Genomic DNA, 54552 nt, shown 5'->3' with positions numbered 1-54552 from the left:
AAGAGGGGGGGGGGGGGGGGGTCTCTAAAGGGGGGGTTTTCCTTGTCGTGTTTGGGGGCCGGCCACCCCGGGCGCGCACAAATCCCCCCGGGTGTGAAAGGCCTCATGGCGCGACCGTTTGGCCGGGTGTTGGTCACCCCCGCCACACGCACGCCTGTTCCTACAGCCCTCCCCGCGACCCGATGCTCTCCACCCTGCCCCTGCTGCTGGCCCTGGCCAGCGCCCCGACCGCCGCCGCGCCCGTACAGGACCCGGCGCAGCAGGTCGCGCGCCGCGCCGTGCAGCAGGGCCGCTACGTGCCATTGGAAAGCGTGGTGCGCGATGCGCTCAAGCGCTTTCCGGGCCAGCTGCTGGAAGTGGAGCTGGACGACGGCGTCTACGAAGTGGAGATCCTGCGCGGCGACGGCGTGGTGGTGGAGCTGGACTATGATGCGCGCAGCGGAAAGCTGCTGAAGACGGAGCTCGACGACTGATGCGCATCCTGTTGGCCGAAGACGATGCCGCACTGGCACAGCGCCTGGTACCCCTGCTGGAACAAGCCGGCTACGTGGTGCAGGTGGTCGCCGACGGCCGCCAGGCCGAGGAGATCGGCCAGATCGAAGACCTGCAGGCGGCCATCGTCGACTTGGGCCTGCCCGGGCTGGACGGGCTGAGCGTGATCGAGCGCTGGCGCGGCAACGGCCGCAGCTTTCCGGTGCTGGTGCTGACCGCACGCGGGCGCTGGCACGACAAGCTGGCCGGCTTCGATGCCGGCGCCGACGACTACCTGACCAAACCGTTCCAGGCCGACGAACTGGTGCTGCGGCTGCGCGCCCTGATCCGCCGCAGCCACGGCCACGCCAGCCCGCGCCTGCACTGTGGCCCGCTGCAGCTGGACGTCAACGCCGGCCGCTTCGAACTGGACGGGCAGGCGCTGCCCCTCAGTCCGCAGGAGTTCCGCCTGCTCAGTTACTTCATCCACCACAGCGGGCAGGTGATCGGCCGCGACCGCCTGGGCGAACAGGTATTCGACGGCGGCCACGACCCGGACTCCAACGCGCTGGACGTGTTGCTCGGGCGGGTGCGCCGCAAGCTCGGCATCGATCTGATCCAGACCGTGCGCGGCCAGGGCTGGCGGCTGGCCGCGCCGTGAGCCGGCAACCGTCGCTGCGACGGCGCCTGCTGCTGGCTGGCGGCGCCGGCCTGCTGTTGGTTTCGCTGCTGGCCAGCGCGCTGCTGGGCGAACTGTTCAAGCGCAGCGCGCGTGACCGCCTCGACCACGAACTGCAGCAGGACATGCTGACCCTGCTGGCGCAGGCCGAAGTGGATGCGGACGGACAGCTGCGCCTGCGCCAGGAACCGAATGACGCGCGCTTCCAGCGCGTGTTCTCCGGTGCCTACTGGCAGATCGCCGGTGCCGATGGCCGCGTGCTGCTGCAGTCGCGCTCGCTGTGGGATGAAACCCTGCCGGCGCCGGCTACCGGGCCGGCCACGCGCAACCTGCCCGGACCGCTGCAGCAATCCCTGCGCGCACGCGTGCAGCAGGTGCGCCTGCCACGCGCCAGCGAACCGTTCGTGGCCGTGGTCGCCACCGACCGCAGCGCGCTGGATGCGGATGTGGCCGGGTTCCGCCAGCGCACTGCCATCGCGCTGGGCGTGCTGGTCGCGGCCTGGCTGGCGGTGCTGGCCAGCCAGGTGCACTTCGGATTGCGTCCGCTGCATCGCCTCGGTGCGCAGCTGGAACGGGTACGGCGCGGCGACGCGCAGCGCATCGATACGCAGGAACTGGGCGCGGAGGTCGCACCACTGGGTGAAGAACTCAACGCGCTGCTGGACCACCAGCAACGCATGGTCGCGCGTGCGCGCACCAGTGCACAGGATCTGGCGCATGCGCTGAAGACCCCACTGAGCGTATTGGCCACCGAAGCTGACGGCGACGGCACGCACTGGCGTGCCACCGTGCGCGAGCAGAGTGCGCGCATGCAGGCCAGTGTCGACCGTTACCTGGCCGCAGGACTGGCTGCCGACCATCGCCAGCGCACCGACGTGGCGGCCGTCGCACAGGCGATGTGCCGGCTGATGGCACGCGTGCATGGCGAACGTGGCATCACATTCACGGCGGCAGGCATCGATCCGGCGCTGCAGTTCGCCGGTGCCAGTGCGGATCTGGAAGAGATGCTGGGCAATCTGCTGGACAACGCCGGGCGGTGGGCGCAACAGCAGGTGACTGTCGGAGCGGAAGCCAGCGATGGGCAGTTACGCATCGAAGTGCGTGACGACGGCCCGGGCCTGGCCACGGACGCGCTGTCACAGGTCACACAACGTGGTGTACGCCTGGATGAGCGCGAAGGCAGCAGCGGTTTGGGCCTGGCGATCGTGGGCGATATCGCCGCCAGTTATGGCGGGCGCTTGGCGCTGGAAAATGCGCAGCCCGGCCTGCGTGCGACGTTGTGGTTGCCGGTGGGGTGAAGCACCGCTGCGCACGCCGGGCGCCGCCCGGCGCTACCGGTTCACCCGCCCTCGGTAGGTGTCGACCTTGGTCGACACGCATCAGAAGCGCCGACCAAGGTCGGCATCCACCAGAGCAGTCCGTCAGTTCCGTCCGCCATCGTGCCCCGGTAGGTGTCGACCTTGGTCGACACGCATCAGAAGCGCCGACCAAGGTCGGCATCCACCAAAGCAGTCCGTCAGTTCCGTCCGCCATCGTGCCCCGGTAGGTGTCGACCTTGGTCGACACGCATCAAAAGCGCCGACCAAGGTCGGCATCTACCAAAGCAGTCCGTCAATTCCGTCCGCCATCGTGCCCCGGTAGGTGTCGACCTTGGTCGACACGCATCAAAAGCGCCGACCAAGGTCGGCATCTACCAAAGCAGTCCGTCAGTTCCGTCCGCCATCGTGCACCCGGTAGGCGTCGACCTTGGTCGACACGCACCAAGCATCAACGGTGATGCATCCACCAGCAATCAATCGCGTCCAGCACGATGTGGATGATCAAACCGATACCGAACAACCGCGTTTTCTTCGGCACGCACAGCCCTGCATAGACCGCAATCGCCGGTGCAGTGTGCAGCGGGTGGAAACCGATGCTGCAGCGGTTCGGTGCGTAGATCGGGTCGGCCAGCAGATGGTCCAGGTCGATGATCCAGCCCAGCAGCATCAGCAGCCACGCCGAGGCGAAGCGCTTGCGCCAGAACAGCCATGCCAGCAACGCTGGCACGGCGGCATGCAGGAACAGGTGGAAGATCGCGCGTGCACTCATCGGCAACGGTAGCGCCGGGCAAACCCGGCGCCGTCCATCAGATCAGCGGTTCGTCGGACAGGTAGGTGTAACCGGTCAGGCCGGCTTCCAGCGCTTCCGACAATTCCTGCGCGCGTTCCGGCGACAGCTGCGCCTCGGCCACGCGCTGCGCATAGGTCGCACGCAGTTCGTCCAGGCGGTAACCCACGTAATCCAGCATCACGTCGGTGGTGTCACCACGGCGCTGCTGGGTGATGGCGTAGCCATCGGCATCAGCCAGCACTTCCACCGCGTCGGTATCGCCGAACAGGTTGTGGATGTCGCCCAGGATTTCCTGGTAGGCGCCGACCATGAAGAAGCCGATGCGGTAGCTCTCGCCCGGCTTCATCTTGTGCAGCGGCAGCGAGCTGTCCAGGCTCTCGTTCTCGACATAGGTTTCCACCATGCCGTCCGAGTCGCAGGTCATGTCGGCGATGATGCCGCGGCGGTCCGGGGTTTCGTCCAGGCGCTCGATCGGCACGATCGGGAACACCTGGTCGATCGCCCATACGTCCGGGATCGATTCGAACACGCTGAAGTTGACGAAGTACTTGTCGACCAGGCGCTCGTTCAGTTCGTCCAGCACCGGGCGGTGGCTCTTCTCGTCATAGCTCAGGCGCGCACGCACGCCGTGGGCGATGGCGTAGAACAGATCGTCGATGCGCGCACGCTGCGGCAGGTCGATCTGGCCCAGCGCGTAGCTGGCCAGGCCTTCGGCATGGAAATGCTGCGCTTCCTGGAACAGTTCCACCGCCGGGCGCACGTCCAGCTCGTCGTGGATCTCGCGCAGGTGGCGGATCGCCGCCGGTTCGTCGTCGTGCTGGTCCGGCACGCGGCCTTCCTGCGCCTCTTCCACTTCCGAGACGTTGGCGATCAGCACCGCGTGGTGCGCAGTCATCGCGCGGCCGCACTCGGTGACGATGCGCGGCGGGGTCAGGCCAAATTCTTCGCAGGCATTGGCCAGCGGCTGCACGATGTTGCTGGCATAGGAATGCAGGCCGTAGTTGATCGAGCAGAAGCTGCGCGAACGGGTGCCTTCATAGTCCACGCCCAGGCCACCGCCCACATCGACGTGGGTGATCTTCGCGCCCAGGCGCGACAGCTCCACGAAGTAGCGGGTGGCTTCGCGCATGCCGTTGGCGATGTCGCGTACGTTGGAGATCTGCGAGCCCATGTGGAAGTGCAGCAGGTTCAGGCAGTCGGCGTACTCGGTGTCACGCAGCGACTTCCACAGGTCCAGCAGCTGGCGCGGCGACAGGCCGAACTTGGCCTTGTCGCCACCGCTGTTCTGCCACTTGCCGGCGCCCAGCGAGGCCAGGCGCATGCGCACGCCCAGGCCCGGCTTCACGTCCAGCGCCTTGGACTCTTCCAGCACCAGCTTCAGCTCGGACGGCTTCTCGATGACGATGAAGGTCTGCAGACCCAGCTTGCGGCCGATCAGGGCCAGGCGGATGTACTCACGGTCCTTGTAGCCATTGCAGACGATCAGGCCACCCGGGCGCGACAGCGCCAGCACGGCCATCAGCTCGGGCTTGCTGCCTGCTTCCAGGCCGAAGCCCTCACCGTGGTGGCTGGCCAGGGTGCCGGCCACGCCGCGGGTCTGGTTGACCTTGATCGGGTACACGGCGGTGTAGCCGCCGCTGTACTCCCAGTCCTGCTGGGCCTGGCCGAAGGCCGCCTGCAGCTTGCCCAGGCGCTGGCCGAGGATGTCCGGGAAGCGCACCAGCAGCGGCAGCTTGGCACCGGCCGCGCGCGCCGCATCGACCACCTTGGGCAGCGACACCACCGGGCCGTCCGCCCCGGTCGGTCTCACCACCATGTGCCCGGCCTGATCCACGTCGAAGTAACCGTCCGCCCAATGCGGGATCGAGTAGGTCTTGCGGGCTTGGTCGAGGGACCAATCGGTCATTTCAGTCGGCCTTGTTGGCAATAAAAGGGGGGGCATGATAACGCCTATATGCCCACAGGTTCGTTATCATGCGCGCCCGCGCCCGTGACAGGTTCCAACCTGAACAGGCCGATCCGTCCGGATGTGGCATCTGTGCCACGCGGCCCCGCCCGCCAGCCCGGCTTCACCCCTCCGAACAGGACTGTTTTCAATGACTGACAGCAACAACTGGTACATCGAACACTTCGAGCGCACCGGCTCGGCCATCGGCTACCGCATCACCGGCAAGCTGGACGAGGTGCAGTCGCCGTTCCAGAAGATCGAGATCTTCCAGACCACCGACTGGGGCAACCTGATGACCATCGACGGGGCCATCATGCTGACCAGCAAGGACAACTTCTTCTACCACGAGATGATCAGCCACCCGGTGCTGTTCACCCACGCCGCGCCCAAGCGCGTGGTGATCATCGGTGGCGGCGACTGCGGCACCCTGCGCGAAGTGCTCAAGCACAAGGGCGTGGAGAGCGTGACCCAGTGCGATATCGACGAGCAGGTCACCGTGATGGCGCGCAAGCACTTCCCGGAACTGTGCGACTCCAACGACGACGCCCGCGCCGAGCTGCTGTTCGACGACGGCGTGGCCTACATGGCCAACTGCCCGGCCGGCAGCGTGGACGTGGTGATCGTCGACTCGACCGACCCGGTCGGCCCGGGCGAAGGCCTGTTCAACAAGGCCTTCTACGAGAGCTGCTTCAAAGCCCTGAAGGACGACGGCATCCTGGTGCAGCAGTCCGAGTCGCCGCTGATGCAGCTGGACCTGATCAACGAAATGCGCACCGAGATGGGCAAGGCCGGCTTCGGTTCGTTCAAGACCCTGCCGTTCCCGCAGCCGTGCTACCCCACCGGCTGGTGGAGCGTGACCATGGCGCGCAAGGGCGACAGCAGCTTCGACTTCCGCCAGGCCGACTCGGCCGCCAAGACCTTCAACACCCTGTACTACACCGCCGCGCTGCACACCGGCGTGCTGGTGACCCCGCCGTTCGTGCAGGCTGCACTGAAGTAAGGCGTGCCGACCAACGGTCGGCACCCACCCATGCAAAAGAAAAACCCGCGCTGGCGACAGCGCGGGTTTTTTCATGTTCCGGTAGTGCCGGCCGCTGGCCGGCAACCTCATGTAACGATCAAAGCGCCCAGATACCGGCAATCACCGCCACCACCAGGCCCCACTTGATGACCTGATACGCCACCACGCTGCGCTCGCGCAGCGCCTTGGCCTTCAGGCGCACCTTGTAGACGCTGCCGAACGCCTTGTTGACGCCACCGGTCGGGTCACCCGGCAGATTCGGAGAGGCACCACCGGCCAGCAGCGTAGCCGCCACCGCACGATTGAACAGGCTCGGCAGGCCAAAGCGCAGCGGGCGGGCGATGTCGCAGAACAGGATCACGCGGTCATCGGGCGTCTCGTTGTGCGCGTGGTGGATGTAGGTCTCATCGAACATCATCCACTCGCCATCGCGCCAGCTCTTCTTGATGCCGTCCACTTCGATGTAGCAGCCGTCGTTGTTCGGCGTGGCCAGGCCCAGGTGCAGGCGCAGCGAACCGGCGAACGGGTCGCGGTGCGGGCGCAGTTCGCTGCCCGACGGCAGCTGCGCGAACATCGCCGCACGCACGTCCGGCAGCGACTCCAGCAGCGCCGTGGTCTTCGGGCACATCGCCTTGGCCGACGGGTGCGAAGGGCCATACCACTTCAGGTAGAAGCGCTTCCAGCCACGGCGGAAGAACGAATTGAAGCCGGCGTCATTGAACGTGCTGGAGGCCGCGATCGCCTGTGCATCGCGCAGCGCCAGCGCCTCGTCGCGGATCATCTGCCAGTTCTGGCGCAGCGGCTCCAGCTGCGGGAACTCCTTGGCCGGGTCCAGGAACGGCGTGGTCGGCACCTTCGAGAACATGTACATGACCACGTTGATCGGGGCCATGAAACTGGAGTGGTCCAGCAGCTGGCGCGACCAGCGCGCGCGGACCTTGCCACGGAAGTGGATGTACAGCACGCAGGCGACGAACAGCGCTGCAATGACGATTTTGATGATCAAAACACTTTCCTCCAGCCGCAGCCGGAACGGGAATCAGGGCGATGCACGGCCGGACGGCCAGCACCGGTGGGGACCGCGGCAGGGGACGGGGACGTGCCAGGAAGGGGCGGCCGCCGATGTCGCGAATTAACAGCTTATGGTCGGCAGGCCGTGCGTCGGGGTCAAGCCGGACGTGCGTGGCGTTCAGCGGGCTGCGGATGAACGAAGCGGCGCGACACCCAACCTATTGATTCTGAAAGAACCGCCGACCAAGTGAGACATAATTGTCCGATTGAGCGCGACGAACTGTTCCAGCCACGACCCCGACATTTCTCCGACAAATCGTGGAATAGCGAACTGGCGAGTACTAAAATTAACGAAAACTTAGTAACTCCCTGTAACACCGGTTCGCTTGACGCTTTGCGCCACCCACCGGGTCGTCCGAGACCCCGACATGTATCTTCCTGCTCTGCCCCCCTCCTCCTGCGGCGATGACGCCGCCACCCCGCTGCTGCTCAAGCGCGGCGAACGCTTCCTGGCCCCCGACGTCTATCGCACCTGCCTGGACGGGCGCGAGGCGGTCATCAAGGACTATTCCCGCTACCGCGGCACTCCTGTTTCACTGATCGCCCGGCTGATGGTGCGCCGTGAAGCCCGCATGCTGCAGCGCCTGGGCGGCTGGAAGCATGCCCCCGCGCTGCTCGGCACGCTGGGTGGCCTGGCGCTGGGCATGGAATTCATCCCCGGCCAGACCCTGAGCACCGCGCAGGCCGTGGGCAATGACGTGTTCGAGCAGCTGCAGCACGCGCTCAGCCGTTTGCACGCCGCCGGCATCACCCACAACGACCTGCATGGCACCAACGTGGTGGTCAGTGGCGGCGTGCCGGTGCTGCTGGATTTCACCTCCGCCTGGCGCGTACCCCGCTGGCTGCGCCGCGGCCCACTGAGCCGGCAGATGCGACGCAGCGACATGAAGAACCTGCTGAAGATCCGCCAGCGCGTGACCGGCCAGGCGCCAAGTGCCGCGCAGGCCGCACTGGTGGCCGACCCCGGCTGGGTCGCTGCCGTGCGGCAGGGCTGGAAGCGGTTCTATAAGTGGGCGAAGCACCGGTAAATGCTTTGCTTTGGTAGGGGTCGAGCTTGCTCGACCGCTCTTTTGTAGAGCCGGCATCGGCTCGGCTCTACAACATCCCGCCGAACGGGTTACAACGCGTCCGCGTCCAGCTCACCGGTACGAATACGCACCACGCTACCCAGGTCGTACACGAACACCTTGCCGTCACCAATCTTGCCGGTGCCGGCGGCCTTCACGATGGCCTCAACCACCGCCTCCACCTGGTCATCGGTCACCGCCACTTCCAGCTTCACCTTCGGCAGGAAATCGACCACATACTCCGCACCGCGGTACAGCTCGGTGTGGCCCTTCTGGCGACCAAAGCCCTTCACTTCCGTCACCGTGATGCCGGTAACCCCACGCTCGGCCAGCGCTTCGCGCACGTCGTCGAGCTTGAACGGCTTGATCACCGCCATGACCATCTTCATCGTCTATCTCCTGTCTTCCGGCGTGGAGGATAGCGCCTGAACGCGCCCGGTGCGAAGCCGATGCGGCCTGTCCGGGCAGTGGGTGACGGCAGTATCCTTGTGCCCGAATGGCCTGCCCGCGCCGGATGCACGGGCCCTACCCCACGGAGCACCCCATGATCGACCTCAACCACATCGATGACCTCGCCCGCCGCCTCAGCGACCTGGTGCCGCCGGGCCTGCGCGAATCGCGCGAGGAACTGCAGGCCACCTTCAAAAGCGCGCTGCAGGCCGGCCTGGCCAAACTCGACCTGGTCACCCGCGAGGAGTTCGAAGTGCAGCGCGCCGTGCTGCTGAAGACCCGCGAGAAGCTGGATGCGCTGGAAACCGCCGTGCGCGAGCTGGAAGGGCGCGGCGCCGCAGAATGAAAAAAGGAGGCGCACTGCGCCTCCCACTACAGAGTATTTCCCGGATGGGGCCTTGCAGCAAGGCCCACCGGGCGCCCTAGACTCGCCGGCCTGTCGATCCGGCAGGACACGCAGGGGCAGTGCCGATGGCGCAGGACACCGAATGGACACCCGTTTCGCATGACACCTGCGACCAGGTCGGCGGGCCGTTCTATCACGGCACCCGCGCTGATCTGGCGGTGGGCGAGCTGCTGAGCGCGGGCTTCCGCTCCAACTATCGCGACAGTGTGGTGATGAACCACATCTACTTCACCACGATTGCCAAGGGCGCTGGGTTGGCTGCGGAGATGGCCAGGGGCGAAGGGCGGCCGCGCGTGTATGTGGTGGAGCCGACCGGGCCGTTTGAAGACGATCCGAATGTGACCAACAAGAAATTTCCCGGGAATCCGACGCGGTCGTATCGGAGTGCGGAGCCGTTGCGGGTGGTTGGGGAGATTGTGGAGTGGGAGCTGTACGACGCGGAGTTCGTTCGGCAGTTGAAGGCGTTTGTTGGTTCGGGGAGTGGGGAGATCATCAATTGACCGGGCGCAGAATCGCAGCTCCCTGCGACTGTCACCTCCATGCGGCGCCTTGGCAGGAAGATCCGTAGCGCTTGACCGCGATCCCAACATCCTGGTGGCAACCTCTGCTCGCCACCAGAGAAGGACATCTGCGGCGGGTTGCCCTGTACGCGCAATTGACATAACCTACCAAAAGTAACTTGCATTGGCGGCGGCTCTCGATCTGCCCTGCCAACACACCAGTACCGGCGAAAACTGAGATGACATGCACCGCGCCCATCATGAATGTACTCGCACCCAGCCAGAGCATTTCGCTCGGCATGGGAGCCTGCTCCTGCCTGCAGTGCGCCGAGTCCGTTTCGCCGGTTGTATGCCAGCCCTCCATTCAACGGCGGTTTGGCAAGTTGCCTGAAGCGACGCTGCGCCGCTGGCACGGTAGATGTACCCACTGTCCTCCCGTTGTGGGTGTGTGGACCTCACTCTCCCGCAACCATCAGGACAGCCAGCATGCAAGGCATCAAGCGACGCATTACGTACGTCTTTTTCTATGAACTGATCACGCTGACCATCATCAGCACAGCCTTCTTCTTCTTCTCGGACTCCGATGCGACCCACGCCGCGTCGCTAGGTGTCATCACCGTAGTCTTGGCGATCGTGTGGAACTTCATCTTCAACTGGATCTTCGAGCAGTGGGAGTCCACTCTCAAGACACGTGGACGGAACCTTGGCCGCCGAATTCTGCATGCGCTTGGCTTTGAGATCGGCTTCATTGCCATCACGCTGCCGCTGTTCGCCTGGTGGCTGGGCATCACCATGATCGAAGCATTCTGGCTGGACGTTGGCCTGACTCTGTTCTTCATGTTCTTCACCTTCGTCTATGCATGGGCATTTGACCGGATCTTCGGTCTCCCGCTGTCAGCACAGTAGTCAGTTCAAGCTGGGCAGCTGATCGGGGCTCTTTGGTCTCTTTACCGCCCAAAGGGCCCCTTCTTCGCCCACTGGAAGCGCAGCCCCGAATTTCTGAACAGGCTCATTGCTTGGGTAGGCACAGAGGCACCAACCTCCGCTTCGTGAATTCCTGATGTCCAGAATTCCCCAAGGCGCGGCGTGGTGGCCATGACTGCGGGTGTCATGCAACGACACAAGCCTAAGCAGTGAGTGGGACGCCTGGATCCTTGGTCTCCAAACATCCTCTCAGCCTTGAATTGTGGCTGACACGATCGACGGCCAGCGCAGCTTCGTCCTGCAAATCACCGCGACTCATGCCCAGGTGCACCTGAGCACATGCACTGGTCGGACCTCATCACATTGTCCTATCTATCCTCCGAGGCGACTTGACCAACAAAAATGCAACGCGGCACCCCTACTTGAACATTTCCAACAGATCCTTGTCTTCATGCTGCTGCTCCCACGTGGAGAGAAAACAGAAGCTCACACCACTTCGCATGGCAGCCTTCTGAAACCCAGCCAGTTCTTCCTTCGTGATCGGGTACTCAACCGGGGCAAAGTGCAGAATCCCCCACGGCCTGACGAGAGAGAGCCCAGGCAGGAGTTCCGAGAAGATCGCCTTGAGCTGGGGCTGGAGGGTAGAGAAGTCCTTGATCGGACCCGCGCGATTGCCAAGGGCATGACACTGGCGACGGATGGTCCTGTCTCCACCGACCACGCGGGCAATGAAGTGGTCCTGGTGCACTTGAACATAGATCAGCTGACGGCGAAAAATCTTCATCCCCTTCTCAACCCCACATGCTCAATGGTCGTCCATGTGCCTGCACGCCCGCCCATCAATACGTCGGCTGCGCCTTCAGCGCGCTTGAATCCCTGCGCAGCAGGTACAGCGCCACCAGGAATGGCCACAGCGAGTTGATCGACGAGAACAGGCGCTGTGTCAGCCCCCGGAAGCCCTCCGGATCCGCCCCCACCACGTTCAACCAGAGATAGACGATGCCCCCGATGCTCACCACAGCGGTCACGGCATACGCCCTTCGGTTGGCAGACCACGCGCTCAATTCGATGTGCGACATCGCCGGTGCAATGATGTTTGCGATACCGATGGTGTAGAAGCCGTGCATCGGATGGCCCATGGGCCAGAGCCCGTTGGTCAGCATGGAGATGCCAAAGATCATCCAGCAGATCGCGCCTAGGGCAATCCGGCGGCCGGACTCCCACCATGCCCCGATGGCAAACGCCACGAAGCCCACACCGGAGCCGATAGCCGCGATCCTGCCGCAGATGCTTGCAAGCGTTGGCGCCTGCAGCAGCTCGCTGGCGTGCTGTGCAAGCGGGTTGTAGCCCGGCGCAAAGACGGCGGCAACGCTGGTCCAGAACAGGAACCACGGAAGCGGGACCAGACCCGCGCAGAGAAGCAGTCGGCTGCGGCGTGACACGTACAGTGGTCCTTGTTTGGCCTGCGCCAGTGGGTGGAATCCAATCGAACGCTGCAGAACCTTCCTACTGCGGGCAGGACGATCCTGATTGACTACAGCAGTAGTCAGATTGCGCGCGGCACTCGGTAGGTTCAATAGGCAAGAAGTCATTTAAACCATCTAGCGGGTGTCGCAGCGGTTCGGTTGCATGAGCGATCACACATGCCCGATGGGCGAGGGCTGTCGCATTTGCCGCGCCTTGCATCTCCAACGGAAGGTTCTGACGACTCCGTTCCAGAAGCGACGTTCCGCCTAGCACGCCAAGGCTCTCGCCTCTTCCGGTGCTATGCGACAATGCCAAAAGCGTCTCGGGTTTTGGCGGCATTGACCCCTACCCGTTGGCATTCCGCACAACAGCAGGTAATCGTTACTGCGCCACCGTGCATCGGTGGTCGGGACTCGAAAACCCGGATTGCTAGACGTAAGTTTGCGCTTGCCAGCCGGCACCACCGCGCGTGGTGCCGGCTGGCAATCCGTCTGCCGGCTATGGCGGGCGGGGCGTGGGGGCCTCGTGCCCGCCGGCTTTGTCTAGCAACCGGTTTTCGAGCCACGCCCTGCCCGCCACCTTTATCGGTGGCGGCTTCTGCCTGCATGCACGGAGCCCGCCATGACCACGCCGCACTCCCCGCCCCCGCGCCCCATCCAGGAAGCACCCTCGGCCGCTCCGGCCCCGGACCCCAACAGCCTCATCGCCATCCTGCACGCCATCGGCGCGGGCGCTGCGGCCGACGGACAACCCTGGCCCGAGCGGCATCACCTGCGCAGCCGGCAGATGCAGTTGTCCGACGCCGACTGCGCACTCACAGGCCAGCGCATCGTGCAGGAGATCCTGCTGGCGGCCGAGCGCACGCGCCAGAACGGTGAGCCCGAACAGTACGTGGGCGACCGGGTGATGGAGGCGCTGGTGATGGCCGATCTGGCGCCGACCGCCTTCATCCACGAGCGGATGCGACCCAAGGACTGAGCGCGCCTATGGTGCGCAGTTTTCTGCCTGTGTGCGGGGGGAGGAATGAAGAAACACGGCCTTGCCGCTGCAACGGTGTGCATCGCAGTGATCGGCGCGATGTGGATGGAGTGGCCCGAGCCTGCGGGCGATCAGGTGTGGGCCTACAAGAAGCTGCAGCCAGCCGATTACCGCCTGCTGCACAGTGATGCTCTCGGCTTTGTGACCGCGAAGACACACGAGGGCTTTGAACTGCACACACGCCATGCCAGAGCAACGTCCTTCGAGATCCGATGCAAGGGCGTGCTGGTGATGGATGTGGAGAACGCGCCCTCGCGTGTACTGATACGGATGCCCGCCGATGCACGCTGGCGGGCGCCGGACATCGAGCGTCTGCGCACCAGCTTCGAGCGTTGGCTGGATCTGCACCAGAGCCAGGGGCGATTGCTGGTGGAAAGTGCGGGGCCTTCGTGGATTGAGACGCGGTTTGGGCGCTTCAATGGGTTGGTGCTGGATGAGCAGCGGTGCCTGCTTGGGGCACCGGCCCACCGCCAGGCTGGGCCGCGAACTGCAGCCAACGGGAGATAGCGGCCGCAGCACCCAGCGAAAGCCGGTTTTTCACTCCCGCTTCCACGCCAAGGCTGCGTCAGTGAACCTGCTCAGGCGCCGCCCGGCTACCTGACGTGCCCCGGAATCGCGCAGGTTGAATCACCTGCGATCGCTCGCTTAGGTCCACAACGATGTCGTCACCCGAGAACGTCAGCCGGAACCGGAACACGTTGATGTTTCCGATCTCGTTGTAGTCGAAGACAAAGGTGTTGCTGCTCTCCCACCTGCCACCTACCGCCACGGGCAAACCAGAATTGCCGTTGGCCGACACGCGCGGAGTGCCATCCAACCCAACCGGCCGGGATGGCTCGTGGCGGCTGTTCAATTCAAGCTGAAGCTGCGCCACTTCTGCACCCGAGAACGTGAGCATCAGCGACTTCGCGCCAAGCGGGTTCTCCGACAGTACGTACCGCTTGCCGGACACCGTGCGTGCCAGTGGCGGCATGAACGATACCGGCGGGGGCGGTTTTGCCGCGTCGTTCACCGCGGCCTCCAATCGCGCCACCGCCGCTGGATTCTCCGGCAAGGGTTGGTCAGACGTGAGCGACGTAAGAATGAAGGCGCCGATATCGCCGGGTTCGAACGTCCCGCCGGTGAACACGACGACGATATTCTTCTCTGGACTGACGCTGATACGTTGGCCACCGCGGCCATTGGCCTCGAACAGCGACGGCTTCCTGTTCGGCTGCAGCCAAAGACCGTACCCGTACTGCTCGTCGCTACCTTCCAGCTGCGCCTGCGGCCGGACCGCAGCACGCATCCATGCTGCCGGGACGAGTTGCCGGCCCTCCCAACGGCCATCGTTCAACCAGAGGTAGCCCAGCTTCGCCATGTCCAGGGGCTCAAGGTGAAGATCGCCCCATCCATACGAAACCCCGTGGCCATCGGCTGGCCAGGCCGCATGGTTGATGCCGAGTGGTCCAAACAACTCGCGACGGGCGAAGTCGAACGCACTCTGGCCCGTCGCCTTGGTGATCGCCGCAGAGAGCAGATGCATGCCGCCGGAGCAGTATTCGAAATGGCTCCCGGGCTCGTCGCGCATCGGCAGGTCCAGCATGAACCGCCTCCAATCGCTGCTCTGCCTCATCCGCGATAGCGTGATTTCTCCCTGGCTGGCATCGCAGTCCAACCCGGAGGACATCGTCATCAGGTGCTCGAGGGTCACGCGCTTCTTCCGCTCGTCCAGATTCGCGATGCCCTGAGCGCCGAAGACCGACGTCAGCGGCTGGTGCAGTTCCAGCGCGTGCTTGCCGATCGCGATGCCCGCCAGCGTGGTGGTGACACTCTTCGTCACCGACGCAACATCGTGGTACTGCCCTTTCTGGAACGGCCAGAAATAGGCATCCACCACCACATAGCCGTTGCGGATGATGGTCAGGCTGTGGATGGGCGTCTGGTGCTCGCGCACGTAGTCGAAGGCGTTGGCCAGCACTTCAGAATCCATCCCTTGGGCTTCCGGGGAGGAATGGCGCCATCCCTGCGTCGGCCAATAGGGTTCCTGTGCGGCTGCATCGGGAATGCCTGCGCAGCCGGATGCCGCCACGGAAATGACGCATGCAACAGCGAGTCGTATCGAATATCGCACGGGATCTCCTGGGCACTGACGGCGGAGGGCACTGCGTCGCGTTGTGGATCTGCCTGGCGCCGTAGAGGGGCACGGGGCCGGCCAGCGCCGATTCTGCCACGGTATTGGGGCGAGTCCATGGCGTTGACTGGGTGCCACTCGCCCCGCCTGCGAGCCCATCCGTACTTCTGTCTGTTCGCCCGATGCTCGATCATCAAGGGCGGCGCCAACGTCATGGGCGGTCTGTACTGACGGAAACCGAGCCGTCCTCCCACATGCGGACGTTTAAATATGCGTCTGGCGGAGGTATCCGATCGATCGACGCCCCTGCGGGGAGAATGTCCCTGCTGGTGATCGAGCCGCAGACTGTCCTATGCACCAATCGGCGACTATCCAACCCTCGCTTGGCAAGCTCGGCCACAACTACTTCAGGCGGCTGGCGGTCGAAGCCCTTGAAGGCGGTGCACGTCTCCCCCGTCTGGCCAATGGGATACGTTGAACTCTCCACCTCATCCCGGCACCCCGGCAGGCCCATGGCAAGCGAGAGGGCCATCAGTACACGCAAGCCGCGATGGACCTGCAGTGAACGCATTTTTTCCAGCAGCTGATGTAGAGATGGGCATGCTTTCACTTGCAGCCCGGTGCACCTCCCCGCAAAAAGCACAAGCCACCCATTGGGTGACTTGTTCTCTGGTGCAAACGAGATCACGGAAGGGGGCACGCCTATCGCCTTCGACGCGAATTTTCCCACCACTGCTTCAGCGCAAGAAACAGATGAAGGAATAGGAAGATCACCGCGAAGTAGCCCCAAATACGCAATCCCGTATGCATAGCGTCCGGGTAACTGCGGTACGTGAGAACTGCGAAGTAAGAAGCACCAAAGACCGCAGCGAGAAGCTGAGTGCCTATGAGGCCTTTCAACAAGGGACTCATTTTTTCTTCTCCAGGTCCTTCTGTACGACAGTCGCCCCTGCTCCCGCCAGGCCTTGGCCCGCTTGGGACGCCGCACCCTGGAGTGCCGATTGCCTGGGAATCGCAGTTCCAGTTGACGCAGTGGCGCTTGCCATGTTCGGCCCACCCGGGCCGCGGGATTGACTCAGCCGTTGGAGTGATCCCCGTGCGGCTGGACCTGCGAAATCACCCATGGCAACGCCAACCCCGGAGGCTGCCAATCCCCCCGCTGCACTGCCAATCGCATTTGAAGCGACGCCCTCCGCCGTGATGGGTTGCCCTTTGATTGCACTCTCTGCGGCGGAGCCAGCACCGCCCGCCACCGCATTGACCACGGTCTGTATGGCAACCGCACGCCCTACCGAAATCGTGCCGGAACCCACCGCCGCAACGGCTACTCCACCAGCGCCTCCGGAGACAGAGCCAACCGCAGCAGCAATGCCAACCTCCACTTTGTCGATAGGCTTATCCGGATTCATGGCTTTCTGGACCGCGATGTCTGCGAGGCCGCCCAGGACGGCACCGTAGATGAATGGCATTACCGGAACTCTTCCGTCCGGATCGGTGAAGGAGTACGGATTGCCATAAGCGTAGCTGTATCGATTGAAGTGTTTCGTGCTTGAATGCGTAGAGATCGGATCCACCGAGAGGAAGAGTCCCAACTGGGGATCATAGTAGCGCTGCTGCATGTAGCTCAGCCCAGTGGCAGCGTCGCTCACGTGTCCCGTATATCCAGGTCCATCTGCAGCCTGCCCGCCAACAACGGCCCCATAGGGTTCGTAGTCATAGCGCTTGACCACGTTGCCATTGGCGTCGGTCTCGGCAACCACCGAACCAAGCGCATCGGTATGAATGTAGGTGACCGTCTCGGCACTTGCCGATGGCGTCAGCGCCAGGCTCATCAGTAGTGTGCAACAGAGCCAGGCCCCCACCGGGCCTCGTTCGGGAATGCGCTTCGCCAACCCCAAAAGGACGAGGGAAACACGACGATCAGCCTCCTCAAACGTTTCCATCCTCCCCATCCCCTTGAAAGAGCCTTCCAGCAAGATTCCGTCTTCATATCACAGCCCCCGATGGCTGGGGAAGTCACATTGAAAACCAGTGCGGGTTGACGTGAATCAAGCGGTGGCTGTTGCCACGCTGTTCTTCCAGAAGCATCCATGGTTGCACCACCTGGATGCCCCAAGTGGAATTGGCGTAGCGCTTGGAAATGCGTGGCCATGTGGAACCGACACCATTCAATTTGAGTAGCACGCCAATTTGAGCAACACGGCGAATTGGCGTCCATCGTTCACTTGATGGCCGAAACTTGTTTCCGCAGAGGAGGAAGACATGCCCCAACCGTCTGCCGGAATCCCCCTAGCCGCTTCACCAGCAATTCCCGATGGTTGGCCGCAGCTCACCTGCCGCATCATCAAGCGCCCGACTGCAGGAATCCACACATGAGCCTGGCGCTGGTCCATAGCCGCGCCCGCGCCGGGGTCGATGCCCCGCTGGTGCGGGTGGAAGTGCATCTCTCTGGCGGCCTTCCTGTCACCCAGATCGTGGGCTTGGCCGAGACCAGTGTGCGCGAATCCCGCGAGCGCGTGCGTGCCGCCCTGCTCTGCGCGCGCTTCGACTTTCCGCAGCGGCGCATCACGTTGAATCTGGCGCCTGCCGACCTGCCCAAGGAAGGTGGTCGCTACGACCTGGCGATTGCCTTGGGCATTCTTGCGGCCAGTGGCCAGGTCGATCCGCAGTCGCTGCTGCAGTACGAGTTCCTGGGCGAGCTGGGGTTGACCGGCGAACTGCGGCCGGTGGCCGGAGCGCTGCCGGCGGCGATCGCGGCGGCTGACGCCGGCCGCATCCTGGTGGTGCCGCCCGGCAATGCCGCCGAGGCGGCGCTGGCCGAGCACGCTGATGTGCGCGTGGCGCGCACGCTACTGGAATGCTGCGCCGGGTTGGGCAATCCGCGCTTGTTGCCACCCGTGGAGCGCGTGGACACGTCACCGTTACCGCTGCCCGATCTGGCCGACGTGCGCGGGCAGGCACATGCACGGCGCGCGTTGGAGGTTGCCGCAGCGGGTGGTCACCACCTTCTGCTGATCGGCAGCCCTGGCTGCGGCAAGACGCTGTTGGCCTCGCGCCTGCCCAGTCTGTTGCCGGACACCGAGGAAGCCGAGGCGTTGCAGCTGGCCGCGATTGCCTCGGTGAGCGGTGAGGGGCTGGATCCGCGGCGCTGGCGGCAACGGCCGTTCCGCTCACCGCACCACAGCGCGAGCGCGGCGGCGCTGGTGGGCGGCGGCAATCCGCCCTGCCCCGGCGAGATCTCCTTGGCCCATCACGGCGTGCTGTTCCTGGACGAGCTGCCGGAATGGAACCGCAGTGCGTTGGAAACTCTGCGAGAGCCGCTGGAATCCGGCCACATCCGCATCGCCCGCGCGGCGCGCAGCGTGCAGTATCCGGCGCGATTCCAGCTGGTGGCGGCGATGAATCCCTGCCCCTGCGGCTGGGCTGGCGACCGCAGCAACCGCTGCCTGTGCAGCGATGAACGGATCAACCGCTACCGCGCGCGAGTGTCCGGCCCGCTGCTGGACCGTATCGACCTGCATATCAGTGTGGCGCGCATGGATGCAGTGGAATTGCGGGAGAGCACGCCACTGGGTGAGCCCAGTGCTGCGGTACGTGCACGGGTGGAAGCCGCCCATGCCCGGCAGCAGGTGCGTGGCGGGCTCAATGCGCATCTGCCGCCAGCGGCGCTGCGGGCGTGCACGAAGCTGAGCGAGGCCGATCAGGATCTGTTGGAGCAGGCCATCGAGCGTCTGCAGCTTTCCGCACGTGCGATGCATCGAATCCTGCGGGTGGCGCGGACGATTGCCGACCTGGCTGATTGTGAAGCGATCCAGACCGCGCATCTGTCTGAAGCGATCGGGTATCGGCAGTTGGACCGGGGAAAGCCTTAGAAATTTCGGTCGGACTGGCTATAGGTAGAGTCGACCGTTGGTCGACTCGCGCACGAAGCGCGGCCTTCTGAGAGGTAGATGCGAAGAGCGGTCGACTAACAGTCGACCCTACCAAGGGCAGGCATCAGGCTGCCGAATGCAACCGTCCCCGCTTCGCCAGCGATGCCACCCGACGGCTGACCAGCGCATGGAGCTCCGCCAGCTCCGACGCCCGGCCAGCCGTCATGTTGTCGCCGAACAGCACCCGTGACAGTCCCTCCGCGTCGCTGTCCTCCGGGTGCTGCCAGCGGTCGCGATACACCTTCTGGCAGACCAGCCACGCCTGCGGCAGCCCACCACCGGGCAGCGGGCGGACCACGCGTTCGTAGACCTGCCAGAACTGGTATTCGGCGCGCAGGTCGATTGCAGGCGCTACGGACAGCGCCTGCCGGGGCCGTCCTGGGCCCCGGATGCCGAACAACGGGGTTCGCGGGTTGTGCTGTGCCATGCCAACAGGATGACCCAGCAACATTGTGGGAACCTTGCGTCGCCGCCAGAAAATCCCTGTTGATTGCGCAAGGCGGGCTTCCGGGCGGGTTTTGGGGTCGGATCCCTTTGCGCAGCAAAGGGCTCTGACCCCACCCTCATCGCCTCAGAACGCCATCGAGGTACTGAACATCAGCTGCCGTGGCGCGCTGCGCTGCAGGGTCTGGTAATCCCCCGAGAACGACGAGCCGGCGATGGTGGCGGTGCCGATGTTGTGACGGTTGAACAGGTTGCTTACGTCCAGCCGCAGCTCCAGGCCGGGCACGGCGCTGTCCGCACCGAAGCGGTAGGCGGCATAGGTGTTGACCTGCCAGAAGGTCGGCACGCGGATGTCGTTCTCGTAGGTGAAGGGCTGGCGCAGGTACGAGGTGCTGGTGGCACCAAAACGCCAGTCACCGAAGTGCGCGGACAGGTCGCTGACCAGCGAGATCTGCGGGTAGCCCGGCTGGGCGTTGCCCTTGATCGGGTACACCGTGTCACCCACCACGAAATCGCTGTCGTAGTACGAACGGGCCACGGCCACGCCCTGGTAGAACTGCAGGTGGTCGCTCAGGTCGGCGGTGATGCCGAGGTCGGCGCCGATTACGTGCATCTTTGGCATCAGCCGCACGGTGTTGATCTGCGCGAACTGGGTGCCGATGGCGGCCGACAGCAGGCGGTTGCGGATGTCGTTGTAGAACACATCGCCGGTGATCGTCAGCCGGTCGAAGCGGTGCGATGCGCCCACGGTGAGGTTCCAGTTCTTTTCCGGACGCAGGGTGCCCGCCACGCGGTCGAACTCTTCCTGGTCGGTGATGGTCCACGCCGACGCGGTGTAGCCGATGTTGCCGCGCTGAGCGACGCGATAGCCGTTCATGGTATTGGCCAGGTCGATGAAGGCATCGGTGGATTCAGTCGGGCTCCAGAACAGCGAGACATGCGGCAGGAAGTTGCTCTTCGCGCGCAGCGTGCCGTTCACCGGCCGGTCCTTGGCGTCACCGAGGCCGCCACCGCTGGTGCGGAAGTCCACGGCCTTGAAACCAACGCCCAGCTTCAGCGTGTCATTCAACACGATGTCGTCCTGCAGGTAGAACTGGCGCGAGCGGGTCACCCAGCTCGATGCGTTGTCGGTCTTGAACGCAGGTCCGTACACATCGAACGGACCGGTGGCCTTCAGCGGCGGGCCTTCGCCCAGCAGCGGCTGCTGGTACCACTCGGTCTTGGCCGCGGCCTTGCTCTTCTCCTGCCAGAAGCCCGCGGTGAAGGTGTGCGCGCCGGTCTCGAACTGCAGGTTGACCATGCCGCCCAGCCGGTTGAGGCGCGGGGTCTGCACCTGTTCGGAGAACGGCGCGCCGTTGGGCGACGGTACGGTCGGGTCGGTCAGCGTGGCCTGCGTATGGCTGTTGGCGTTGTACAGCTGCACGTTGCCGCTCAGGGCCGGGGTGATCTGGAAGCGATGGTTGATCGAGGACACGCGGTCGCGGGTGGTCTGGCCGGTGTCGTACGGGATCAGTTCGGACAGCTCACCGCAGGTGTAGGCGCCGCAGGATTTGTCTGCGTTCTCCGGCGAGGCCACGTACCAGGCCCACGCGTAATCGGGATAGAAGATGTCGGCCTTCCAGCCCAGCTTGCGGATCATGTCGAAGGAGATGTTGTTGTAACCCCAGACCTTGGCCTTGCTGTCGGACAGGAACACGGTGAAATCGCCCCAGGCGACGTCCTGCTGCAGCTTCAGATCGCCGCGCAGGAAGTTCTGCGTGCCCTCGCCCTGGTACTTGTCGGCGGACACGCGCTGCAGGTCGACCAGCACTTTCGGGCCGTGCTCACCGAGCTGGCCGCTCTGCCCGGATACGGTGGTGACCAACGTGTTGTTGCTGCCCACGCCCTGCTTCACGCGCAGGCTGGGCGTGTCCTGCAGGTCGCGCAGGCGGTATTCCAGGCTGCCGCCGTTGACGCTGCTGGAGAACACGCTGACCGGTGCGCCACCGGGGCTGACCGTGATCGCGCCGATGCCATCGGGCACGGCCACGTTCACCACGCTGGTGCCGGTGAGCGAGAGGAAGCCGTTGTCGTTCAGCGGCACGCCCTCAAAGGTGATGCCCATTTCATTCATGCGGAAGCCGCGCACGAACAGGCTGGTGGCGGAAATATCCAGGCCAAGACCATCGGTGGCGGTATAGCTCGCGCCCGGCACCTGCTTCAGCATGGCCAGGCCGTTATTGCCGGTGACCATCGCGTCGAGGTCTTCGGCCTTGATGATGTAGCGGTTGGGGCCGACCACCTGGGTCGGTGCCACGGCGGCACCGCGCGGCGTGGCGATGACCTGCAGGGCGTTGAGCGTGGTGGGCGTGTCGAGTGCGGCGTCGTGCGTTTCTGCGGCGTACGCAGGTGCGGTGATGGCCGCGATGATGGCCAGGGCGAGGCGCGTCGTGGGTGGGGTGTTCATGGGCAGATCCAGGTGCTGGGAGAGATCGGCGCAGGCGCACGCCCAGCGCGTTGCAGCACCGGTGTCGATGCTGTGGCTGACGATGCGATTGCGTTGAAGGAGCGACGGCGCAGTGCGCGCCGGTCAGTGGCAGAGGAAGTCGTTCGTCTGTCGCAGGATTCGATGGCGTGATTTCGACGTGCGAAATTCTTGCATCGCACTGCCGCATCCGCCATTGCACCGTGGTACAGCGCCGATGGCGGTGGGGATGGGTGGGCTATACGTGGGTATAGACCCTGGTCGGCGCTTGCCGATTGCGTGTACCAACCAAGGTTGGCACCTACCGGGGCAGCTGGACGCGCGGTTACTGCAGGACGTAACGCTCGATCGCGCGCGCCACGCCTTCATCGGCATTGCTGGTGGTTTCAAACCGCGCGACGGCCTTCACCGCGTCGATGGCATTGCCCATCGCCACGCTGGTGCCGGCGTACTGCAGCATGGTCAGGTCGTTTTCCTGGTCGCCGATGGCCATCACGTTGGCGCGGTCGATGCCCAGGTGCTCGGCCAGCTTCTGCAGGCTCGGGCCCTTGCCGGCGCGGTGGTCGAACACTTCCAGGAAGAACGGTGCGCTCTTCAGTACCGCGAAGCGCTCGGTCAGTTCGCTGGGCAGGCGCGCGATGGCGGCATCCAGCACGTCCGGCGCGTCGATCATCATCAGCTTGATGAAGGACATCGACGGGTCCATGTCTTCCACGCGGCGGTAGGACAATGGCATCCGCGAGAGATGCGAGTCGGCCACGGTGTAGTAGCTGATGTCCTGGTTGGGCGTGTACATGCGCTGGCTGTCCAGCGCCTGGAAATGCACGCCCAGTTCGCGGGCCACCCGCTCGCAGAACAGGAAATCACCGAAGCTGAGCGGATACTCGACCACGGTTTCGCGTGTGCCGATGCGCTGCACCAGGCCGCCATTGCAGGCAATGCAGTAGTCGTCGTCGCCGGTGATGCCCAGCTCGTGCAGGAACGGCGCCAGGCCGGGGACCGGGCGGCCACTGGTCAGCACGATGTGCACGCCCAGCGCGCGCGCCTGTGCGATGGCCTGTTTGGCCCGGGCGGTGAGCGTGTGGCTGGGGTCCAGCAGGGTGCCATCCATGTCGATGGCGACCAGTTCGATGGTCGATTGCCGGCGGCCCATGTCCATTGCGTTCAACTCGTGCGGGGCACGCCAGTTTACCCCCTCATGCCCGGTTCACCTCTTTGCCCACGTTGGCCGGGATACTGCAGGAGCCTGTGCGTCCCCCACCGCAGGACGGCCCATTGACCGCCCTTCCCTGGAGAACCTTGCGACGCATGACCTACCGTGCCCCCGAAACCAACGACAGCGCCCCCCTGGCCCAGCAGATCGAGCAGATGATCGACGAGCTGCCCGGCGACCAGGTGAGCGTCGGCACCCTGCTCAGTGCGCTGGGCGATGAAGGCCTGTTGCTGATCGTGATCCTGCTCTCGGCCATCTTCATCATCCCGGTGTCGATTCCCGGGCTGAGTACCGTGTTTGGCGCCTCGATCCTGCTGATCGGCCTGAGCCGGGTGCGCAACCGCCCGCTGTGGGTGCCGCAGAAGCTGGCACGCCGCGAGATCGCCACCGACAAGCTGAAGGCCAACCTCGGCCGTGCGCTGAAGTGGGTGCATCGCATGGAGCGGCTGTCGCGGCCGATGCGGTTGGCGGTGATGGTGCGCTCGAAGAAGATGATGCGCCTGAACAACCTGATGCTGGTGTTCGCGACCCTGCTGCTGATGGCGCCTGCTGGGCCGATCCCCTTCAGCAACACGTTGCCGGCATTGGCGCTGATGTCGTTTGCGATTGGCTTCATCCAGCGCGATGGCGCGGCGGTGGCGGCCGGTTACGGTTTCGTGGTGGCCACGGTGGTGTATTTCGGCGTACTGCTGGGCGGCGTGGGGTTTGCTGCCGAGTCGGTGTTCAGCGGGTTCCGCAGCAGTACCGCGGAACTGTAGAGCCGAGCCCATGCTCGGCTTACGCGCGCACCGTGCGGGTTTCCGTGCACCGAACGAAGAGCAGCCGAGCATGGGCTCGGCTCTGCAGAATTACTTGGCTGACACCCGCCACACCACGTCGCCCACGTCGTCGGCCACCAGCAGTGCACCCTCGGCATCCATGGCCATGCCTACCGGCGCACCCATCAGCGTCTTCTCGTCCTTCGAGGCGAAGCCGCTGACCACGGTCTGCGGCCGCCCGGTCGGCTTGCCGTCCTTGAACGGTACGTAGACCACTTCGTAGCCACTCAACGGCGAGCGGTCCCAGCTGCCGTGCTCGCCGATGAAGGCGCCGCCGTGGTACTGCGCCGGCAGTGCCTGGCCGGTGTAGAACAGCAGGCCCAGCGGTGCCACGTGCGAGCCGATGGCGTAGTCGGGCGTGATTGCTTTGGCCACCAGGTCCGGCCGCTGCGGCTGCACGCGTTCGTCCACGTGCTGGCCGTAGTAGCTGTAGGGCCAGCCGTAGAAGCCATCTTCCTTCACCGAGGTGAGGTAATCAGGCACCAGGTCGGCACCGATCTCATCGCGCTCGTTCGCCACGGCCCACAGCGTGCCGGTGCTCGGCTCCCAGTCCAGCCCGGTCGGGTTGCGGATGCCTGACGCAAAGATGCGGCTGCCACGGGTGGCCACATCCACTTCCAGCACCACCGCGCGGCGGTATTCGACGGCCAAACCATTTTCAGTGATGTTGCTGTTGGAACCCACGCCCACGTACAGCTTGCTGCCATCGCGGCTGGCCAGCAGTTCCTTGGTCCAGTGGTGGTTGATGGTGCTGGGCAGGTCGGTGAACTCGCGGCCCTTGTCGGACATGCGGGTTTCGCCGGGTACATAGCGGTACTGCATGATGTTGCCGGTGTTGGCCACGTACAGCGTGTCACCGATCAGCTGGATGCCGAACGGCGAATGCAGGCCTTCGATGTAGACGTGCTGGGCCCAGGTGTTCGTTCCCGGCGCGCGGCGCAGCAGGGTGACCCGGTTGCCGCCCTTGCCGGCCTTGCCCGAGCGCGCCTTCACCTTGCCGGCGATCCACTGCTTGGGCGTGGTGACGGGTTCTTCGCCGGGGCCATTGCCCTCCACCACCAGCACATCGCCGTTGGGCAGGGTCAGCAGCCGCCGCGGATGCTGCAGGTTGGCGGCGATGCGCTCGATCTTCAGGCCTTCGGCCACCGTGGGCGACTGGCCATCGGCCCAGCCCACGCCACGAGGCACCTGCATCGGCGGCATCAGGAAGTTCTTCGGTGCCGGCAGCGGTGGCTTCGCACCGGACTGATCGGTGGGGTGGTATTCGGCCTTGCCCGCGCAGGCCGACAGCATCACGGCCAGCGCCAGGGCGGCGACGGTGGGCAGGATGTGCTTAACCATGACGACCTCCCTGCAGCACCGGCGGCTGCAGTGACAGCAGGATCAGGCCCAGGGCGATCAGGGCCACAGTCAGCGCCGACAGGATCGTGCCCGGCACCGCCACGGCATACGCATCGCGGCTGTGCACGAAGGCGTTCCAGATGGCCAGCACCACTGCGATCAGGTTGAGGAAGAAGTCGATGCGGTCTATACGGGTGGCCGTGCCATTGCGGCGCCAGACCGCGAACAGGTTGATCAGGCGCGGAATAATGGCGATCAGCAGGCCGAAGGTGATCAGCCAGGCGGCGGCCTTGCCCCACATCACCTCGGCGCTGTTGAGGTAGATCGCGTCGAAGATCAGTGCGCCGACGAAGAAGCCGAAGGGTATCGGGTTCAACAGGCTGAACAGCGTGGTGCCGAGGCCGCGATGGGCCTGGGCTAGAGGATTGACCATCATCGTGCTCCGATGCGGAAGGGTGCACGGGCTGTAGTAGCACAGCCGGATGTGAGGGTGCGCGATGATGACCGGTGGGAGTGACGGCAAGCTTGGATGGATGTGCCGACCAACGGTCGGCACCCACCAGGATGGATGCCACCTAACACGTGGCATCACCGATCAGACGGGCAGCAACCTGCCGTCTTCAGTGCGTTCGAACTCGGTACCCGCCGGCGCGTCCACCACTGCCAGGACGGCACGATCGCAGTTGGCGATGGTGTTCACGTCGTACACGCCGGAGTTTCCCGGCTCGTCCAGGTAATCATCGGTTTCGTCACCAGCAAGAAATCGCCAGCCACTGTCCAACTCGTTGTCGGGCGCCTCGCGGTAGCAGTAACCCACGGGCTGGCCATCAACGGTGATGCGATCGGTGGCGATGCATCCGCCATAGCCCTCCAGCAGAGGCTTGATCTGCTCGGCGGTGAGACGGAATTGCTTCGGCTTCATCGCGTCTCCTCAGGGAACGTAGACCAGGTGCAGACTGTACTCGAAGCCGGTTTCGGTTTCGGCGATGTCCACATCCATTACCAGATCACTTCGCCCTTCCACAGCCGTGTACAGGTCGACCAGGACCTTCCAGCGCTCGCCATGCCACTGGCTGACCGAAGTTTCCCAGCTGGCCTCGGGGAGCGTCACCAGGGTTTCCCCGTAGTCCGCGATGATGCCGGTGATGACATCCCAAATGTCGGCGCTGCACGCGGGCACGTTCGCTGCGTGGGGCGCACGGCCGGCCGCGATCTCGTTTGCCATCCAGGCCAGGGTGGGACGGAAGGCCTCGTCCACGGGAGTTTCGGTGTCCGGGTCTTTCCTGGCCATCGGTCTTCCTTGTGCAAGGGGCCGCGAGAGACGGCCCAACGATGATGGCACGGGCAGGAGGGCCGCGACCGCCAGTTTTTATTCCTCGACGGCATAAGCGTTTGTGACGCAATCGGCACATCTGCAGATTGGATGTGTGAAGAGGTAGGGGGTTGTTCGTTGTGTCGCGTTTGGCTCGTTGCGATGGGGCAGTTCCGCCCCGCCGTCCTGCCATGCCGATTCACAACAGAAGGATTCGTGTATGAAGCGACACACGCAACGCTCCGCGCCACCGCGCTCCGCGCGCCTGGCCCTTGCCACTGCCCTGGTGCTGGGCAGCCTGGCCGTCACCGCCCACGCCCAGCAGGCCGATCCGCTGGCCGGACGGCAGTGGCACCTGCTCAACACCGGGCAGGCCGTACTGGGCGACACCCTGCCGGTGGCCGGCAACGATCTGAACGTGGATGGCCTGTTCCGCAATGGCATCCGCGGCCAGGGCGTCACCATCGCCATCGTCGATGATGGCCTGCAGATCGCGCATCCGGACCTGGCGGCCAACGTGGCGGCGGTGGCCGGCAAGAACTTCACCAATGGCTCGAACAACCCCACCCCGACCAACCCGGATGTCGACAACCACGGCACCATGGTCGGTGGCATCGCCGGTGCGGTGGGCGCCAACAACCTGGGCGTGCGCGGTGTGGCCCCGGCGGCGACGCTGAAGGGCTTCAACCCGATTTCGCGTACCGCGCTGGGCAACCAGCAGAGCAACATCGAGTACGCCTGGTGGGACGGCGCGGAATCGGCCGACGTGCAGGTGTTCAACAACAGCTGGGGCGCCGGCCCGGGCAATCCGAACCTGCCGTTGGCGTACAGCGAAAACACGATTCGTTCGTATGAGCAGGCACTGTCGGGTACGCGCGGTGGCCGTGGCGGCATCTATGTGAAGTCGGCCGGCAACAACTTCAACAATGCCTCGATCAGCCAGACCCAGGATGTCTGCACCACCGACACCAAGAACCGCAACACCGGCTGCGTGCCGGCCGGACGCGACCCGCGCAACAACCTGTTCAACGTGATCACCGTGGCGGCGGTGCGCGCCGATGGCGTGCGCTCGTCGTACTCCTCCACCGGCTCGGCCCTGTGGGTGTCGGCCTTTGGCGGCGAATACGGCCTGCAGGCCCAGTACGCGCCCGGCCTGGTGGCACGCGCGTACGACCCGGCCATCGTCACCACCGACGTGACCGGGTGCGCGCAGGGCAGCAACAAGAACACCAACCGCCAGAACACGCTGGACAGCAACCTTTCGGCCATCGACAGCACCTGCAACTACACCGCCAAGATGAACGGCACCTCGGCGTCGGCGCCGATGGTATCGGGCGTGGCGGCACTGGTGCTGGAAGCCAATCCGAACCTGTCCTATCGCGATGTGAAGTACATCCTGGCTACCACCGCCACCCGCAACCACCCGAACCAGCCGGCGGTGACGCTGGCCGACGGGCGCACGCTGGTACCGGGCTGGACGGTGAATGCGGCCAACCGTGCCTACAGCAACTGGTACGGTTTCGGTGTGGTCAACGCCGCGCGTGCGGTGGAAGTCGCCGAAAACTTCCAGTCGCTGGGACCGCTGGTTGACAGCGGCTGGCGCAACACCACGCGCACCGTGGCCATCGGCAACACCTCGGCCGCCGCCGCACGCCTGACCTTCCAGGTGGCCAACGGCGCGCGCAACATCGAAAGCGTGCAACTGGGCTTCCGGGTCAACCACCGCAACACGCGCCAGCTTCAGTTCGTGCTGGTCTCGCCCAGCGGTACCCGCAGCGTGGTGCAACCGGCGTTCACCGCGATCGGTTCGGGTACGGGTGGCGCGCAGAGCAACTTCACCAGCTGGGACCTGCTGTCCAGCAATGCCTTCCTGGATGAGAATGCCAGCGGCACCTGGACGCTGGAAGTGACCGACATGGGGCAGGCCGCGACCGCAGCATCGCGCGGCAACCTCGAATTCTTCAAGATCCGCGTTCTGGGGCACTGATGATGAAGACCACCATTCTGTTGAGCACGCTCGCCTTCGCGGCGATGACCTCCCCTGCCTGGGCACAGAGCTCGGGGCAGACCCCTCCGGCCAGGACCCTGTCGACCGTGGATGCGCAGGAACTGAAGGCGTCCGCTACCGGCCGCTCGTTCGATGTGGGCGGCACGCGCTTCCAGCTGTCCCCCTCGACCACCGTGAAGCAGGCCAGCGGCGGTCAGTTCACGATCACCCCGCAGGCGGCGGCGACCACCAGTTCGCGCACCAAGCGTTCGCTGGATGGCGCAGCGGCGGCGCCTGCTGATGCCGGCGCCGGCAAGTTTGCGGCGGCGGTCTCCCATGACGGAGCACCGGTGGTGGCGACGTCGCGGGTCAAGGTGTTCTTCACCGATGCGGCATCGGCCCAGCGTGCGGCTACCGCCACCGGCGGCACCGTGGTGAAGGTCTCCAAGGCTTCGGGCCAGGCCATCGTGGAGTACCCGTCGGTGAACGCGGCGCTGGATGCGAGCACCAAGCTGCTGTCCACCGCCGGTATCCGCGCCACCGAGCCGGACGTGGTGCAGTGGGAGGAGACCAAGTAAGGCGTTGAGTGGTGCCCCGGCCGGTTGGCTCTCCTGGCCGGCCGGGGATTGATGTCAGGGTGTGCCGACCAATGGTCGGCACCCACCGGATTCCCGATGTCGGCATGCACCGGGGCAGAGTGGCGTTGCTGGGCCGCGCGCTTGTAGAGCCGAGCCCATGCTCGGCAATTTTCTGTAGTAAATGTCGCAATCGCCACGTGGCACGAAATGCTTCTCGCCCTACTCTGAAGTCTTCTCAATCGAGCCGGATACTCGGCAGAGGGCTGCACGTTGGATGTTGTTATCTCTGGAGATCAGTATGGCGCACTGGAGAAATTCGTTGCAGCGATCTCCGCAAGGAACCGCAAGGCACTGTCAGAACGGTTCCTTGTTCCGGAAGATGTCATCGAAGAGATCTTCGAAGCAATCGGCGACTACTTTGATGATGAGGTGACTATCACAGCCCCTCATCGGAGAATGACATCCATTCCCGGCAACTCACGCCCGCCTGTGGATGCTTATCGCACCAACGCCGGGACCGTTATTGTGGAGTGCGTACTGCTCGCTGACGGAGTTCCTGACGAAGCAATCCTTCATGTCGAGTTCGTGGATGACTCCGACCATCTCCACTATCGATACATCGGCTCTTGATGCTGTGAGTCAGCATGGGCTCGGCGCAGGGGCGTGCCGACCAACGGTCGGCACCCACCAGATTCGCGATGCCGGCACACAGCAGAACCCCGATGTCGGCACCCACCGGATTCATGCATCACGTGTGCCGACCAACGGTCGGCACCCACAGGATTGCCAAGGTCGACACCTACCGGGCGGCGAGTGTGCCGCTGTGCTTGAGGTGGCAGCTGGCCAGTGCGTCGTTGCCGGCGGCCGGGTGGCCGGGTTCGAGCAGCAGGCGCTGCACGTCCGAGAACAGCTTTTCCACCGGCATGCCGTACGGCGCGAACAGGCGCAGGCGGCCCTGGCGGTCGAACACGTAGCCACCGGCGATGTGGCTCATGGTGTAGGTATCCGGTACCTGGCCGGGCTCTTTCTCGTAGAACGCCTTGAAGTCGCTGGCCATCGCCGCCAGCTGTGCTTCGTTGCCGACCAGCGCGATCGCCTTGGGGTCGAACGCTTCCACATAGGTGCGCGCGACCTCCGGCGTATCACGCGCCGGGTCAACGCTGACGAACACTACCTGCAGCTGGTCGGCATCCTTGCCCATCAGGTGCTTGACCTGGCTCAGCTCGACCATCGTGGTCGGGCACACGTCCGGGCAGCTGGTGAAACCGAAGAACAGATAGGTCACCTGCCCCTGCAGGTCCTTCGGGCCGCGCACGGTGCCGTGGCTGTCGGGCATCGACCACTGCTGGCCGAGCTCTTCGCAGGCGATGTCCTTGGAGTAGAAGTCCATGCGCGACTGCGCACTGCAGCCGGCCAGCAGGCCGATGGCCAGGCCGGCCAGCAGCGGCAAGCGGAATCGGGGAAAGAACAACGAACGGGCAACAGCAGCAACACGCTTCACGGGTACCACCAACGCAGACGCGGGCGGGGTCTCGGTCAGGCCTGCCCTTGGGGGAAAGAGGACGGAGGTGCCGGGGTGATCGCGCGGTCCGTGCCGATCACCCCGGCCACGGTCAGTTGATCATCATGTGGTAGTGCATGCTCCAGATGATCCACACCGACAACGCGACGATGATGAACAGGATCACCAGGGTGAACACGAAGCTGGCCAGGTTCCAGCCACCTTCGGACTTGCGGTCCATGTGCAGGAAATAGACCAGCTGCACCAGGATCTGCGCCACCGCGAAGCCGACCAGCAGGAACAGGGTCAGCGGCCGCGACAGCACCGGGTTCATCACCAGTGCGAACGGCACCACGGTCAGCAGCGCGCACAGCACGAAGCCGATCAGGTAGGACTTGGTGGAGCCGTGCGCATTGCCGGCGCGCGAAGTTTCGACGTGGGCCATGTCAGAAGGCTCCGATCAGGTAGACGAAGGTGAAGACGCAGATCCACACCAGGTCCAGGAAGTGCCAGAACAGGCTCAGGCACGACACGCGGGTGATGTTGGTCGGGGTCAGGCCACGGCGATAGACCTGGTGCATGACCACCGCCATCCAGATCAGGCCGCTGGCCACGTGCAGGCCGTGGGTGGCGACCAGCGCGAAGAACGCCGACAGGTAGGCACTGGTGCTGGGGCCTGCGCCTTCGTGGATCAGGTGCGAGAACTCGTAGATCTCCATGCCGATGAACGAAGCACCGAGCACGAAGGTCACGCCCAGCCAGCGCAGTACTGCCGAGGTGTCGTGGCGATGCATCGCCAGCACGGCCTGGCCGTAGGTGATGCTGGAGACCAGCAGCAGGAAGGTCTCGGCCATCACGAACGGCAGCGAGAACAGGTCCTTGCCGGTGGGGCCGCCGGCGTAGGCGGTGCTGAGCACCGCGTACGAGGCGAACAGCGAACCGAACAGCACCAGGTCGGACATGAGGTAGACCCACATGCCGAACACCTTCATGCCGCCCTGTTCGTGGCCGTGGTCGTGCTCGTGGTGGTCCTCGTGCGCCTGCGTGTCGCTGGCCAGCTCGGGGCGGGTCAACAGGTTCATGCGCGTACCTCCTTCAGCTTGGCAAGGTTGGCCGCTTCGGTGCGTGCCACCTCTTCGGAACTGACGTAGTAGTCCACGTCCTCGTCGTAGGACCGCACGATCAGGGTCACGATCATCGCGATGAAGCTGGCCGCGGCCATCCACCAGATGTGCCAGACCAGGGCGAAGCACAGCACCAGGATCCAGATGTTGAGGATCAGCGGCACGCCGGTGTTCTTCGGCATGTGGATCGGTGCGTACTTCTTCGGCGGCGGCGGCAGGCCGCGCTTCTTCGCTTCGTGGAAGGCGTCCAGCTCATCGGCCTTGGGCACCACGGCGAAGTTGTAGAACGGCGGCGGCGACGGCGTGGCCCATTCCAGCGTGCGTGCATTCCACGGGTCGCCGGTCAGGTCCAGGTTGCGCTTGCGGTCGCGCACGCTCACGTAGATCTGCACCAGCATCAGGATGATGCCCGCGAACACGAACAGCGCGCCGATGAAGGCGGCGATCAGGTACGGCGTCCACGCCGGGTTGTCGTACTGGTTCATGCGGCGGGTCATGCCCATGAAGCCCAGCATGTACAGCGGCATGAAGGCCAGGTAGAAGCCGATCACCCAGCAGGCGAACGACCACTTGCCCAGGCGCTCGTTGAGGGTGAAGCCGAACACCTTCGGGAACCAGTAGGCGAAGCCGGCCAGGTAGCCGAACAGCGCGCCGCCGATGATGGTGTTGTGGAAGTGCGCGACCAGGAACAGGCTGTTGTGCAGCAGGAAGTCTGCGCCCGGGATGGCCAGCAGCACACCGGTCATGCCGCCGATGGTGAAGGTGACCAGGAAGGCGATGGTCCACAGCATCGGCACGCTGAACTCGACGCGGCCGCCGTACATGGTGAACAGCCAGGTGAAGATCTTCACGCCGGTGGGGATGGCGATGATCATCGTCATGATGCCGAAGAAGGCATTGACGCTGGCACCGGAGCCCATGGTGAAGAAGTGGTGCAGCCAGACGATGAACGACAGGATGCCGATCGCCAGCGTGGCGCCCACCATCGACTTGTAGCCGAACAGCTTCTTGCGCGCGAACGTGGCAGTCACTTCGGAGAAGATGCCGAACGCCGGCAGCACCAGGATGTACACCTCCGGATGGCCCCAGGCCCACACCAGGTTCACGTACATCATCGGGTTGCCACCCAATGTGTTGGTGTAGAAGTTGAAGTCCAGGTAACGGTCCAGGGTGAGCGCACCCAGTGCCACGGTCAGGATCGGGAAGGCAGCGATGATGATCACGCTGGTGACCAGCACGGTCCAGGTGAACACCGGCATCTTCATCAGGGTCATGCCCGGCGCACGCATGCGCAGGATGGTGATGAACAGGTTGACGCCGGTCAGCAAGGTGCCGATGCCCGAGGCCTGCAATGCCCAGATGTAGTAGTCCACGCCGACGCCTGGACTGAACTCGATGCCCGACAGCGGCGGATAGGCGACCCAACCGGTCATGGCGAACTCGCCAACGCCCAGCGAGATCATCATCAGCGCGGCGCCGACCACGAAGATCCAGAAGCTGAAGGCGTTGAGGAACGGGAACGCCATGTCGCGCGCGCCGATCTGCAGCGGCACGATGATGTTCATCAGGCCGACCACGAACGGGGTGGCCACGAAGAAGATCATGATCACGCCGTGTGCGGTGAAGATCTGGTCGTAGTGCTCCGGTGGCAGGAAGCCATCACTGCCCGGCCCGGCCGCGGCCAGCTGCGCGCGCATCATCAGCGCATCGGCAAAGCCACGCACCAGCATGACCAGCGCCACCACCACATACATGATGCCGATCTTCTTGTGGTCCACGGTGGTGAACCAGTCACGCCAGAGCGGGCCCCACAGCTTGAAGTACGTCACCGCGCCGAGCAGCGCGAGGCCACCCAGCACCATGGCCGCCAATGTGACCACGACGATCGGCTCGTGCAGTGGCACGGCCTCCCACGTCAATTTACCCAACATGTTCGTTACTCCTGGGAAACCTGGGCACCGCCGGCAGCGCCCGCCGGGGTCGCAGCAGCGGTGTTCTCACCGACGCCGATGAACTGGTCGATGACCTTCTTGAACAGCAGCGGTTCAACACTGGAGAAGTGCTGCACCGGTGCGTTCTTCGACGGCGCGGCCAGCGCCTTGAACTGCGTGAAGCTGAGCGCGTCGGGCGCGCTGCGCACCTCGGCCACCCAGCGATCGAAGTCTTCGTTGCTGCTGGCAGTGGCGATGAACTTCATGTTCGAGAAGCCATGCCCGCTGTAGTTGCCGGACATGCCACGGAACTGGCCGGGCTCGTTGGCGATCAGGTGCAGCTGAGTGCGCATGCCGGCCATCGCGTAGATCTGCCCACCCAGCTGCGGGATGAAGAAGGTATTCATCGTCGAGTTGGAGGTGATGTTGAATGCCAGCGGGCGGTTGGCCGGGAAGTTGAGCTGGTTGACGGTGGCGATGCCCAGGTCCGGGTACACGAACACCCACTTCCAGTCGGTGGCGATCACGTCCACGTGCAGCGGCTCACCGGCCACGTCCAGCGGCTTGTACGGGTCCAGCTCGTGGGTCGACTTCCACACGATCACCGCCAGCACCGCGATGATGATCAGCGGCACGCCCCAGACCACGATCTCCACCTTGGTGGAGTGCGACCAGTCAGGCATGTATTTCGCTTTGGTGTTGCCGGCGCGGTAGCGCCACGCGAACACGAAGGTCAGCACGATGGCCGGTATCACCACGATCAGCATCAGGCCGATGCAGATCAGGATCAGGTCGCGCTGGGCGAGCCCGACCATGCCCTTCGAATCCAGCAGCACCCAGTCACAGCCCGACAGGCCGACGCAGGCCAGGGCGACCAGCGCCAGGCGGATGCGGTTCCAGCAGATATTCATTGGAGGTCAACCCTGTTGAAGAAGCGCGCTTGACCGGCTCGCCTGCGCGCAGCGCCCGGGCGTGGAGCGGCTACACTGTGGGTACGAGGTCGCCTACAAGCAGGCGAACCACTCCAATCAAGCCCATACAAGATACAGCATTGTATGGACTTGTGCATCTGTACGTATGGAAAAAACTGACCGATGACGCCACCTGCCGCCGGCCGCCGCCTGAAACACCCCAATCGCACCTGGGTTCGCCCCTTCCGCGAGGGCGCCGGCCCGCTGTACCTGCAGATTGCCCAGCAGGTGCGCGAGGCGGTGGATGACGGCGTGCTGCGCCCGGGCGACCGGCTGCCGCCACAGCGCGACCTGGCCCAGCAGGTGGGCGTGGACCTGACCACGGTCACCCGTGCCTTCGCCGAGCTGCGCCAGGCCGGCCTGCTCGATGCGCAGGGCGCCGGGGGCACCTTCATCGCGCTGTCGGCCGGCAACCGCAGCACCTCGGTGGACCTGAGCATGAACATCCCGCCGCTGCTGGGCAGCGCGCCGTTCGCGCAGGGCATGGAGGCGGGTTTCCAGCACGTGGGCCAGCAGCTGGGCCAGGGCGAGCTGATGAGCTATCACGTCGGCGCCGGCACCCGCGAGGACCGCGCCGCCGCCGTGCAGTGGCTGGCGCCGATGCTGGGCACGGTGGGTGCCGACCAGGTGGTGATCTGTCCCGGCGCGCAGACCGCGCTGTGCGCGCTGATCCTGGCCCGCACCCAGCCGGGCGAGCTGATCGCCGCCGAGCAGCTGACCTACCCGGGCCTGCTGGCCGCCGCGCGCGTGCTGCAGCGGGGCGTGGTGCCGGTGGCGATGGACGCCGAGGGCATGCTGCCGGACGCGCTGGAGGAGGCCTGCCAGCTGCGCCGCCCGCGCCTGCTGTACCTGGTGCCGACCATCCAGAACCCGACCACGGCAACGATGTCGGCACAGCGCCGGCATGCCCTGCTGGCGGTGGCCAAGCGCCACGATCTGACCGTGATCGAAGACGATCCCTACTGGTTGCTGGCCGGTGACGCCGCGCCGCCGCTGGCCGCCCACCGCGACGCCGGCTGCCCGGTGTATTACATCTCCACCCTGTCCAAGTGCCTGGCCCCGGGCCTGCGCACCGCCTACCTGGTGGTGCCGGCCGGCGAGCCGATGGAACCGGTGCTGGATGCGCTGCGCGCAATCGCGCTGATGCCGACCCAGTCGATGGTGGCGGTGGCCTCGCAGTGGATCCGCAGCGGCCAGGCGCAGGACATGGTGCAGCGCTTCCAGCAGGAACTGCGCGAGCGCCAGGCGATTGCCGCGCAGTACCTGCCGTCCCGTGCCCAGGCGCATCCGGCCGGCCTGCATGTGTGGCTGCCGCTGCCGCCACGGCTGGACCAGTACCGGTTGATCCAGGCCGCACAGGAACAGGGCCTGGGCATCGCTAGCTCGGATGCCTTCAGCGTGGAAGAGCCGCCGCCGGGCAACGCGATCCGCCTGTCGCTGGGCGGCGCGGTCGACCAGGGCGCGCTGGCCGGGGCGCTGGCCAAGCTGAACGAGATTCTGTCTGAAGCCCCCGAGGCCCGGCACAACGCCATCGTCTGAACCGGGTGCATGGCGCTTCATCCATACAAGATGATATTTTGTATGCAATGTATGGATGAAGGGACGTGCATCGATGCGCGCCGAGAAACTGAAGTTCCACCTGGTGATGGCCGGGTGCGGTGGCTTTGTGGTGTTGATGCTGGCCGCGCTGGCCTGGGTCTGCCTGCAGCCGCAGACCGTGGACGTGCAGGCCGCCGAGCGCCACGCCATCGAGCAGTGCGTGCAGCGCAGCGAGGATCCCTCGCGTAGCGAGATCCAGCGTCGCGCGCAGGCCGACTCCTGCCGCGAGATGCGCAAGCAGTACGTGCACAAGTTCGGCGGGGAAGCGTCCTGATGGGCGCAGCCGCGCCGCGTCGCCGCTGGCTGCTGCCGACGATGATCGCCCTCGCCTGCCTGTTCATGGCCGGCGTGGCGGCTGCGCTGTGGCAGTACTTCGGCTACAGCGCGCAGTCCACCTTCACCGAACAGGCCATCGTCTTCGACGACTCGCAACTGCGCCTGCCGGCCGATCTGGCCGGTGATACCGGCCGCATCCGCGTGGTGCATTTCTGGGACCCGGCCTGCGGCGTGTGCAACCGCGAGACCGGTGCGCACCTGAGCTACCTGATCAGCATGTACCGCCGCGCCGGCATCGACTTCTATGCGATCCGCCGCCCGGGTACGCAGGGCGAGCTGCCCGAGCCGCTGCGCAACAAGGTGATCAACCTGCCGACCATCGACGGTATCGAACACATCCCGGCCAGCCCCGCCGTAGCCATCTGGGATCGCCAGGGCCACCTCGCCTACGCGGGGCCGTACAGCATCGGCATGGTCTGCAATTCGGCCAACAGCTTTGTCGAACCGCTGCTGGACAGACTGGTGCGCGGCGAGACCGTGCGCCCAAAGGGACTGCTTGCCGTGGGCTGCTACTGCCCCTGGCAGGCCAAGCGCTGAGGACGCGCGATGACATCACTGACGCTGGCCGGTGCGGCCGCCGCAAACAACAACGGCGGTCACCTGTCCGAACCGACCGATGGTTATGGACAGGCTCCCGCCGTTGGAAGCAACGATACGCCCCGACATGCTCCGTACATGCCGCGACCGGATGTCGCAGCCCGCGAATGGGTGCAGGACGTGCTCGCGCACAACGGGCCGATCTACCTGCGCATCGTCAATTCGCTGGAACGCACGGTGCGCCGTGGCGGCCTCGCACCCGGACAGCGCCTGCCCTCGCAGCGCGCGTTGGCGCAGCAGCTCGGTATCGATCTGACCACGGTCACCCGCGCCTTCGATGAAGCACGCAAGCGCGGCCTGATCGAAGCACGCGGGCCACAAGGCAGTTTCATCGCACCGCCCAAGGCTGGCTTCGACCAGGTGGTGGACCTGAGCATGAACGTGCCACCGGTACCCGACGCCGATGCGCTGGCCGAGACCCTGCGCCGCGGTGCCGCCGCCGTGCTTGCACGCAGCAACGCGCCCAACCTGATGACCTATCACCTGGGCGGCGGCAACCCGACCGACCGCCACGCAGCGGCGCGCTGGCTGCAACCGATGCTGGGAAAGGTGGACGACGCCTGCCTGCTGCTGACCGAAGGCGCCCAGGTGGCGCTTGCCGCGATCCTGGTCAGCCAGGGCCGCGACGATGATGCGATCCTCTGCGATGCGCTGGTCTATCCGGGTCTGCTGCAGGCCGCCGCCGCACTGGGCCGGCGGCTGCTGCCGGTGGACGGCGACGAACACGGCATGTGCCCTGAAGCGCTGGCCCGGCTGGCACGCGAAAGCAGCGCGAGGTTGGTCTATCTCAACCCCACCTGCCAGAACCCGACAGCGCTGACCCTGCCGCTGCAGCGGCGTGAGGCGCTGGCACGTGTACTGGAAGGCGAAGGCCTGCTGGCGATCGAAGACGATCCTTACTGGCACCTCGCCGAGGATGCACCTACACCGCTGGCGGCACTGGCACCGCGTCATGTGTTCTACGTGGCGACGCTGTCCAAGGTGATCAGCCCCGGCCTGCGCACCGCCTTCGTGCGCTGCCCGAGCGCGGCGCATGCCGAGGCGATGACGGCTGCGTTGCGGGCGACGCGGCTGATGGGTCATCCGCTGGTCTCGGCACTGGCCAGCCAACTGCTGCTGGATGGTTCGGCGCAGTCACTGCTGGCCCAGGTACGCACCGAGGCACGCGAACGCATGCGCATGGCGCGCTACCTGCTGGCACCGTCGCTGCTGCAGCGCGCGGAAGGTCTGCATGCCTGGTGCCGTATACCGGCGCCGTGGACCGACGCCACGCTGGTGCGTACCGCACAGCTGCAGGGCCTGGCGATCGCGCCGTCATCGGCGTTCTGTCCGCCGGGGGTATCTCACCAGAGCGGCGTGCGGTTGTCGCTGGGGCTGGCGGCGGACCGACGGCAGCTGGAGAGTGCGCTGCGGCGGATTGACCGGTTGTTGTTGTCGGACGCGTTGCCGGCGATCGAGCGGTAGGTGCAAGGAAGTGCCAACCAAGGTTGGCACCTACCAGAGCAGTAGATCCACGCCATGCGTGGATACGCGGCGCCCAGGATGCAGTAGCGCCGGGCCATGCCCGGCGGAAGATTTCCCGGCACGGTCGGAATGTGCCAACCAGGGTTGGCACCTACCAGAGTCCACCAACGGTGTGCCGGGGCTAGTCCGTAGTCTTGCCGCCGAAGCCAAGACGGGCCGGCCGGGCCGTCCGCAGTGGAAAGAACAGCATGCCAATGGACACCATCTGGAACGGCGTGAACAGGAACCAAATGTTGTCGGTGCCGACCGCCAGGATGTTGAAGTCCAGATCGCCGATCCACTCCAACCGCTGCAACACCGTCACCAGTCCCCCAATGGTCGGAACCGGCAGAACGCCGTGACCGGCCAGCAGCAACGTCGGTGTCAGCAGCCCGGCCAGGAGCGCGAAGCCGGCGCGGTACACCCAGGCATTGCCCTTCCAGTACGGCGCGCAGCGCCACATCAGCAGCAGCAATGCCAGGGTCAACAACCAGGGCAACAGCCACTGGGTAACCACCATGTCCATCATCGGACCGGCTCCACTGGCCTGGCGTCCCACGTCGTCGATCGCATGCCCCTTGCCCCCTTCATCCATGCTGCGGGCATTGTTGCCGGTATGCAGGCACGCGCAAAGCCCCGGCAGCGCAAGAACTGCTAAACGCTGCGCCTGCCGATCCGCTACTGTGCCGGGCACTGGATTCGGGGAATGGCAGGATGAGTGCAGCAGGCAAGGCGTTGTGGTACATCGAAACCCATGCGGATCGACCGCTGGCATTGGCCGACGTCGCTGCTGCGGCGGGACTGTCGCCGTTCCACCTGTCGCGCCTGTTCCAGGCCCGCACCGGCACCTCGGTGATGCGCTACCTGCGTGGGCGGCGCCTGACCGCAGCCGCGCAGCGGCTGGCCGACGGCGCCGGCGACATCCTGCAGGTTGCGCTTGGGGCCGGCTATACCACCCATGCGGCGTTCACCCGTGCCTTCAGCGACCAGTTCGGGCAGACACCGGAGCGGGTACGCGAACAGGGCACCGACGGCTTGGCATTGGTGCAGGCGATCCGCGTGGACGAGGCGCCCGTTGCCTGCGATGAGGCGCCGCGCCTGCTCGACACGCCCGCCTTCCAGTTGGTGGGTATCGGCATGCGGCATACCCGCGACAGCGGTGGTGCGATACCCGGACAGTGGGCGCAGCTCAACCGCGAATGGCCGACGCCGGCACCGATCAGCTTCGGCGTGTGCTGCAACAGTGATGACGATGGCGGTTTCGACTACATCGCCGCACTGCCGGCCAGCGCGGTGCCGAGCGTGCCTGCGCACTGGCAACGCGTGGCCATTCCGCCGCGTCGCTACCTGGTGGCCTGGCACGGCGGGCACATCTCGACCATCCGCTCGACCTGGTTCTGGCTGCTGGATCACTACCTGCCCGGCTCCGGTCTCAGCCTGGCCGATGCACCCGATCTGGAACGCTACGACATGCGTTTCGATGAGCACAGCGGCAACGGCGGCGTGGAAATCTGGCTGCCAGTGGAGTGATCTTCGAGCGCGCCACCCACCGTAACGAATCGTTGCGCCCGCGGTGACACCCACGCAATCCCGCCAGGTCTACACTCGGTGCATGCGCTCCACGGAGGATCGATCATGCGCCTGTTGCACCTCACGCTGCCGGTATCCGATGTCGGTACCGTGTCCAGCTACTTCCGCGATGTATTGCAGCAGCGCGTGGTCGGCAATCATGTGCACATCGGCTGGAGCACGATCGAACTGCAGCCCACTGAAGGACATCCGGTCGGAGGCGTGCACCTGGCCTTCAACGTACCGGACAACCGCTTTGGCGAGGCAATGACCTGGTTGCGCGAACGCACGCCACTGCAGCGCAATCCGGCAGGGTTGGATTATTTCGCTCTGGAAAGCAGCTGGCAGTCGCAGTCGGTCTACTTCACCGGCCCCGATGGTTTGATCCTGGAACTGATCGGCCGCCGCCGCTTGCCAGCCAGTACGCATCAGGGCGCCTTCCACGGCAGCGAACTGACCTGCCTGAGCGAGGTCGGCCTGCCCAGCCACGATGTCGATGCTGTGCGCGAACAGTCCAGCCTGCGGTTCGGCCTGCAACCGATCAGCCCGCCTTCGCCGCAGTTCGCGCCGATGGGCGACGACGAGGGCCTGCTGATCGTGGTCGCTGCGGACCGGCGCTGGTTCCCCGAGCAGAAGGACCTGCCCAATGCGCAGGGCCTGTTGCTGCAGGTCGGCGACGTGGCCGGCCCGGGTGTTGTGGAGGACACTGCACTCGGCTGGCGGGTACAGGCGGCCTGAACTACCAGCTGCCCGACGCACCGCCTCCGCCGCTGCGGCCACCGCCTCCGGACCAGCTGCTGGAGCTGCTCGACGACGAACTGCTGGATGACGAACTGGACGCGCTGCGTTCACGGCGTGACGAAACCCGGCCACGTGCGCGCTCGCCCGGCAGCATGGTGAACAACCATACGAAGTACAGCAGCACGCCACACACACCGGATACGATCATCGCCAGCAGCCGTGGATCGTCCCCTTCGGCACGATGGATCGCCAGCAACGCGCCCGCGGCGTAGCCGAGGGTCAACAGCACCAGCACCGTCATGCGCACGACGAAGCTGCTGCGGTTCTTCTTCCAGCGTGTGCGACAGGCCTGCACCAGCAGGAACACCATCAGGGTGACAACGCCCGCGGCGGCCTGCAGCAGCAGGTGCCGGGCCAGGCTCGGTGGCGGCTGGCCACGAAGCAGCGCCTGCACCAGGAAGACCGCGCCGAGTACCAGCATGCCGCACAGGACGATGCGCACCCCGCGGCTGCGACGCCAGCACCAGCCGAGCAGGGCCGCCACCGGCACGCCCAGCGCCATCACGAAGCACAGGCCCGGCAGCAGGTGGCGTGGCAGCAGCAACGCCACGGACAGCGCGCCTGCGGCAACTACCGCTGTCAGCAGCATCGGACGCCCCCAGGCCGGCAAGGTCGGCCAGCTCGGCCTCGGTGCCGACGCATTGGCGGCCAGTGCCTTGCGCCGCCGCTCCCGACGGCTGCCGCTGAAGTCGTCCTCGGTCTTCGCAGGTGGGAGAGGCGGCGGCGAGCGCCACAGCCCGGCCAGGAAGCCGGCCAGCAGGGTCAACGCCACCACCGAGTCTGCGCGTCGCCAGTCCGCAGGCAGCACATTGCTGGCCGACGGTTCTTCCCATGCAGGCAGGTCCTCGCCTTCGATCAGCGCCACCATGATCGTCGTGCCATCGAGCACGCCCTGGTCGAAATCGCCCTCTCGGAAGCGCGGCACGATCACGTTGTCGATGATGCGAGCGGCGTACGCGTCCGGTAGCGCACCTTCCAGGCCATAGCCGGTCTGGATGCGTACGCGGCGGTCCTGCACCGCCACCAGCAACAGCACACCGTCGTCGACACCGGCGCGACCCAGCTGCCACTGATCGAACACCCGCTGTGCGTAGGCCTCAATGCCCTCGTTGCCCACGCTGGGTACCACCAGCACCTGCAGCTGTGCACCTTTCTGCACCTGCAGCTGCAGCGCCTGCCTGCGCAGGGTGGTGCGGGTTTCAGCGGACAGCGCGTTGGCAGTGTCCACCACAGGATCGTCCAGCGCCGGGACCGGGATCGCCGCCAGCGCCTCCATCGGCAGCAGGCACAGCAGCAACAACAGCCACGTCATGGCTGCGGTCTGCTGTCCTGCGCGCAGCAGGCTCACGTACCCTGCCCTGCCTCGATCCGCGCATGCAGCGCCTGCAGCTGTGCCGCCGTCTGGTTGAACACCTGCAGATCGGCATCCACCAGGGCCGCCCAGTCAGGGGCGTGCCCCAACAGTTGCGCCACCTGCTCGTTCGGCGCGCGATCGAAGCCCTCGCCAAGCACGGCAAGATAGCGCGCACGGAACCCTTCGGGATCGCGCTGGTCCTGCACATACAGCTGCACGGCCAGCAGCCCCGCATACAGGTAGTTCACCAGATAGTTCGGGTCTTCATACATCAGGCGCTTGCCGATCCAGGTGTTGCGCAGCTGCGGGTAGCGCTCCGGTTGCTGGCCGAAGCGCGCCAGCACCTGCCCGGTCAGCGCGTCCAGGTCATCGGCGGTGCCCAGCGTGCCGGCGGCAACGCCCTGGTAGATCGACTGCTCCAGCTGCGCTTCCTCGGAAGAGGTGAACAGCTGCAGCACCATGTCGTCCAGCAGCGATTTCAGGTAGTAGGCCTTGGCACGCGGGTCCTGTGCCTGCTGGTACAGCTGGTCGCGGAAGCGCAGCTCGTTGTAGATCGCGAACGCCTCGGTCAGCCACTGGCTGCCATTGCGCTGCAGCGGCGACGCATGACCGCGCTGCATCCACTCGCCATGCACGGCATGGCCAGCTTCATGCGCGATTTCAACATCGCTTTCCAGATCGCCACGGCGCACGCCAACGAACAGCATTGCCGGCACACCGGGAGCGCTCACCGAGAACGCGTCCTGGCTGCGGTCACCGCGTTCGGTGGCCAGATCCATACGCTGGTTGGCCGGATCGAGCAGCGCGCGCAGTTCGGCGACGTACGCCGGCCCCAGGTGCTGCATGGCATCGGCGGCGTTGTCGCGCAGCTGCGCCAGCGTCAGCACCGGTGGCGTGTAGCCGGCATCGGGCACCGTGGTATCCCAGATCTGCGGCGCATCGATGCCGGATCGCGCAGCGTGGTGCAGGAGCATGTCCTGGTAGGCGCGGCGGTCTCCCGCGTGCTGTTCGATCGCCACCAGCGTTGCATCCACCGCGGCGGTATCCAGACCCATGCGCTGGTAGCCATATGCCGGCGCCGAGCCATCGCCCTGCAGGCGTGCAGCGGCGTCATTCACCTGCACCAGCCCCAGCAGCACCGAGGCCATCGGCTCACGGCGCGAGTGCAGCCCCTGCCAGTAGCCCTTCCAGCCCGCCTCGCGCAGGGCGCGGTCGGGCTGCTGGGCCAGCGCCTGCTTGTCGCGCCCCGTGTCCCAGTGCCGACCGCCGTGCTCGAGCTGCGGGTACTCGGCGCTGCGCAGGATCTGCCCGCGCAGGCGCGCGAAGCTGTCCAGCGCCGGATCGGCCAATGCCTCCACCGCCTCGTCCAGCACAGCGTTGGCCGGGGTGGCAGCCTCCTTGAGCGCACGCGTACGCAGGAAACCGTAGGGCGCGGCCCACACTGCGTCCACAGGCGCCTCACGCAATGCAGCGCGACCGCTGCGGGCGATGCGGCTGCACAGCCCCATTGTCTGGTCCAGCGCCTGTGCCGGGCGATGATCGCGGGCATTGCGGGCGGACTGCAGGTGCAGGTAGCCGAGGTGACGCAGGCACTGCGCCTCCAGTACCTCGGCCTGCTGGAAGCGTTCCGCCGGTGCAAGGGTGGACGCCTGCTGCAGGGCATCGACGCGCTTGCCCAGCGCGTCACGCGCGGCCTGTTCGGCGGTGGCACTGGCGAAGTAGGCGCGGTCATCGGCATGCACCGGCTGTGCCTGGGCGCCGCTGAAGGGGGCTATCGCCAATACGGCGGCGACGGCGGCGGTGGTGGTGCACTTCCTGAAAACCTGCATCGGCGTCTCCCTGCCTGGACCAGGCCTCGAGCCTAGCAGCCACTGGCCCGCCGCGCCTGTGCCGGAACAGGCGTCAGATCGACTCGTCCTCACGCTTGACCAGTGTCCAGCAAGGCGCCTGCGCGAAGGTATAGGTCTGCTGGTCGCTGCTGTCCGGCGTACGGGTCTGCACCTGCCGCTGCCCATCGGCCAGGGGGCTGACCTGCATTTCGCGGCCCTGCCCGGCCAATGCGGCAGGATCGGGCATCACCGGCCACTCGACATCGGCCAGCGCCAACCGGCTTTCCACCTTGCGCGGTTCCGGCTCGGCCTCCGCATCGATGTAGCTGTCCAGCAGCGGATCGGCAGTGGTCTTTTCCTGCAGCGCGATCTCGTTGCCGAAATGCTTCAGGAACGTATCGAATTCCGGGTAGGGGCATTCACTGGCTGCAGCCGCAGGTGTGGGCTCGGCGGTGGTCACTGACGCGGCTGGAGCAGGCGCGGCCTCGGCCGCTGTCTGCGGCGCTGGCGCGCAGGCAGCCAGCACCGCGCCGCAGGCAAGCGTCAGCAGTGCGGCAGAACGGTATCGACACATGGGCTCATCCTGAATCCGGTCCGGTCGCTCCATGCTACCGCGCACCATACAATTCCGGCATTCCGCCTGTCCGAGAGTCCTCATGCATCGCCTCCTGCTCCTGATCGGCCTGCTGCTGCCCGCCCTGTGGCCAGCGGTGGCGATGGCCGTCGATGTCCACGAAGGCGATCTTCTGTTCGTCACCGCCGGCCGCAGCGGCCTCAGTGCGGCCATCGACCATGCCACCGGCAAGCAGGGCGCGCTCAGCTTCGATCACGTCGCCCTGGTCGCTTCCACGCCGAAGGGCTGGGAGGTATTGCATGCGGACGAGAAAGGATCGCGCCGGCAATCGCTGGTCGAGTTCCGCCAGGAGGCGCGCGCCAAGCAGCGGCAGATCGTGGTCTATCGCCTGCACGCGCCGCAGCAGGCGGCCATCAAGGATGCGGTCGCCACCGCGCGCACGATGCTGGGCAAGCCGTACAACACGTCGTATGTGTTGAGCGAGGACAGCTACTACTGCTCGGACTTCATCGAACGCGCCTTCCGTGCGCACCACGTGTTCGCATTGCAGCCGATGAACTTCCGCAACCCGCAGACCGGGGAGATCGCCCAGCACTGGGTGGATCTGTATCGCGGGATGGGCATGGACGTGCCGCAGGATCAGCCCGGTACCAATCCGAACGACATGTCGGCAGCGCCGGTGCTGCAGCGTATCGGCGTGCTGGAATAAGCAAAGCCCCGCACGGGGCGGGGCCTTGCCGGTCACGTTGCATGCGCAACGCGGTCATTCTTCTTCGTCGTGGCCGCCCTGCTGCTGGTTCTGGTTGCGCTTCTGCTGTTCCTGCTGCTGTTGCTGCTGCTGGTCGCGGCCACGGCCCTGCTGCTGATCCTGCTGGTTCTGCTGGCCCTGCTGCTTCTGGTTCGGGTTCTGGTTCTGCTGTGCCATGTCCGATCTCCAAAGCCACTCGCGGAATGCGGTGGACGTGGCCATCGTCTGCAGCGAATGGTTAATCACGCGTGGGTGGGCGGCTACATCTGTGTGTACGCCTGTGAATGAACGCGCAGAAGCCCTTGTGGCACAAGCGGCTGAAGAATTCATGCGGGTTCGGCATGTGCTCATGCCTTCGTCAGCCTGCACGCATTCATGGCGTTCGCCGCCGGAAACACGCGCTGAACGAGGCTGGCTTCCCGGCTCATGCAGGGAAGCCAACCCTGCATTCAGGGCATCACCGGCGGCACATACGCCAGGGTCATGCCCAGCAGCCACAGCAGGCCCAGCACCAGCGGAATGTGCACCAGCAGCTGGATGAAGGTGAAGCCCACGATGTCGCGTGCCTTCAGCCCCAGCACGCCCAGCAGCGGCAGCATCCAGAACGGATTGATCAGGTTCGGCAGCGCTTCGGCCGCGTTGTAGACCTGCACCGCCCAGCCCAGGTGTGCCTTCAGTTCGTTGGCGGCCTGCATCACGTACGGCGCTTCGATGATCCACTTGCCGCCACCGGAGGGCACGAAGAAGCCCAGCACCGCCGAGTAGACGCCCATCACCAGCGCGAAGGTATCGGTGCTGGCCACGTGCACGAACAGGCTCGACAGTCGGTGCGCCAGGGTCTGCCCATCGCCACCGGCAGCGTGGGTGAGAATCATCGCGATGCCACCGTACAACGGGAACTGGATCAGCACGCCGGTGGTGCTGGGCACCGCCTTGGCCACCGCGTTGAGGAAGCTGCGCGGGCGCCAGTGCAGCAGCAGGCCCAGCGAAATGAACATGAAGTTGTAGGTATTGAGGTTGGCGATGGCGGTGACCACCGGCTTGTTGGCGAACTCGTTGAACAGCCAGCCGAACGCCAGCAACGAAAGCAGCACGGTCAGCAGCGGGCTGTACTCCAGCCACTCGCCCGGGCGCGTGCGTCGCTGCAGCGGCTCCGGCTCGGCCTGCGCGGCGCCGGGGAAGTCTTCAGCGGTGCGGGCACTGCCGGCGGCCGGTGCGGTCAACCAGGCGATCAGCAGCGAGACCAGGATCAGCACCGAGGTCAGCGCGATCGACTGCCACAGGAAGATGGTTTCGGTGAACGGCAGGACGCCGGTGATCTCCACCAGCCCTGGCGGCATGCTGGCCGGGTTGGCCTGCAGCTGCGCGGCCGAGGAACTCAGCCCCATCGCCCACACCGCACCCAGACCGAGATACGCCGAAGCACCGGCCGCGCGGTAATCCATGCGCAGTTCGGTGCGGCGGGCCAGCGCGCGCACCAGCAGGCCGCCGAACACCAGCGAGAAGCCCCAGCTGAGCAGCGAGGCGAGCATGCTGACCAGGCCCACGTACACCACCGCACCGCGGCCGGTGCGCGGCACCTGGGCCAGGAAGTCGATGAAGCGCGCGACCACCGGCGCCGTCGCCACGGCGTAGCCGCCGATGACCACAAAGGCCATCTGCATGGTGAAGGGAATCAGGCTCCAGAAGCCGTCACCGAAGGCGCTGGCAGTGGCCTGCGGGGTCGAGCCGAAGCCCATCGCGGCCAGTGCGACGATGACCACGCCCAGCACCGCGAACACGTACGCGTCGGGGAACCACTTTTCCGCCCAGGCGGCCGAGCGCAGCGCTGCGCGCGCCATCCAGCCGTCCTGTACTGCTGCCGTCGAGGCCATCGCCTACCCTCCCAGGTTCGATGGCTCGATTCTGGGCGGTGGTGTGCGGGCTGTCAGCCACCTATTGGTCGTAGGTGGCACAGAACGGTAGTGCCGGCCGCTGGCCGGCAATTTCCCAATCGGGATGGTCGTGCAGCCGGCCAGCGGCCGGCTCTACCAGGCCTTGGGCTCAACGCAGCGCCAGATCCACGGCGATGCCGGCGAACAGCGCGGCACCCACCCAGTTGTTGTGCAGGAACGCCTTGAAGCACGGGCCGCGCTCGCGGTTGCGGCAGATCCAGAACTCGTAGACCACCAGCGCAGTGGCCACGGCCACGCCGGCCAGGTAGCACCCGCCCAGCCCGCCGCGTACGCCGACCAGCGCCATGGTGGCCAGGAACAGCGCGTACAGCACGGCCTGGATGACCAGGTCGAGATCGCCGAACAGGATCGCGGTGGAGTGCGAGCCCATCTTCAGGTCGTCCTCGCGGTCGACCATGGCGTACCAGGTGTCGTAGGCGGTGGACCACAGGATGTTGCCGGCATACAGCAGCCAGCCCAGCATCGGCACCTCGCCCTGCACCGCGGCGAACGCCATCGGGATGCCCCAGCCGAACGACATGCCCAGATACACCTGCGGCAGATGGGTGTAGCGCTTCAGGTACGGGTAGCTGGCAGCCAGGAACACGCCGATGAAGCTGAGGCCGATGGTCAGCCCGTTCAGGGTCAGCACCAGGCCGAACGCCACCAGCATCAATACGGCGAACAAGGCGAGCGCGGCACGGCCGCTGATTGCGCCGGTGGCCAGCGGTCGCGCCTTGGTGCGTTCCACATGCGGGTCGAGCCAGCGGTCGGCGTAATCGTTGATGACGCAACCGGCCGAGCGGGTCAGCCACACGCCGGCGGTGAACACGAACAGGGTCCACAGCGGCGGCAGGCCGCCCGCGGCCAGCCACAACGCCCACCAGGTGGGCCACAGCAGCAGCAGCGTGCCGATCGGGCGATCAGCGCGCATCAGACTCCAGTAATGCCGCCAACGCGGCGTCGCCGGCGACTGCGGCGAAGTGAGGGGGGTATCAGCCATGGCGATAGGATACTCCTGCCCCTCTGGCAGGGCTTTGCCCGTGGGGGGAGATTTGTTCGGCGAAACTGGATAGAATGCCGATCCCGCACCGTCTCATGGCGCTGCGATGCCCGCCCCGGCACTGGTCGGTGGCGCGGTGGTTCTACAACGCGCCCGTAGCTCAGCCGGATAGAGTAGTGGCTTCCGAAGCCATTGGTCGGGGGTTCGAATCCCTCCGGGCGCGCCATCTTTCCCTGCTCCCGTCTGCACTTGCAGACCTCGCCCCTCAGCAGGATGTATCCCCCAGCAACACCCCGGCTCCGAGAGCCTAACCGCCAAGCGCTTAAGCTGCCGGCACAGCGCCATGGCTGATCGGCAGCGCGAGCCTGCTCGCGCGCCCCAGTCACTCAAACCCATACAGCGCCCGCACCTCAGGGTCCTTCTCGACCAGATACATGTTGAACAACTGTGTCGCATCCCGCGACCAGCTCCCCTCCAGCCAGCGCCACGACGCCACATCCACGCGCGGCAGCTTCCGCTCCAGATAGTAGACCCGGCTGCCATCCCCCGAGAAGTACCCGTCCAGCAGCCGCCAGCGCGCACGATCCACCCCGGGCAGAGGCTTCCCGTCGCAGTAGACGTTGCTGTCATCAACGGCGTACAGGGGGTCCTGTGGCACCCCTTGCAACAGCTCGCCACGCTGGCAGTGCTTCATCCGCCGGCCGCAGTACCAGCCGCCATGGTCGTCGGCCCCGTAGCCGCCGCCGAGATCGCGGAACGTCGTGCAATCTGCCTCGGCCATCGCCTTCAGCGAGGTCTCGTGCTCGAAGTAGACGGCGTGGTTGTCCAGCCAGTACGCGCCACATTGACGAAAGCTGTCCCGGTCGATGGAGGTCTGCCGGGTCCAAGCATGATAGACCGCGTGCGCATCGCGACCGATGAAGTAGTGCGCCGGAATGAATTCGAAGCTCGCTGCGTCAGCCTTGCGCAGCAACCGACCCTGGTGGAAGACCTGGCCTTCGTGGATTCGCCAGAGTTCGATGCCATACGGACCGACGAATCGATGGTCCGGCAGGTCACTGATCTTCTGCCATGGCATGGTCTGAGGCTCCGCCAACGGTGGGGCCCCTAGTTTAATGCGGCCGGCGGGAAAGACAGCCGAGCGTGGGCTCGGCTCTACGGGTGCCAATGCACCGATGCAGACAGCAACGCCGGGCAGTGCCCGGCGTTGTGTTCAAAACCAGTCGAGCATGGCTCGACTCTACACAGAGCAGATCAGTACTTGCCGTCGAACGCAAAAATCGGCTTGCGCTGCTTCCATGCGCCAGCGGTGAAGTCCGGGAACTCCAGCGTCTGGAAGCTGTTGGCGATCGACTGCTCGCTCAACGGCGTGATCGCACTCCAGGTCACCGCATCGTAGATGTCGATCGGCATCGGTGCCTTGGCCTTCAGCGCTTCAACAAATGCATGGATGACGAACCAGTCCATACCACCATGGCCGGCACTGGCAGCGGTGTCGGCGTTCTGCTTCCACAGCGGGTGCTCGTATTCGTCCTGGTACTTCTTGAACTCTTCCCACTGGTGCGGCGGGCTGCGCCCTTCGATGTGGATCGAATGGTTCACGTCCATCCACAGGCCCTTGGTTCCCTGCACACGGAAACCCATCGAGTACGGGCGCGGCAGCGAGGTGTCGTGCTGCAGCAGGATGGTCTCGCCGTTCTCGCAGGCCAGCGTGGTGGTCACGATGTCGCCCAGCTTGAACTTCACCTTGGTGCTGGGGTGGGTGGTGCCGCCACTCTTGGCCACGGTGTATTCGTGCAGGCCACGCGCCTTGGTCGCGAAGGCGTTGATGTGGGTGAAGCGGTTGCCGCGGTTGATGCCGGTGTACATCGCGCACGGGCCGATGCCGTGGCTGGGGTACAGCTCGCCATTGCGTTCCACCGAATGCTCGGTGCGCCAGCGGGCCTCGCTCCAGCCCTTTGGCCCGAACTCCACGCCACTGTCGTAGGGCTGGTTCGGGTCGCCGGAATTGAACTTCACGCCGCGCAGGTCGTGCTGGTAGCCGGCCTGCAGGTGCACCAGCTCGCCGAACAGGCCCTGGCGCACCATCTGCAGCGCGGCCATCACATCGCGGCGGTAGCAGACGTTCTCCAGCAGCATGTACGGGGTGCCGGTGCTCAGCTGGGTCTTCAGCACGTCCCAGTGGTCCTGCAGGGTGATGCCGGCCACCACTTCGCAGCCCACCGCCACGCCAGCCTGCATCGCGGCAATCGCCATCGGCGCGTGGTACTCCCACGGCGTAGCGATGATCACGCCATCAATGCCCTTCTGTTCCAGCAGCCGCTTCCAGGCGTTGGTATCGCGATCCTGGCCGTAGGTCTTCGGCGCCGGCTTGCCAGCCTTGCTGACCATCTCCACGGCGCGGCCGAGCATGATCGGCTCGATATCGCAGACGGCAACCACCTCGACGTCGTCGCGGCGCACCAGTTCCTTCAGCAGCACCAGGCCACGCATGCCGGTACCGATCATGGCCAGGCGCACCTTGCGCCCGCGTGCCCATGCCGGGGTCTGCGGCAGCAGGCTGCTGGCGGCGACAGCGGCACTGGCCGCGATGAATTCCCTACGCTTCATGGCAAACATCTCTCCTCTTGGCAGCGTGCCGGCCGCAGCCGGCACGCCAGGTCACGCAAACGGAATTACTTGAACCGGTAACCGACAGTCACACTGTAACCACGACCGAAGATGGTCGCGTAGTCACTGGAGTCACCCAGGAAGCTGTTCGGATCGTAGAACGGCAGGCGATCGAACAGGTTCTTGACGGTGAAGCTCAGGTTCCACGCATCATCCGGGCGCCAGGTGACGCTCATGTTGGCGGTCCACCACGACGGTGCGCCATCGCACTTGCTCTTCTGCAGGGCCAGGTAGCCGCCGGTGCAGGTTTCCTTGTTGTTGCTCACCTCATCAACCTGGTCGGTGGCCCACTTGGTGCCGCCCACGTAGTTGACGAACATGCTGGTGGTAACCTGCTTGTAGGTCCAGTCGGCATTGAGCGTGGCACGCAGGCGCGGGTTGTTGTAGTAGCCCACCACATCGCCGTAGTACCAGCCGTTGGCTTCATCCATGTAGAAACGGTTGCGGTTGGCGATGGTGGCGGCCAGGCCGATGTTCAGGTTGCCCCAGTCACCCAGCGAGAAGCGGCTGCGCGCATCGATGTCGAAGCCGTCGATCAGGGTCTTGCCGCGGTTCTTGTACTGGCCCACCACGCTGGCCACGTTGCCAGCGGAGTAGCCCGGCAGTGTCGACGGGCAGTTCACGCCACTGGCCGGATCGGTACACATCGCCGCCAGCTGCGCCAGGTTGGCGCGGTCGCTGTCGGTGATCGGCGAACGCGACATCGAGATGATGTCTTCCATGCGGCGGTAGTCCGGCGCGACGATTTCATTGTCGCGGTAGATGAACCAGTAGTCGGCCGACACCGACAACCAGGTCGCCGGCTCGTAGACGAAGCCGAGAGTGGCGATCTTCGCCTTCTCCGGCTTCAGATCCTTGTTCGGCTGGGTCATGCGTGCCACGGTGCGGTTGCAATCGACGTTCAGCATGGTCTTGCCCAGATCGACATCTCCCGGCCGCTGCGACTTCAACAGCAGGTTGGCAATGGCGTTGGTCTCGTTGCAGCGCAGCTCGTCGCGGAAGCCACCCAGCTGGGCGAACACGCCGCCGTTGCCGGATTCGGCCAGGCTGGGGGCGCGGAAACCGGTGGAGTAGGTACCGCGCAGCATCAGCTGGTCGAACGCCTGGTACTTGAAGCCGATCTTCGGCGCCACGTTGGCGCTGAAGTTCGGGTACTTGTCCACGCGCACCGCCGCATCCAGTTCCAGCTTGTCGGTGATCGGTGCCACGGTCTCGGCAAACAGCGCGTAGGTGTTGCGCTTGCCGTCGAACCAGGAGCCGCCCTGCTGGGAGATCAGGCCGTTGGCCGCATCAGCGTTGCCCGGGGTGTAGAAGGTTTCGCGGCTGGCATTGAAGCCGAACGCGGCGCGCATTTCGCCGGCCGGCAGCTGGAACAGCGGGCCTTCGATCTTGCCGTCCAGGGTGTGCAGGCGGGTCCACGACTGGATGTCGAAGGTCGGGAACGCTTCACGGATCAATGCGGCGTTGGCTTCACTGATCTCGCCGAACTTGTACGCCGGGTGGTCGGAGATGATCACGCGGCCGGTGCCCGGATCGATCGAGTACGGGCCGAACGCCTTCTCGAAGCCCTTGATGTTGACGTTGATCGTCTGGTACGTGGTGGAGTGCGTACCGGCGCTGGCGAACGCGGTCTCCCAGTTCCAGTCGCCCCGGTTGCCACGCGCACCGGCCAGCACGCGGTAGCTCTTGTCGGTGTTGCGCTGGCCGAAGTAGTTCGGGCCGGCATCCTGCAGCAGGTAGTTCAGGCCGACCACACCGCCCATCATCGCCTTCATTTCCGGGCTGGCGTGGTTGTACTCGTTGTTCGGGCCCAGGAACGGGTACAGGAACTGGTTGACGTTGTTGCCGGTGTTGCGCGAGAACCAGCTGGTCGGGTTGCCGGTGGTGGTGCCGTAGGTGCGCGGCGTGCCGCCGTTGGCGCGCAGGTCGATATCGGTGTAGGTCGCCTCGGCGAAGATCTCGGTGCTGTCACCGACCAGGAAGGTGCCGTTGAGGTAGGCGGTGTTGCGCTCGGACTTGGCGCCGGCATCGATCTCGTTGTTCATCCAGGTTTCCCAGACGCAACGCGGACCGGCCGCTTCACTGGTCAGCACGTTCTTGCAGCCCGGCGCAGCTTCCTGCACGCGGCGGCCGGTGACCGGATCGAAGGCGAAGTAGCTGCCCGGATTGAACTCGCCCGGCTTGCTGCCCACGCCCAGGCGCAGGTCGTTGAGGTAGTTCGGCTTGTTGACGTAGTACTGGTCGGGCCGCTTGTCGTAGAAGTCGCTCAGCGGAATCGCGTCGCGGCGGTACATGTTCACCGCGCCGTAGATGTTGAAGCGGTTTTCGGTCAGGTCACCGAAGCCGGCGGTGATGCTGGCCTGGCGCTCGCCGTAGGAGTCGATGCGCGAGGAGGTGTCGTTGGTGAAGCTGACCTCGGCCCCCTGGAAGTTGCGCTTGGTGATCACGTTGATCACGCCGGCCACCGCGTCGGTGCCGTACACCGCCGAGGCACCGTCGGTCAGCACTTCCATGCGCTCAATGGCCGCAGCCGGGATCGCGTCGATGTTGACGAACTGGGTCTGGAAGCCGGCGGGTGCACCGTAGTACGACAGGCGGCGACCGTTCAGCAGCACCAGCGTGCCCTGGGCGCCCAGACCACGCAGGTTCGCCTGCGAAGCACCGTCGGAACCGGTGAACAGCGAACGCGCATCCTGCTGCGCCGGGCGTGCGGCCGGCAGGTTGTCGAGCACCTGCAGCAGCGTGCGCGCACCCATGTTCTGGATGTCCTGCTTGCTGATCACCTGCACTGGCGAGGCGGTTTCAACGTCGGTGCGGCGGATGTTGGAACCGGTGACCTCGATACGGGCCAGGTCGGTGGCCTTGTCCTTGCTCTCCTGGGCGAAGGCAGGAACGGCGACCGACAGCAGCACGCCGGCAATGGCCAGCGTCAGCGGAGCGATCGAGCGACAGGGGAGTTCGCAGAAGCGCTGCAGGACTGGTGCCGGCAGGCGCGACAGGTCCACCGCCCGGGCCCTTTCCCCGTTTTCCCCCACCCGCAGCCCGCACTCCCGTTTGGTGCCACCAGGTTCGGTCCCGTTTTCCGTCCCGGTCGGCCCCGTCCCCCTCCGTCGCCCACTCACCCCTCCCCCTGCACACACGCCTCTTCTGGCCCG

52 protein-coding genes and 1 tRNA gene are annotated in these 54552 nt (G+C 65.4%); 23 read left to right on the top strand and 30 right to left on the bottom strand.

Going from position 1 to position 54552, the window contains the following annotated elements; genetic code table 11:
* Positions 1 to 182: 182 nt before the first annotated feature.
* The 3 genes from EKL94_RS12475 to EKL94_RS12465 are packed head-to-tail and all read left to right on the top strand — an operon-like array spanning position 183 to position 2448.
* A complete protein-coding gene (locus EKL94_RS12475) occupies positions 183 to 473 on the top strand; it encodes a PepSY domain-containing protein (protein ID WP_126929348.1) in 291 nt (96 codons plus the stop codon).
* The gene (locus EKL94_RS12470) at positions 473 to 1132 is read left to right on the top strand and encodes a response regulator transcription factor (RefSeq protein ID WP_126929347.1); all 660 of its coding nucleotides are present in this window, start codon (positions 473 to 475) and stop codon (positions 1130 to 1132) included. Before EKL94_RS12475 ends, EKL94_RS12470 begins: the two co-directional genes overlap by 1 nt.
* Entirely contained in the window at positions 1129 to 2448 is a 1320-nt protein-coding gene (locus EKL94_RS12465) for a sensor histidine kinase (RefSeq protein WP_126929346.1), read from the top strand. Before EKL94_RS12470 ends, EKL94_RS12465 begins: the two co-directional genes overlap by 4 nt.
* 469 nt (positions 2449 to 2917) lie before the next feature.
* Here EKL94_RS12465 and EKL94_RS12460 read toward each other — a convergent pair whose 3' ends face one another.
* Both EKL94_RS12460 and speA read right to left on the bottom strand, forming a co-directional pair.
* The gene (locus tag EKL94_RS12460; protein WP_005411369.1) at positions 2918 to 3238 is read right to left on the bottom strand and encodes a DUF6122 family protein; all 321 of its coding nucleotides are present in this window, start codon (positions 3236 to 3238) and stop codon (positions 2918 to 2920) included.
* Between the two features lie 37 nt (positions 3239 to 3275).
* Positions 3276 to 5165, bottom strand: a complete 1890-nt coding sequence (speA, locus tag EKL94_RS12455) for an arginine decarboxylase (RefSeq protein WP_126929345.1) — start codon at positions 5163 to 5165, stop codon at positions 3276 to 3278.
* Between the two features lie 190 nt (positions 5166 to 5355).
* On the opposite strand from speA, the gene speE reads away from it, so the two are divergent.
* Complete coding sequence (gene speE, locus EKL94_RS12450; RefSeq protein ID WP_049403786.1) at positions 5356 to 6207, top strand: polyamine aminopropyltransferase; 852 nt, start codon at positions 5356 to 5358, stop codon at positions 6205 to 6207.
* Positions 6208 to 6325: 118 nt separating this feature from the next.
* Here speE and EKL94_RS12445 read toward each other — a convergent pair whose 3' ends face one another.
* Entirely contained in the window at positions 6326 to 7231 is a 906-nt protein-coding gene (locus EKL94_RS12445) for an aspartyl/asparaginyl beta-hydroxylase domain-containing protein (protein WP_059035681.1), read from the bottom strand.
* Between the two features lie 436 nt (positions 7232 to 7667).
* Here EKL94_RS12445 and EKL94_RS12440 point away from each other — a divergent pair, with 436 nt between their 5' ends.
* Entirely contained in the window at positions 7668 to 8327 is a 660-nt protein-coding gene (locus EKL94_RS12440) for an RIO1 family regulatory kinase/ATPase domain-containing protein (protein ID WP_126929344.1), read from the top strand.
* 89 nt (positions 8328 to 8416) lie between these two features.
* On the opposite strand, the gene EKL94_RS12435 is transcribed toward EKL94_RS12440, so the two are convergent.
* Positions 8417 to 8755, bottom strand: a complete 339-nt coding sequence (locus tag EKL94_RS12435; RefSeq protein ID WP_005411374.1) for a P-II family nitrogen regulator — start codon at positions 8753 to 8755, stop codon at positions 8417 to 8419.
* Positions 8756 to 8910: 155 nt separating this feature from the next.
* Between EKL94_RS12435 and ubiK the strand changes: the two genes are divergently transcribed.
* The 3 genes from ubiK (at position 8911) to EKL94_RS12420 (ending at position 10628) form a co-directional block, all read left to right on the top strand.
* Positions 8911 to 9162, top strand: a complete 252-nt coding sequence (ubiK, locus tag EKL94_RS12430; protein ID WP_049456468.1) for a ubiquinone biosynthesis accessory factor UbiK — start codon at positions 8911 to 8913, stop codon at positions 9160 to 9162.
* A gap of 125 nt (positions 9163 to 9287) precedes the next feature.
* Positions 9288 to 9722 (top strand): NAD(+)--rifampin ADP-ribosyltransferase, encoded by a 435-nt coding sequence (gene arr, locus EKL94_RS12425; RefSeq protein ID WP_126929343.1) that lies wholly within the window; start codon positions 9288 to 9290, stop codon positions 9720 to 9722.
* A 486-nt stretch (positions 9723 to 10208) separates the two neighbouring features.
* Positions 10209 to 10628, top strand: a complete 420-nt coding sequence (locus EKL94_RS12420; RefSeq protein ID WP_126929342.1) for a PACE efflux transporter — start codon at positions 10209 to 10211, stop codon at positions 10626 to 10628.
* A 436-nt stretch (positions 10629 to 11064) separates the two neighbouring features.
* Here EKL94_RS12420 and EKL94_RS12415 read toward each other — a convergent pair whose 3' ends face one another.
* Positions 11065 to 11430 (bottom strand): hypothetical protein, encoded by a 366-nt coding sequence (locus tag EKL94_RS12415; RefSeq protein ID WP_126929341.1) that lies wholly within the window; start codon positions 11428 to 11430, stop codon positions 11065 to 11067.
* 55 nt (positions 11431 to 11485) lie between these two features.
* Entirely contained in the window at positions 11486 to 12088 is a 603-nt protein-coding gene (locus tag EKL94_RS12410) for a DUF998 domain-containing protein (RefSeq protein WP_126929340.1), read from the bottom strand.
* A gap of 646 nt (positions 12089 to 12734) precedes the next feature.
* Between EKL94_RS12410 and EKL94_RS12405 the strand changes: the two genes are divergently transcribed.
* Entirely contained in the window at positions 12735 to 13091 is a 357-nt protein-coding gene (locus tag EKL94_RS12405) for a hypothetical protein (RefSeq protein WP_126929339.1), read from the top strand.
* A gap of 45 nt (positions 13092 to 13136) precedes the next feature.
* Positions 13137 to 13658, top strand: coding sequence for a cold-shock protein (locus EKL94_RS12400; RefSeq protein ID WP_126929338.1), 522 nt, complete (start codon positions 13137 to 13139; stop codon positions 13656 to 13658).
* 58 nt (positions 13659 to 13716) lie between these two features.
* Here the strand turns inward: EKL94_RS12400 and EKL94_RS12395 are convergent, their stop codons facing one another.
* Together EKL94_RS12395 and EKL94_RS12385 are read right to left on the bottom strand one after the other, a co-directional pair.
* Positions 13717 to 15123: a serine hydrolase domain-containing protein gene (locus tag EKL94_RS12395; RefSeq protein WP_185830023.1), complete on the bottom strand. Its 1407-nt coding sequence runs from the start codon at positions 15121 to 15123 to the stop codon at positions 13717 to 13719.
* A 1049-nt stretch (positions 15124 to 16172) separates the two neighbouring features.
* On the bottom strand, positions 16173 to 17096 hold the full coding sequence (locus EKL94_RS12385) for an RHS repeat-associated core domain-containing protein (protein ID WP_260473423.1): 924 nt from the start codon (positions 17094 to 17096) through the stop codon (positions 16173 to 16175).
* A 540-nt stretch (positions 17097 to 17636) separates the two neighbouring features.
* On the opposite strand from EKL94_RS12385, the gene EKL94_RS12380 reads away from it, so the two are divergent.
* The gene (locus tag EKL94_RS12380) at positions 17637 to 19136 is read left to right on the top strand and encodes a YifB family Mg chelatase-like AAA ATPase (RefSeq protein ID WP_126929334.1); all 1500 of its coding nucleotides are present in this window, start codon (positions 17637 to 17639) and stop codon (positions 19134 to 19136) included.
* A 124-nt stretch (positions 19137 to 19260) separates the two neighbouring features.
* On the opposite strand, the gene EKL94_RS12375 is transcribed toward EKL94_RS12380, so the two are convergent.
* From EKL94_RS12375 to yidA, 3 genes are all read right to left on the bottom strand, one after another.
* The gene (locus EKL94_RS12375) at positions 19261 to 19647 is read right to left on the bottom strand and encodes a hypothetical protein (protein WP_126929333.1); all 387 of its coding nucleotides are present in this window, start codon (positions 19645 to 19647) and stop codon (positions 19261 to 19263) included.
* Positions 19648 to 19767: 120 nt separating this feature from the next.
* The gene (locus EKL94_RS12370; RefSeq protein ID WP_126929332.1) at positions 19768 to 22086 is read right to left on the bottom strand and encodes a TonB-dependent receptor; all 2319 of its coding nucleotides are present in this window, start codon (positions 22084 to 22086) and stop codon (positions 19768 to 19770) included.
* 343 nt (positions 22087 to 22429) lie between these two features.
* Positions 22430 to 23263, bottom strand: a complete 834-nt coding sequence (yidA, locus tag EKL94_RS12365) for a sugar-phosphatase (protein ID WP_126929331.1) — start codon at positions 23261 to 23263, stop codon at positions 22430 to 22432.
* 149 nt (positions 23264 to 23412) lie between these two features.
* Here yidA and EKL94_RS12360 point away from each other — a divergent pair, with 149 nt between their 5' ends.
* Positions 23413 to 24075 (top strand): exopolysaccharide biosynthesis protein, encoded by a 663-nt coding sequence (locus tag EKL94_RS12360; RefSeq protein ID WP_049444347.1) that lies wholly within the window; start codon positions 23413 to 23415, stop codon positions 24073 to 24075.
* 90 nt (positions 24076 to 24165) lie between these two features.
* Here EKL94_RS12360 and EKL94_RS12355 read toward each other — a convergent pair whose 3' ends face one another.
* From EKL94_RS12355 to EKL94_RS12340, 4 genes are all read right to left on the bottom strand, one after another.
* A complete protein-coding gene (locus tag EKL94_RS12355) occupies positions 24166 to 25476 on the bottom strand; it encodes a PQQ-dependent sugar dehydrogenase (protein ID WP_126929330.1) in 1311 nt (436 codons plus the stop codon).
* Positions 25469 to 25909, bottom strand: coding sequence for a DUF2231 domain-containing protein (locus EKL94_RS12350; RefSeq protein ID WP_126929329.1), 441 nt, complete (start codon positions 25907 to 25909; stop codon positions 25469 to 25471). Before EKL94_RS12350 ends, EKL94_RS12355 begins: the two co-directional genes overlap by 8 nt.
* A gap of 162 nt (positions 25910 to 26071) precedes the next feature.
* Complete coding sequence (locus tag EKL94_RS12345; RefSeq protein ID WP_126929328.1) at positions 26072 to 26398, bottom strand: DUF2185 domain-containing protein; 327 nt, start codon at positions 26396 to 26398, stop codon at positions 26072 to 26074.
* Positions 26399 to 26407: 9 nt separating this feature from the next.
* The gene (locus EKL94_RS12340; protein ID WP_126929327.1) at positions 26408 to 26767 is read right to left on the bottom strand and encodes a DUF7668 domain-containing protein; all 360 of its coding nucleotides are present in this window, start codon (positions 26765 to 26767) and stop codon (positions 26408 to 26410) included.
* Positions 26768 to 27008: 241 nt separating this feature from the next.
* Between EKL94_RS12340 and EKL94_RS12335 the strand changes: the two genes are divergently transcribed.
* The 3 genes from EKL94_RS12335 (at position 27009) to EKL94_RS12325 (ending at position 29983) form a co-directional block, all read left to right on the top strand.
* Positions 27009 to 28775, top strand: a complete 1767-nt coding sequence (locus EKL94_RS12335) for a S8 family serine peptidase (protein WP_126929326.1) — start codon at positions 27009 to 27011, stop codon at positions 28773 to 28775.
* Positions 28775 to 29353 carry a DNA breaking-rejoining protein gene (locus EKL94_RS12330; protein WP_126929325.1) on the top strand — a complete coding sequence of 193 codons (579 nt, stop codon included), beginning with the start codon at positions 28775 to 28777 and terminating at the stop codon, positions 29351 to 29353. The genes EKL94_RS12335 and EKL94_RS12330 overlap by 1 nt, the downstream gene beginning before the upstream one ends.
* A 270-nt stretch (positions 29354 to 29623) precedes the next feature.
* Complete coding sequence (locus EKL94_RS12325) at positions 29624 to 29983, top strand: hypothetical protein (RefSeq protein WP_126929324.1); 360 nt, start codon at positions 29624 to 29626, stop codon at positions 29981 to 29983.
* Between the two features lie 169 nt (positions 29984 to 30152).
* Here the strand turns inward: EKL94_RS12325 and EKL94_RS12320 are convergent, their stop codons facing one another.
* The 5 genes from EKL94_RS12320 to cyoA form a co-directional block, all read right to left on the bottom strand.
* The gene (locus tag EKL94_RS12320; RefSeq protein ID WP_126929352.1) at positions 30153 to 30824 is read right to left on the bottom strand and encodes an SCO family protein; all 672 of its coding nucleotides are present in this window, start codon (positions 30822 to 30824) and stop codon (positions 30153 to 30155) included.
* A gap of 142 nt (positions 30825 to 30966) precedes the next feature.
* Positions 30967 to 31299: a cytochrome o ubiquinol oxidase subunit IV gene (cyoD, locus tag EKL94_RS12315; RefSeq protein ID WP_005411473.1), complete on the bottom strand. Its 333-nt coding sequence runs from the start codon at positions 31297 to 31299 to the stop codon at positions 30967 to 30969.
* 1 nt (position 31300) lies between these two features.
* A complete protein-coding gene (gene cyoC / locus EKL94_RS12310; RefSeq protein ID WP_080281857.1) occupies positions 31301 to 31936 on the bottom strand; it encodes a cytochrome o ubiquinol oxidase subunit III in 636 nt (211 codons plus the stop codon).
* Complete coding sequence (cyoB, locus tag EKL94_RS12305; RefSeq protein ID WP_006474876.1) at positions 31933 to 33909, bottom strand: cytochrome o ubiquinol oxidase subunit I; 1977 nt, start codon at positions 33907 to 33909, stop codon at positions 31933 to 31935. The genes cyoC and cyoB overlap by 4 nt, the downstream gene beginning before the upstream one ends.
* Before the next feature lie 5 nt (positions 33910 to 33914).
* A complete protein-coding gene (gene cyoA / locus EKL94_RS12300) occupies positions 33915 to 34820 on the bottom strand; it encodes a ubiquinol oxidase subunit II (RefSeq protein WP_126929323.1) in 906 nt (301 codons plus the stop codon).
* A 183-nt stretch (positions 34821 to 35003) separates the two neighbouring features.
* On the opposite strand from cyoA, the gene EKL94_RS12295 reads away from it, so the two are divergent.
* From EKL94_RS12295 to EKL94_RS12280, 4 genes are read left to right on the top strand one after another with little or no spacing between them, the layout of a single operon-like run.
* A complete protein-coding gene (locus tag EKL94_RS12295; RefSeq protein WP_126929322.1) occupies positions 35004 to 36419 on the top strand; it encodes an aminotransferase-like domain-containing protein in 1416 nt (471 codons plus the stop codon).
* A gap of 55 nt (positions 36420 to 36474) precedes the next feature.
* Complete coding sequence (locus tag EKL94_RS12290) at positions 36475 to 36753, top strand: hypothetical protein (protein WP_012481502.1); 279 nt, start codon at positions 36475 to 36477, stop codon at positions 36751 to 36753.
* Entirely contained in the window at positions 36753 to 37352 is a 600-nt protein-coding gene (locus tag EKL94_RS12285; RefSeq protein WP_012481503.1) for a DUF6436 domain-containing protein, read from the top strand. Before EKL94_RS12290 ends, EKL94_RS12285 begins: the two co-directional genes overlap by 1 nt.
* Positions 37353 to 37361: 9 nt before the next feature.
* Positions 37362 to 38876, top strand: coding sequence for an aminotransferase-like domain-containing protein (locus EKL94_RS12280; RefSeq protein ID WP_126929321.1), 1515 nt, complete (start codon positions 37362 to 37364; stop codon positions 38874 to 38876).
* A 181-nt stretch (positions 38877 to 39057) separates the two neighbouring features.
* On the opposite strand, the gene EKL94_RS12275 is transcribed toward EKL94_RS12280, so the two are convergent.
* Positions 39058 to 39510 (bottom strand): hypothetical protein, encoded by a 453-nt coding sequence (locus tag EKL94_RS12275; RefSeq protein ID WP_260473420.1) that lies wholly within the window; start codon positions 39508 to 39510, stop codon positions 39058 to 39060.
* Between the two features lie 119 nt (positions 39511 to 39629).
* On the opposite strand from EKL94_RS12275, the gene EKL94_RS12270 reads away from it, so the two are divergent.
* Both EKL94_RS12270 and EKL94_RS12265 read left to right on the top strand, forming a co-directional pair.
* Positions 39630 to 40445: an AraC family transcriptional regulator gene (locus tag EKL94_RS12270; protein WP_126929320.1), complete on the top strand. Its 816-nt coding sequence runs from the start codon at positions 39630 to 39632 to the stop codon at positions 40443 to 40445.
* Between the two features lie 105 nt (positions 40446 to 40550).
* A complete protein-coding gene (locus tag EKL94_RS12265) occupies positions 40551 to 41222 on the top strand; it encodes a VOC family protein (protein WP_126929319.1) in 672 nt (223 codons plus the stop codon).
* A 1-nt stretch (position 41223) separates the two neighbouring features.
* Here the strand turns inward: EKL94_RS12265 and EKL94_RS12260 are convergent, their stop codons facing one another.
* The 3 genes from EKL94_RS12260 to EKL94_RS12250 all read right to left on the bottom strand — a co-directional run bounded on the left by EKL94_RS12260 (position 41224) and on the right by EKL94_RS12250 (position 45042).
* Positions 41224 to 42627 carry a TPM domain-containing protein gene (locus EKL94_RS12260; RefSeq protein ID WP_440087510.1) on the bottom strand — a complete coding sequence of 468 codons (1404 nt, stop codon included), beginning with the start codon at positions 42625 to 42627 and terminating at the stop codon, positions 41224 to 41226.
* Between the two features lie 2 nt (positions 42628 to 42629).
* Positions 42630 to 44468, bottom strand: a complete 1839-nt coding sequence (locus EKL94_RS12255) for a M3 family metallopeptidase (RefSeq protein ID WP_126929318.1) — start codon at positions 44466 to 44468, stop codon at positions 42630 to 42632.
* Positions 44469 to 44541: 73 nt separating this feature from the next.
* Positions 44542 to 45042 carry a hypothetical protein gene (locus EKL94_RS12250; protein ID WP_126929317.1) on the bottom strand — a complete coding sequence of 167 codons (501 nt, stop codon included), beginning with the start codon at positions 45040 to 45042 and terminating at the stop codon, positions 44542 to 44544.
* Positions 45043 to 45124: 82 nt separating this feature from the next.
* Here EKL94_RS12250 and EKL94_RS12245 point away from each other — a divergent pair, with 82 nt between their 5' ends.
* Positions 45125 to 45751, top strand: coding sequence for a YiiX/YebB-like N1pC/P60 family cysteine hydrolase (locus EKL94_RS12245; protein WP_126929316.1), 627 nt, complete (start codon positions 45125 to 45127; stop codon positions 45749 to 45751).
* A 54-nt stretch (positions 45752 to 45805) separates the two neighbouring features.
* On the opposite strand, the gene EKL94_RS22415 is transcribed toward EKL94_RS12245, so the two are convergent.
* From EKL94_RS22415 to ubiA, 3 genes are all read right to left on the bottom strand, one after another.
* The gene (locus EKL94_RS22415; protein ID WP_010482135.1) at positions 45806 to 45967 is read right to left on the bottom strand and encodes a hypothetical protein; all 162 of its coding nucleotides are present in this window, start codon (positions 45965 to 45967) and stop codon (positions 45806 to 45808) included.
* Positions 45968 to 46239: 272 nt separating this feature from the next.
* A complete protein-coding gene (locus EKL94_RS12240; protein ID WP_126929315.1) occupies positions 46240 to 47664 on the bottom strand; it encodes a short-chain fatty acid transporter in 1425 nt (474 codons plus the stop codon).
* Between the two features lie 169 nt (positions 47665 to 47833).
* Positions 47834 to 48727 carry a 4-hydroxybenzoate octaprenyltransferase gene (gene ubiA / locus EKL94_RS12235; protein ID WP_126929314.1) on the bottom strand — a complete coding sequence of 298 codons (894 nt, stop codon included), beginning with the start codon at positions 48725 to 48727 and terminating at the stop codon, positions 47834 to 47836.
* Between the two features lie 149 nt (positions 48728 to 48876).
* Between ubiA and EKL94_RS12230 the strand changes: the two genes are divergently transcribed.
* Positions 48877 to 48953: transfer RNA gene (locus EKL94_RS12230), tRNA-Arg, on the top strand.
* 156 nt (positions 48954 to 49109) lie between these two features.
* Here EKL94_RS12230 and EKL94_RS12225 read toward each other — a convergent pair.
* From EKL94_RS12225 to EKL94_RS12215, 3 genes are all read right to left on the bottom strand, one after another.
* Positions 49110 to 49805: a DKNYY domain-containing protein gene (locus tag EKL94_RS12225; RefSeq protein WP_126929313.1), complete on the bottom strand. Its 696-nt coding sequence runs from the start codon at positions 49803 to 49805 to the stop codon at positions 49110 to 49112.
* A gap of 176 nt (positions 49806 to 49981) precedes the next feature.
* Entirely contained in the window at positions 49982 to 51337 is a 1356-nt protein-coding gene (locus tag EKL94_RS12220) for a Gfo/Idh/MocA family protein (protein ID WP_126929312.1), read from the bottom strand.
* A gap of 65 nt (positions 51338 to 51402) precedes the next feature.
* Positions 51403 to 54330, bottom strand: coding sequence for a TonB-dependent receptor domain-containing protein (locus EKL94_RS12215; protein WP_126929349.1), 2928 nt, complete (start codon positions 54328 to 54330; stop codon positions 51403 to 51405).
* Positions 54331 to 54552 lie beyond the last annotated feature (222 nt).

The sequence above is a fragment of the Stenotrophomonas maltophilia genome, assembly GCF_003970865.1.
Classification (GTDB): Bacteria; Pseudomonadota; Gammaproteobacteria; order Xanthomonadales; family Xanthomonadaceae; genus Stenotrophomonas; species Stenotrophomonas maltophilia_AR.
The sequence above is the reverse complement of the archived record's forward strand: the minus strand, read 5'-3'. Positions and strand labels throughout refer to the sequence as shown.

Bases quoted from the DNA above. Each gene is read 5' to 3' on its own strand.
- EKL94_RS12470 (WP_126929347.1), top strand. From the start codon at position 473: ATGCGCATCCTGTTGGCCGAAGACGATGCCGCACTGGCACAGCGCCTG.
- cyoA (WP_126929323.1), bottom strand. From the start codon at position 34,820: ATGAATATCTGCTGGAACCGCATCCGCCTGGCGCTGGTCGCCCTGGCC.
- EKL94_RS12380 (WP_126929334.1), top strand. From the start codon at position 17,637: ATGAGCCTGGCGCTGGTCCATAGCCGCGCCCGCGCCGGGGTCGATGCC.
- cyoC (WP_080281857.1), bottom strand. From the start codon at position 31,936: ATGAACCTGTTGACCCGCCCCGAGCTGGCCAGCGACACGCAGGCGCAC.
- EKL94_RS12285 (WP_012481503.1), top strand. From the start codon at position 36,753: ATGGGCGCAGCCGCGCCGCGTCGCCGCTGGCTGCTGCCGACGATGATC.
- EKL94_RS12265 (WP_126929319.1), top strand. From the start codon at position 40,551: ATGCGCCTGTTGCACCTCACGCTGCCGGTATCCGATGTCGGTACCGTG.
- EKL94_RS12400 (WP_126929338.1), top strand. From the start codon at position 13,137: ATGAAGAAACACGGCCTTGCCGCTGCAACGGTGTGCATCGCAGTGATC.
- EKL94_RS12270 (WP_126929320.1), top strand. From the start codon at position 39,630: ATGAGTGCAGCAGGCAAGGCGTTGTGGTACATCGAAACCCATGCGGAT.
- ubiA (WP_126929314.1), bottom strand. From the start codon at position 48,727: ATGGCTGATACCCCCCTCACTTCGCCGCAGTCGCCGGCGACGCCGCGT.
- EKL94_RS12240 (WP_126929315.1), bottom strand. From the start codon at position 47,664: ATGGCCTCGACGGCAGCAGTACAGGACGGCTGGATGGCGCGCGCAGCG.
- EKL94_RS12360 (WP_049444347.1), top strand. From the start codon at position 23,413: ATGACCTACCGTGCCCCCGAAACCAACGACAGCGCCCCCCTGGCCCAG.
- EKL94_RS12440 (WP_126929344.1), top strand. From the start codon at position 7,668: ATGTATCTTCCTGCTCTGCCCCCCTCCTCCTGCGGCGATGACGCCGCC.
- EKL94_RS12435 (WP_005411374.1), bottom strand. From the start codon at position 8,755: ATGAAGATGGTCATGGCGGTGATCAAGCCGTTCAAGCTCGACGACGTG.
- EKL94_RS12330 (WP_126929325.1), top strand. From the start codon at position 28,775: ATGATGAAGACCACCATTCTGTTGAGCACGCTCGCCTTCGCGGCGATG.
- EKL94_RS12395 (WP_185830023.1), bottom strand. From the start codon at position 15,123: ATGGATTCTGAAGTGCTGGCCAACGCCTTCGACTACGTGCGCGAGCAC.
- EKL94_RS12245 (WP_126929316.1), top strand. From the start codon at position 45,125: ATGCATCGCCTCCTGCTCCTGATCGGCCTGCTGCTGCCCGCCCTGTGG.
- cyoD (WP_005411473.1), bottom strand. From the start codon at position 31,299: ATGGCCCACGTCGAAACTTCGCGCGCCGGCAATGCGCACGGCTCCACC.
- EKL94_RS12415 (WP_126929341.1), bottom strand. From the start codon at position 11,430: ATGAAGATTTTTCGCCGTCAGCTGATCTATGTTCAAGTGCACCAGGAC.
- EKL94_RS12375 (WP_126929333.1), bottom strand. From the start codon at position 19,647: ATGTTGCTGGGTCATCCTGTTGGCATGGCACAGCACAACCCGCGAACC.
- EKL94_RS12290 (WP_012481502.1), top strand. From the start codon at position 36,475: ATGAAGGGACGTGCATCGATGCGCGCCGAGAAACTGAAGTTCCACCTG.
- speE (WP_049403786.1), top strand. From the start codon at position 5,356: ATGACTGACAGCAACAACTGGTACATCGAACACTTCGAGCGCACCGGC.
- speA (WP_126929345.1), bottom strand. From the start codon at position 5,165: ATGACCGATTGGTCCCTCGACCAAGCCCGCAAGACCTACTCGATCCCG.
- EKL94_RS12350 (WP_126929329.1), bottom strand. From the start codon at position 25,909: ATGGTCAATCCTCTAGCCCAGGCCCATCGCGGCCTCGGCACCACGCTG.
- EKL94_RS12475 (WP_126929348.1), top strand. From the start codon at position 183: ATGCTCTCCACCCTGCCCCTGCTGCTGGCCCTGGCCAGCGCCCCGACC.
- EKL94_RS12250 (WP_126929317.1), bottom strand. From the start codon at position 45,042: ATGTGTCGATACCGTTCTGCCGCACTGCTGACGCTTGCCTGCGGCGCG.
- EKL94_RS12255 (WP_126929318.1), bottom strand. From the start codon at position 44,468: ATGCAGGTTTTCAGGAAGTGCACCACCACCGCCGCCGTCGCCGCCGTA.
- ubiK (WP_049456468.1), top strand. From the start codon at position 8,911: ATGATCGACCTCAACCACATCGATGACCTCGCCCGCCGCCTCAGCGAC.
- EKL94_RS12275 (WP_260473420.1), bottom strand. From the start codon at position 39,510: ATGGATGAAGGGGGCAAGGGGCATGCGATCGACGACGTGGGACGCCAG.
- EKL94_RS12385 (WP_260473423.1), bottom strand. From the start codon at position 17,096: ATGAGCCTGGCGCTGACGCCATCGGCAAGTGCCGAGACGGTCACCTAC.
- EKL94_RS12220 (WP_126929312.1), bottom strand. From the start codon at position 51,337: ATGAAGCGTAGGGAATTCATCGCGGCCAGTGCCGCTGTCGCCGCCAGC.
- cyoB (WP_006474876.1), bottom strand. From the start codon at position 33,909: ATGTTGGGTAAATTGACGTGGGAGGCCGTGCCACTGCACGAGCCGATC.
- EKL94_RS12345 (WP_126929328.1), bottom strand. From the start codon at position 26,398: ATGAAGCCGAAGCAATTCCGTCTCACCGCCGAGCAGATCAAGCCTCTG.
- EKL94_RS12280 (WP_126929321.1), top strand. From the start codon at position 37,362: ATGACATCACTGACGCTGGCCGGTGCGGCCGCCGCAAACAACAACGGC.
- EKL94_RS12420 (WP_126929342.1), top strand. From the start codon at position 10,209: ATGCAAGGCATCAAGCGACGCATTACGTACGTCTTTTTCTATGAACTG.
- EKL94_RS12225 (WP_126929313.1), bottom strand. From the start codon at position 49,805: ATGCCATGGCAGAAGATCAGTGACCTGCCGGACCATCGATTCGTCGGT.
- EKL94_RS12355 (WP_126929330.1), bottom strand. From the start codon at position 25,476: ATGGTTAAGCACATCCTGCCCACCGTCGCCGCCCTGGCGCTGGCCGTG.
- EKL94_RS12370 (WP_126929332.1), bottom strand. From the start codon at position 22,086: ATGAACACCCCACCCACGACGCGCCTCGCCCTGGCCATCATCGCGGCC.
- EKL94_RS22415 (WP_010482135.1), bottom strand. From the start codon at position 45,967: ATGGCACAGCAGAACCAGAACCCGAACCAGAAGCAGCAGGGCCAGCAG.
- arr (WP_126929343.1), top strand. From the start codon at position 9,288: ATGGCGCAGGACACCGAATGGACACCCGTTTCGCATGACACCTGCGAC.
- EKL94_RS12460 (WP_005411369.1), bottom strand. From the start codon at position 3,238: ATGAGTGCACGCGCGATCTTCCACCTGTTCCTGCATGCCGCCGTGCCA.
- EKL94_RS12405 (WP_126929339.1), top strand. From the start codon at position 12,735: ATGACCACGCCGCACTCCCCGCCCCCGCGCCCCATCCAGGAAGCACCC.
- EKL94_RS12295 (WP_126929322.1), top strand. From the start codon at position 35,004: ATGACGCCACCTGCCGCCGGCCGCCGCCTGAAACACCCCAATCGCACC.
- EKL94_RS12340 (WP_126929327.1), bottom strand. From the start codon at position 26,767: ATGGCCAGGAAAGACCCGGACACCGAAACTCCCGTGGACGAGGCCTTC.
- EKL94_RS12335 (WP_126929326.1), top strand. From the start codon at position 27,009: ATGAAGCGACACACGCAACGCTCCGCGCCACCGCGCTCCGCGCGCCTG.
- yidA (WP_126929331.1), bottom strand. From the start codon at position 23,263: ATGGACATGGGCCGCCGGCAATCGACCATCGAACTGGTCGCCATCGAC.